Source organism: Candidatus Cloacimonadota bacterium (assembly GCA_019429305.1).
GTDB lineage: Bacteria > Cloacimonadota > Cloacimonadia > Cloacimonadales > JAJBBL01 > JAHYIR01.
In genome coordinates this window covers 57672-114076 of sequence record JAHYIR010000006.1, presented here as the reverse complement: position 1 = coordinate 114076, position 56405 = coordinate 57672, and the positions used below count along the sequence as shown (strand labels likewise).

The following is a 56405-nucleotide window of genomic DNA, read 5'->3' as shown; positions in this document are numbered from 1 at the left end:
CAGCGACTATTGGGATATTCAGTTAAAATGTAGGTACATCTTTCAATTACTTTATCATAGTCCTGAATTGCTCTTGGTGCTGGTCTGCCTGTATCCCTAAGAGGCTGGCTATGAGCAGAATCGAAATATTTTTTGGCGTTATAAAAAGTATTGAAATATACGCAGGAAGTTGCCAGTAAAGTCACTGCCAACAGGAGAATAGTCAAAGTTAACTTGTAGTTGATCTTGAGATTTTGTCTGCGTATCATTATTTATCCTATATAGTGTTTCTTATGGATAACGGCAGTAAACTTATTTTATATCGAGATATTCCCTTATGATCTCTAATATCTTTTCCGATTCGACAAATCTCTTCATAAAGTGTATGTCATCATTGAGATTTCTATCTTTTTTGAGGAAAGCAACATCTTTCCTGACCTCTTTTCTGATCGCTTCAATTACCGGAGATGATTTGATCTTTCTCTCTTCCAGCCCTTGTAAAGCTATCATCAGCTCTATTCCCAGGACGTGAGCAATATTATCAACTATACTTCTGGCTTTAATTGACCCAATAGTACCCATGCTGACATGATCTTCCTGATTTGCAGAGGTTGGAATAGAATCTACAGATGCCGGATGTGCTAATGTCTTATTCTCTGATACCAGCGCCGCAGCAGTAACATGGGCTATCATGAAACCTGAATCCAGTCCGGGTCGAGGAGCTAAAAATGGTTTCAGGTCTCTGTTTAGTGCCGGATTACATATTTGCTCGATTCTCCTTTCGGAGATGCTACCTAATTCTGCCATTGTTAAACCCATTACATCACAGGCAAAAGCTACCGGCTCACCATGGAAATTCCCCCCCGATATGACCTCACCTTGATCAGGAAAGATAAGAGGATTATCAGTTGCAGAATTTATCTCTATTTCTATGGTATTCCTCACATATTCAAGAGCATCTCTGACAGCTCCGTGTACCTGAGGTACACATCGAAGACTATATGGATCTTGCACCCGGTCACAATAAAGATGCGACTTTCTGATCTTACTTCCAAGGAGTAGATTGTTCAAATTCTCAGCTACTCTGATCTGTCCCTGATGTGGTCTCACAGAATGGATCAGTTCATGAAAAGCAGCGGGAGTTCCCAGCATTGTATCTACCGAAACAGCTGCACATACATCGGCAACCTTACAGAGATGTTGAGCTTTTAGTAAGGTCAAAGCACCAACGGCAGTCATGACCTGTGTTCCGTTATTAAGAGCCAATCCTTCTTTAGCCGCTAATCTAACCGGTTTGAGCCCAGCTTTCTGGAGAGCTTCTTTCCCGTGAATGATCTCACCTTTGTATTCAGCATATCCTTCACCGATCAAAACCAATGCTAAATGAGACAGAGGAGCCAGATCACCACTTGCACCAACAGAACCTTTTTCTGGAATACAGGGATGAATTCCTGCATTAAGCATTTTGATCAAGGTTTCCAGAGTCGAAATTCTCACACCGGAAAACCCTTTAGCCAGTACATTACAACGTAGTAGTGTAATAGCTCTCGTTTCCGGGATTGAAAAATGTTCACCTACCCCTGTAGCATGGCTCAAGATAAGATTTTCTTGTAATTCTTCTATCTTATCAGGAGATATGGTAACTCCGGCAAATTTACCGAAGCCGGTTGTTAAACCATAAACAATCCGCTTGTCAGCGATTAGTTTCTCAACATAATCACGACACTTACGAACTGCTTTCTTTGCTGCTTCCGATAACCTGATCCCTTGGTTGCCGACAGCTACCCTTTTTATCTCTTCCAGAGTGAGATTATTTCCATCAATATTGATCGACTTCATTGCTTTACCCTAATAACTCATTTCAGAGGCATTGATCAGCTAAAAACGATAAGATGCCTTAATTAGAGGTATCATATCTTTTCTATCAAAGTCAAGTCCTACCTGGATCCTGTTTCTTCTATTTATGTTGGATGTTACTCTTACTGCATTGATGGCACTAATAACATGGTTAGCTACTATTACCCCGATAACTGCTTTAGCATAATCTCTATTATGATCTGCGTTTTTTCTCATGATACTGTATTGTCGACGGTTTTCCCTGGTTTCCCAATCCCAGTATAGCGATTGATCGAGGATAGCATTGTCGAGAATGTATTGATTCTGGGCTTCCGTATCATCAGGATATAAGGTTTGCGCTCTTATTAAGACCATTTCATTATATCCGCCTGTTTCAAAGCCGGAGCTATTATAGCGACTCAATAGATCAAAATAATCGTTGCTATATTTCCCCGGTTGCAGCCCGGCATATTTCATTGCATAGACGTATGCCTCTTCCTCTCTGAGTTTTACCTCTTCCAGAAAATACAACCTGCCCGACCAGAGCAATAATTCAGAAGCAAGAAACACATAGCCACTCTTATTCCCCAAACTCAACTCACCCCAACCAGGTACTACTGCAGATTTCAAAAAGCTCTGAAAGACCGATTTCTCGCTACTTGATATCTCGATTTGATCGTATTCCATGCTTGCTGGAATCTGAGCAAAGCAAAACGAGATCTGCCCCGCATAAACGACTATTGCACATAAAAGACCGCAAAGTTTAAAACTTGAATTCATAAGACAGAGTCCATCCTATTCGGGTAAGATCCGGTTCAACATTTAGGTTAGATAAAAAGGTTTGCTGTCTATTAATGCTTCTCGCTAAAATTGCTGAATCAATAACACTGATAAGTCGGTTGATCACTGCGGCACCAATAGCAAAATTTGTATAGATCTCTAACCGTTGTTTTTCTCTCCTGATCTCTCTATATCTCAGCCAATTCTCTCTGCTTTCCCACTCCCAGGCATCTTCATCATCAATCAGATAAAGATCTAAATAATGGTTATACAGATCGGGATTATAATCATAGATTATATACCTGTTCCGCAGAAAAAGTTCTATTTCAGTATTGTACTTATCGCTGCTGATGTAATTGTTGATCAATCTATAGTAACTATCAGAGGCACCAAAAGGAACATCGGCATAGCGATTAGCGTATGTTTTGTAAGAATTGGTTTTCCAGTCCACTTCCTGATTAAGACGGAAGTAAGAAGCTAATATGAGTATTTCTGCACCTAAGAAGATTCCTGCTCTGGTATAATCAGAAAGATACATCTCGCCTAATCCGGGTACCAGAGCCGAATAGAGCATGGCTTTACCCGTAGAAACCTGCTCAGCCAATAAACTACCAGAGCTAAGCAGCAGAATTATCAGTATTCCTAAAACCGTTTTCCTCAATCTGACCTCACCTAAAACCTATAACCCAACCTAACAGTTGGTGTGAATTGATTGTTAACAAAAGTCGGTTGCAGTCGAAAGTCGAAATTAGATGCATAGCGTAGTTCACGATTATATCTGGTAGTAACCCTTACGGCATCAATTGCACTGATGATACGATTGAAAACCAACCCAAAACTCATCAGTGTCCTTCTATCAAAATTCTGTTGTGCCTCTCTTCGCATGCTTATATATTCAGCTCTCAAGCCACTATATGGTGCATACCAATTATCGGGATTTAAACCTTCTGGTGGATTCGGATGTGTCGGGCGATTCCCAATCCATATTCCTTCACCATCAAATTCCCACTGAACTCCATACTCAAAGTAAATATCATACCAATCTTCCCAGCCGAAGATATACTTGTTATACTTACCAATATCTTCATAAAAGTGTTGGGTATTAGTAGCATCTAACCGAAAATGAATATTGTTATAGATATCACTCGAATTTTCATTGTTGATCAGATTATTCTGGGCTGTGGTCTGTCTGATCCTATCGTAATGTTCATTGGCGAAAGCCATATAATCTCTTTCGATATCCTGACCTTTGTTATTGAAATGAATAAAACCAGCCCACATTGCTATTTCCAGCACCGGAAAGATATAAGTGCCGACTGATCGTCTGTTGGCATAGAAATGTCCACTACCGGGAAAGATCGAAGATAGAATGATCGCTGTTGTAGCAGATTTTCTTTCTCCCCGATAAGCCGTTTCATCATACCAAACTTCTTCACCTTCTGGGACATAGATCTGGGCAAAAACCCCTGATATTGAAACCAGCATAATAGTTAAGCAGATAGATATTCTCCAGTATTTCATCTTAACTCCTTTTATATTTAATCATACATTTTGAACTTTAAGTTATCATCCAATCTTTGTCATCTCGACTGAAGCATCCTTCCTCTTTGTCATCTCGACTGAAGCATCCTTCCTCTTTGTCATCTCGACTGAAGCATCCTTCCTCTTTGTCATCTCGACTGAAGCATCCTTCCTCTTTGTCATCTCGACTGAAGCGCAGCGTAATGGAGAGATCTCATTACCGACTGCTTCGAAGCTAAGCAAGCAAAGATGAGATGTCTCGACTACGCTCGACATGACAAATTTTGGTTTTGTTTCATTATTATCCGTGTACATCGTTTTTTATTCGCGGCTATTAGTGGATCGATCTTGATCATTCAATCGCCACCTTAAAATTAACACTCTTACCTTTTGTCTTAACAATCCCAAAATAGACTCCGGACGCTATATTAGTAGTATTCCAACGAATGTCATAAATTGATCCGATGTTCTCAACATAGATATTGTTGAACAATCTTTTCCCGGAAATATCAAAGATCTGCAACTCTATCCTTTCTTCTCCACCTTCAACCCTAATTCTCACCTCGCCCTTTCTTGACGGATTTGGAAAGGCATACGCTTTAACCGTTTCAACAGGAGTAGTATGTGGAGAATGGATCCCCTCATACACCGACCATTTAGAGTTTCTATAACCGTTCCAGACTATCGGGTCCTCCTCCGTCTGTGTTAAAATAGCTTCGTAAAGATTTTCATTCGTATCGGCAAAGAAGAAATAAAGCCGTTCAGAATGTTCTTCCCAATAAAAGTAGTCGGGATAATCAGGTCTGTTCCAGATTATCGAGTTTTCTGCCAGTAAACCGTTCTCAAAGTCATAAAAGAGATAACCTTCATCTATCAACCGAGGAAAATGCTTCGGGGTGGCTGCTTCCGAGCTCGACGAAGTCACAGGAAGGACCAACATGGTTTGTCCCTCTATTTCCAGAATTCTTACATCTCCACCCGGTTGGAAATGTCTGTTTTCAATATATTTGGGATATCCTTGAGCCATCGTACCATCAATATCGACAGCAAATAGATATTCACCGGCAGCAAAGAACAGATAGACCACCCTTTCCCCGATATTTCCCAAAGCCAATTGCGTCGGTTCTGCTGTTGTATATTGGGTTAAGTTGAAGAAGTTCTCCAACTGACCTGACAAAAGCCGGCTTCTATATACATCACCGGTATCATCTTGGTAGAAGATCATCTGATCCGGAGCATAAGCAACCGGGTAATAATTGCTCCCTAAACTTGTCGGCATTTGAATATGTTCAAAGAGCAGGTGATCAGGAGCTTCTGTCAGTAATAAAGGAAGTGTTATATAATACATTACATTATCACTTATAGCTGTCAAAGTATAACCATCATATACTACCCGGGCATTGGGCATGGCTAAAGAAATTTGCTCTTCTAACTCGATACCCAGTTCGCTCATGATAATTAGCTCATCTTCTGTTGGAATAACGATCAGCAGATCATCATCTTTCTCAATCAGAAGGGGTGTTTCAATAATATCGCTCTCCAGTTCCATCACAACTTGCGTGAAATTACTCACATTATCTGATATTTTGATCAACTTGTTCCCTGAAGTAACATAATAAATTGTCGCATATCCTGTTCTTTCATAAAAAGTAACCGGATGAGTCGGTAAATAGTCGAAGTTGTTTAAAAAGCCTGCCCATTTGTCATATAAGTGTCGGTAAAAGTAAACACCCTCTTCTGTAAAGACCAGCATTTCACTTACTCCACCCAGGAATGATGTGATAGACGGATAAGCCAGATAATTTATCTTAACATCTTTGCTTAAAATGTTTGTCTCTTCGAATGGTTCAAAGCTGTACTTAAAGGTCATTATTCCGGCTGAAGAGCTGATATCATAGATCCGGTATACCGAAGGATAGCCATTATTCGTCAAGAGTGCCGGTTTCGATGTAGAGGAGAGATTATAGCTGAACTCTTCATAAGACCAGCCGGCAAAGTCGCCATCGACATCCAATAGAGGTTTATAACGAAAGAACGGCTCATACTCCGTACCATACCAGTACCAGGAATAAGGATTACCAATATCATGGAGATTGTCGGCTTCTATGATCCTGATACCTCTCCGGTTGGGATTTGTGTTGATCCTGTTGATCTGGTAGTTACTGGCAAAAGTCCCGTCTGCATAGGTGTAGCCCTCTTCATAGATGACCTTTTCATCTATATGCCAGGCAATAATTCCGCCACCATAGGACTTTCCGCTCTTACTCATCCAGCCGGGTAACAGCCAATCGTATTCATAAATAGGTTTCATGGTAGGGTCATTGATCCCTATCGGATGAAGCAATACCCTGTAATCAGTTCCCCCGGGAGTTATTGGAGCTGCTCCCCTAAAATAAATACCACCGTCTCCATCCGGATCAACATGTCTGTTCTCTAACAGCAAATATTCCTGAGCATTGAGCGGTACTTTTACAAAATAGGGCAGCGGATTATCCTGGTCGTAGAGATTTGAAGCTGCTGATATTGTGATCTCTTCTCCGACGGAGAAATCGGTTATCTGTTTATAGACCTCCATATCTTCAAAAACATCACCCCAGATGAGTAAGCGATGCCATGCACCGGGAAGAGTAGGTAAACCCCCTTCTATGGCATAGAACTCTCCGTCGTAGCCGATATCAACTAGACGCCCCATACCCCCTGCATCCATGATGTCCCAATACCCGACAGCCGGATAGAAATTATTAACATTATAGAGATCGACAAAACCCAACGAATGTCCGAATTCATGGGCTATGACAGCATTTATCACCCCATAACGACCATCCTGACTGATCGTCTCCGGTACATTACAGGCATGATCGATCATTACTGTGCCGTCATTGACCCAAACCTCCTTACCGTCACCAACCTGGATAAAGAAAGACGGCAGATCCGAGGGACTGTCTCCATAAATATCGTGTTGCCAATCCGAACCGGCATGAATGATCAGATAATGTCCGTATTGACCGAAGTCGATTTCACCGTAACTGTCTGCAGTAGTAAAAATATCAAAGAAATATTCTTCGATCCTGGCAACGAAAAGATCGTAATTATCCAATCCCGGATTATAGTATCCTATCTGTTGCGGTAAAGTATAAGCGAATTTAGGATCATCTTCCAGGGGATAGATATCATACTGCAGATCATAATTGCCTAAACTTGCCGCTAAATAGTAATATCTCATCGCTTCCAGTATTGCTGAAAAGTATTCGTAGTCGTGAGGTGGTGCTCCAATTGTTATAGGATATTCAGGATCGAACTCTAATAAAAATTTTCCGTTTCCTGTTGTTCGTGGATCATCATCTTCCTGAAAATCAATGAGCAGTACGAGAAGTTTATCAAAATTAGCAGTTCTGGAAGCAATTCTTGCTGTACGTTGGGAATGAAAATACTGTTCTGCAGGATGAATACGGCGTTGAGTGGCTAAACCATCTACAGCGGAAGGATACTCCTTATTTAGTTCGACTCTACCCGAAACTCCAGTCAAAACAACACTTGAGAGTAAGAGAAGTGGTAGTAAAAAGTTAACTTTATCTTTGATAAATCTCATTGGTCCTTTCAGTTGCCTTGAGCAGAAGAGACCATATATGTAAATAGGGTCTCTGATTTTTCAGCTCTCTTCGCTAATGTAACCCTTCACCAAAATGGATTGCTCCCTCGAGGATGCTTCCCGTTTTGGTGAAGGGTTGTTGCATCAGATCTAAGAGTGATTCATCATATTTATCTGGATCTTAGAACTCTAAGCCCAGTGAAAATGTTTTATTATAATCTACTAATCCGCCACCCTGTTGGAAGGCAAAATCAAAACTCACCTTATATCTTTGAGTAAACGTATATTGAATACCGGCTCCAAAAGATGGTCCAATAATGTCTCCTGCTTTATCGTAAATATAACCACCACGAAGAGAGAGTAAATTAAAGTAGGTATACTCAGCGCCGATATTGAAGATCGTTGAGTCGATTTCTTCCTGCATCGGATCATCATACCAAGCGGTTATTATTCTTTGATAGAAAGGATCATCATTAGCTAATAGCTTGTTCATATCTGCATTGAGGATTAACTTATTGAATTGTGATTCCATTAAGCGATATGATAATCCCATCCGCCAATTCATGGGAAGCGGATCTGATTGGGCATCGTCAATATAAACAATATTGGGACCAATGTTCTGCAGATTGAGACCAAAATCAAGATTATGAACCGGTAAGCTAAATCCGGAATAATTGGCTTTGTTAACTCCCGTTAATGTAGCAATACCGTTATATGCCGCAATCAAACCATTGTAGGGAGCAACCATAACCTGTCCGAAATCTATACCCTGTGATTTAACACCAAAATCAAAAGCATAGCTTATTCCGCGACCTTTGACACCAACCTCAGTCTCTCCGGTGCCTTCGGGAGCCAGATCACTCAAGATGAATTTAAACGTTAATCCCAGACCGAGACGATCTGAAACCTGATTGGCATAACTTGCTGCTACTGCCAACTCATAACTGGTAAACTCTCCTAAATAATTACCCTGTTCATCCATCCGGTCTTGTTTTCCATACGTCAGGAAGATGACATGTGCTCCGATATTGCCGATGTCTTGAAAATACTGATTCCAGCCGAGATACTCGATATAGATATCATCAAAGATATCTCCGAACCAGTTAGTATGCATACCTGCAAACTGAGTTTTACGATTGAACGCCATTGCACCCGGATTCCAATATCCGGCAAAAGCATCATCAACTTGAGCAACATAGGCATGTCCCATACCACCCGGTCTAGAACCCGGTTCTATAAGCAAGAAGATTACGCCGGCTTCTGACACACCGCTTAACCATTGTGGGATCATTATCCCGAACATTACTATCAAAGTAATGGCTACGAACTTTATGTTCTTCATACGCGAAGTTCCTCCAAAATTTATTCTCTTTTATAAACTTACAAAGTGACAGACAATTAGCTTAATCAAGTAGCTTGCCTCCTTGTCTTTATTCTCTTTAATGGTGCCGAAGGCCGGACTCGAACCGGCACGAGCCGAAACTCGGTGGATTTTGAGTCCACTGCGTCTACCAATTTCACCACTTCGGCATTATCTACTATAACTCTCTAGGTTACACTTTGTGTCAAATAAACTCTAACTGACATCTTTATAACATGTTAGGGACAATGACTGACTATCACAATGCCATTAGTACCAATTTATAATTGGATTGACTTCAATAATATATAGATACTTTATGTCAACCAGATTTTTCATTACCAACCAGATGCTATTTTTTTCTCCGTGCACTCTGTACTCTCTGTGTCTCCGTAGTTGAATCCCTGCTCTTCTTCCCATGACCTTGTTACTTCTCCCAATCGCTTTCTCTTAATTCCTTCAACACCTCAACTCCTCTCTCCAATACCGTATCTCTTCCTTCCAGATAATCCTTGTAATTCCATTCCGCTTCCACATCAACTTCCACCCCATATCTTGTCAAAATCTTCCCATCGCCATAAATATCTCTCTGTGTTGACACAAAAATATATCCCCCACCCGGCAGCATCAATATGATTGCCTGTCCTCTTGAACCGGCACTATGACTCCCCACCAGCATAACATCATCTCTCGCCTCTTTCAGCATAACCACAAAATCTTCTGCTGCTGATGCTGTTTCACTCCCCATTAAGATAACCAGAGGGACCATGATTTTTTCTCCATCAAAGTCATTTACTATCTCCACAGGTTCTTCTCTCTGCCAGACATCTCCCCTACCGTAGGCAGCATATTCTTCAGGAGGTAAATAGTTATAGAGCTGGATCGGAGTACCCCAAGCTTTGTAGAGAGAGACATTCTTCCTCGATTCAGTTTCGACTCCTCTAAAAATTTTTCTATCGGTTAATCTTTTCAGTATCTCGTTACTTACTTCGGTTCTTCCCCATCTGTTTTCCCGCAGATCTAATATCAAACCCTTGCATCTCTGAAGTTCGGGTAAGATGCTATCAAACAATCTAATAATTAACTCATCATTAAAACTATAGAGAGCTACATATAAGATATCATCGTCGAGCCATTTATGATATAATAACTCTTCTTTAGTATCAAGAGGAACGCTCCAACGGTCATTTAATTTGCTTCTGACTAATCTTGCTTGTTCAATAGTTCCCCTTTTTTGCGGTTCGATTTGAATATCTGCCGGATAACGAAATTTGACCATGACTTCACTATCTTTCTCACCGAAAAAAAGTAACGACATCCCCTTATTATACAAAACCTCTTCATTAGATGCCGAAATATAAGGGAAAGCTTCCTGTAGAAAGTATTGTTCAATAGGCAAATTCTCTACTTCTATGATCTCACTCCCCATCGGAAGAACCTCAGCGTGTTTTTTCCCGACATTGGTTACGATTATTCGACTTTCTATTCTCTTCAACTGAACTAAAGGGAAATCGAGTTTTGCAGCAAAACTTTGCGGATAGATAACTCTCGTATGGCAATCTTGCAGTAATGCGGCAAATTGCTGGATTGTTCTATAATATTCATAAATATTCTCTGTTTCGATTACTTTCGATACAAATCTTCTATAATCGCTATCCCAGTCCAGCTCAGACAATTGAGAAAAATGGGGATAATTGTAATCAGCTTCCTTCCAGATCAACGATAGTCCGAAGATCTTCTGTTCTGGGGTTAAAACAGCCAAGTCATCCCATTCAATACCCCAAAGAGTAACTGAACCGATCAGGACTAATAACGCAATCCAAAACTTGAAATACATCTATCTATCTCCTCTATCTTATCTATAAACCATTTTCACCAACTTCTGCATCTCTCCCTCTTCTTGTCCAGCAAAAAACCTCGTCTATCAATACTACGCATAGAGAAAGTTCTTAAGTTTGTCAACCGGAGTATGAAATGGGGTGGTAACGTCCCATTTACCACAAAAATCACAGACAGGATGCCTGTGTTGCGTTGTCTATAGTATAGACCTTAATCAGTATCCCCCGTTTTTAGACTGACTATCTGGTTTTATTAAACCTTTAGGAATCCCACGAGTCGGCTCTATCCGACTCGTGTACTCCCTATTGGTTAACGTAAAATTGACTTCAGTCTGTGTTCATTGTCATCCTGAGTGATTCTTCACCAAATCTGATTGCTAAATTAAATAGAGCTTGCCAATTTGGTGAAGAATTGTAAAGAAAGTTCTTTATCCTTGTCATCTTGAGCGTAGTCAAGAGATCCCTTCTTAGTTTGCTTCTCTTCCTCTGGAACCAATAACTACATAGTTAATAGCCCCTTCTTCTCTATTCCCCAAATAAAACTATTAGACAAAAAACAATATCACAGACAGCTTGATTCATCTAAAAGTAGTAAAGGAGCAAGAAATGGCAATAATTAACCCATATCTCAACTTTAAAGGCAATTGCAAAGAGGCCTTCAACTTTTACAGATCAGTCTTTGGTGGTGAATTTTGTTACCTTGGCAGATGCAAAGATATGGCAGCTCACGAAGGAACACCTCCAGTCTCCAAAGAGATGGAAGACAAGATATTACATGTCTCATTACCGATCAGCAAAGAGACCGTACTCATGGGTAGCGATACTACCGATGGAGAATGGGAACCGAATTTCGTTCAAGGTAATAATATATCTCTTCAGATCTGTACCGAAAGTAAAGAAGAAACAGACCGTGTATTCATAGCTCTCTCTGAAGGTGGAGGGGTGATCATGCCGATGGCTTTCGCCTTCTGGGGTGATTACTTCGGCATGCTGACCGACAAATTCGGGATCAACTGGATGATCAACTTCAACCCAGAGCAATAGTATGAATACATTAACAGATGAATTAAGATTAGAGTTAAAGGAATTCTTGCAGCATCACTCCGAGATAGTAGCTGCTTGGGAAGGTGGTTCGGCAGCTACCGGGTACTTAGATCAATATTCCGATCTCGATCTGAGCATCGTGATTAATAAAGGCAATCCGGATAATATCTTTTCCATACTAGATGAGTTTCTGGAATCTCGTTATGGAATTATTAAACGCTTTCGTATGCCGGAACCCACATGGCACGGAATGTCACAATGTTTCTATCAATAAAATAATTTCCCGCCACTATTCTACTGTGATATTGTTGTTGTTATGGCTGATAACCCCCAAAAATTAACTGAGCAGGATAGACATGGTAAAATCGTTATCTGGTTTGATAAAGAAAATATCTATAACGGTTCAGAGACCTCACAGGCAGATAGAGAAAAACTAATTAACCAGTATTATCACATTGCTATAGACTTCGATTGGCTTAGTATCATCGAGTTGAAAAAAGCTCTTGCTCGTAAAAACTGGCTGGCTGCACAGAGATGCTACCTGCAGTTCATTAACCGTCACTTAGTATCACTGTTGAATCTCAGGTATCGGCCTGAGAGAGCTGATTTTGGAATGAGATATGTAGAAAGAGATTATCCGATAGAAATCATAAAAAAACTAGAGGATTTCATTAAAATATCCTCTGTTGAGGATATTGAAGAGAGATTACCTTCAGTACTGGAAATGTTCGAAGATTTGAAAGTACATTTATAGATAAATCTGTTTGCATTTATAATATCTTAACATAGAACATTCTCCAGAAAAATAGTTATGAGTTGACGAATTCAAGATTAGAATGAGAATTGAAAAAAAGGTAAAGGACAAAAAAAATGAGAAGATCGAAGGGGAAAAAACTACTCAATATGCAAGGTACTATGTTCGTGATATTAGTATTGATTATAGTTTTACAATTTATCCGAATTGGTAGTTTGACTAAGAGATTAAAAGGGTTTACCATATTAGACTGGTCAGAAGAAACTATTATGGTTGAGTTGGGCTCCAGTATCAAATACCCTGCTATTCTGGTCACACCGGAATTTGTAGATCGTACTTTCATACATCAATCACCCTTTGGAGATGATCATGCTTATGCTGAGTTGAAACAGAAATATCTCAAATACGGTGAATTTGATCTGTATGGAAGTGGAAGAAGAACGGGAAATATTAGACGAATTCATGAAGGTGTTGATCTCTATGTTCCAGAGAATACCCCTGTCTATCCGATCTATCCAATAGGAATAGTCACTGATGTTAGCAATGACCCTGATTTCATCTTTCAATCATTTGGATATTCGGGTAGAACAAGAATTGACTCTATAGGTGTCGAGTATGGAAAAATCGTGAGAATACTCTATCCTGAAGGGATTGAGAGTCTTTATGCCCACCTGAACGAAGTTTTTGTTGAACAGGGACAGATTGTGACCGGTGATACTCAGGTTGGCTTAACAGGATATACAGGTAATATTAGAAACAGTGGGAAACCGTCTCATTTGCATATTGAACTAAGAGATGTCAATGGAGATAGCTTTGATCCGGAAAAGAGATTACACTATCAATTTGCTTCTCTGAGAAGATTTGCTGACACGTTTAACAAACAATAATAGATCTCCATAATTTAGTAAACTTATGACTAAAGGCAGGATAAAAGATTATGACAATAAAGAATGAGAAAAGATTGAAAAAAAATGCTATGATCGAGATCAAGAATGTTAGCTTGATACTAATGGTCTCTCTTTTGGGTTTGCTTTACCTATCCTCTTGCGGTGTATCAAGAAAAGATACTCCTGACGACAGAGAACAACTCATTCGCAAAGAGCTCGGCATTACAATCCAAACTAAATGGAGTCATAATATAGTAAATCAGAAACAGTATTATGACGAAGAGGGAAGATTAATAGACGAAAAGTGGCTCAATCCCAATGGAGTAGTCGTTACGCGAAGAGTTCTGGAGTATGATGATCAAACAGGAAAGTTAGACAATACTATCTGGTATAAAGGGGAACAGGTCTTAAGAAGCAAATATCATTATTCTTATGATCAAGATGGTAATCTGGTAGAAGAGTTATGGCTGACCCCCTTTGACGAAATCCAGACCAGAACTGTTTATAATTATGACAATGGGGATCTAATTGAAGAAATCAAATATGACAGAAATGATAATCTGATCAGTACGGCAATTTATTTATATCGAAACGGATTTCTAAACGAATATATTGAAAGAGACCGTCGTGATGATATCGTTAATAGACATCTTTATAGTTATAATTCAGATGGTGATCTAATCGAAGAGAGTTGGCTGAACGAGTCAGGGGAAGTTACGGTAAGTAGAGTTTACAGTTATGTAGATGGTTTAATGCAAAGTAAGACAGAATATCGATATGAGGAGTTCTACCATCGAGCTGTTTATGAATATGATTCTAATGGCTTGATAGTACAAGAAATTTGGTATAATGAAAGTGGAGAACCGATCTTTGAAAATCAATATACTTACGACTATTAGGAGTAAGAAATGAAATCGATAATCAAGTTAAAAGATTCGGAAGTGGGAAAAATTTCTATAGTGATATCCAAGATCAGAGATTACTATAAGAGTTTTTCCAGTGTAGTAATCACTTATGATAATGGGAATACAAGGTCCATTGAGAGTGATAATCTGGATGAGATGATCAATCAGTTAGATCAAGCAGTTGAAGAATTTTATAAGAGCAAATAACCCTATTATTATTTATTGACTGATATAAGTATCCAAAAAATAGTGCAAAGATAAATAAGGAACGAACATTATTTTCCAACCTACTATTGATACGGTTAAGTAACTTGTCCGTTCTTACAGGAAATTCGTCAAGAGATGGAGGATTTGATGAAGAGAATCATAATAACAACCTTATTGAGCTTATTGTTATCAACGACATTATTAGTAGCTCAAACTATTAAGATTGCCTATATTGATACAGACAGGATAATGTATGAAAGTCTTGATACTCAGGAAGCACAATCAATTTTTATGGCAGAACGTGAAAGTTGGGAACGAGAACTAACCAGGATCGAAGATGAGATTGAACGATTACAGTCCGATTATGAAGCCAGGAAGTTAACCTTAACCGAATCAGGTAAAGCCCAGGCAGAAGAACGTATCCAAGAGAAAATCAGAGAGCGTCGTCAATACATTGAAAGCATCTTCGGTGAAGGTGGTTTAGCGATGCAGCGTAACGCTGAACTGTTAGAGCCGATAATGGATAAATTAAGAGATTCTATCGAAAAATTTGCTCTGGAAGAAAACTATTCGATCATCTTTGATGCTGTAGGTGGCGGGATCCTTTATGCAAAACCAAACCTTGATATTACCGATCTAATAATTCAAGACCTGAACAGATCTGCAGGAACAGGCAATTAGCAGTTAGAATGAAAGTTTTTTCTCATAGATTAAGACCTGAGGAGTTAACTACAGGTATAGAAGGCAGACTAGTTCTAAAAAACGATGTTTTATTATGTAATGTCTCTGAATTGAGAGAAGCTGATGAAAACTCAGTCTGCTTTTATGAAAATGAAAAATTTTTCAACGATCTAAAGGGTATTAAAGTCGGTCTTATAATAGTCCCGTTAGATTTTGATGCTGCAATATTACCGGAAAGCAACCTCTTCTTATGCTCTAAGCCATATTTAACTCTCAATACTATTGTGACCAAATGGCTGGAAATAGAACTGGGAAAAAATCAGATTGATATCCATCCAACAGCCCTTCTTGATGAAGATGTTCTGCTTAAAGAGAAAGTTGGTATTGGTGGGTACTCCGTCATAAAGAAGGGTGTAAGAATTGGCTCTGAGACAACTATTGGAGCCAATGTAGTTATCGGTGAAAATGTCCGGATCGGAAACAATTGTCAGATCTATCCTAATGTCACTATTTATGCTGATACAGAGATCAGGGATCGAGTAATAATCCATGCCAATTCTGTCATAGGTATGGATGGTTTCGGCTATGTCTATGCTAATGGAAAACATAATAAGATCAACCATATCGGAAAAGTCGTTATCGATAATGATGTAGAGATCGGGGCTAATAGCTGTATTGACAGATCTACATTTGGAGTCACTTACATCGGTGAGGGAACAAAGATCGATAATCTCGTACAAATTGGGCATAATTGCCGGCTTGGTAAAAATGTGATCCTTTGCTCTCAGGTTGGTTTGGCAGGAAATACGGAAATAGGTGATAATGTCTATTTAGCAGGTCAGGTTGGGGCAGCTGGACATCTTAAAATTGGTGATGGTGCCATGGTAGGAGCACAATCTGGAATAAGCAGCAGCATCCCTGCAGGAGCTAAGTTTTTTGGCACACCGGCAATAGATGCCTCTCTACAGAAACGGATCGTTGTTGCTATTAAAAAACTACCGGAAATTTTGACTTTTTTCAATAAAATTAAGAAAAGAGAGCAAGAAGAAGATAAATAGGTTCTTGCTGCTTGTAAAAACACTGCTACTATAGTAACAATAAAATCATTATAGATTTCAGGAAATGAGTATGAATGAAAAAGAGATGAAAAAGACGATCAGGGAGTCGATCAGTTATACTGGGATCGGCTTACATAGTGGAGAGATTTGTACCGTAGTGTTTAAACCGGCCAAAGATGATGAGGGAATAGTTTTTATCCGCACAGACCTTCCCGATAAACCAGAGATACCGGCTGATATAGATCATGTCGTAGATATGTCCAGAGGTACTACGATTGGTGTTCAGGGAGCTACTGTCTCAACAATAGAACATCTTTTAGCTGCTATCAAGGGATACAATATTGATAATATTCGGATCGAGATCAACGGACCTGAAGTGCCGGTAGCCGATGGAAGTTCTTTGGTTTATTACAATTTGCTGAAAAAAGTAGGAATAGTAGATCAAGATACAGAAAGAGAATACTTAGAATTTGATGATCCGATATCCTTTTCTGCGCCGGAAGAAAACGTCGATGTCGTCATAGTCCCATCTAATGAATTGAAAATTACTTTTATGGTTGATTATAAGCATAAGTATCTCAGCACACAATATACATGGTTCCCTTCAATATCATATTTTGAAAAGGATTTTGCACCGGCTAGGACTTTCTGTTTTATGAGTGAGATCTTAGCATTAAAGGATGCCGGATTAATCAAAGGGGGTTCTCTTGATTGCGCTTTAGTTATAGCAGAACCAAAAATATCCGAAGCAGAGATGAAAGAATTACAGGAACTATTTGGATACAAAGAACCAGTTCCTATTGGTAAGGATGGAATTGTTAATGAAACTCCGCTCCGTTTTCCTAATGAGTTTGTTCGACACAAAGTGGTTGATTTGTTAGGTGATATTGCCCTGTTAGGTGTTCCAATTAAGGGACATATTTTGGCTGCACGTTCAGGTCACAAGACAAATGTCGAACTCGTCAAGAAACTACGACAAATGTATAAGAAGCAAAAACTACAGAAAATATATCAAAAGAAAGCCGTTACCGATGTAGTATTCGATATAACGGCAATACAAAAAATACTTCCTCACCGCTATCCCTTCCTGCTTGTTGATAAGATAACCGAATTCGTAGCCGGGGAGAAGATCGTCGGAATAAAAAACGTCACTATCAATGAACCATTCTTTCAGGGACATTTTCCTGACCATCCCGTTATGCCAGGTGTTTTGATCATAGAGGCAATGGCTCAGACAGGTGGTATCATGCTTCTCAATACTTGTGAAAATCCTGAAGAGCATGTCGCCTATTTTGCCGCCATAGATAATGTTAAATTCCGCAGACCGGTACAACCGGGTGATACTTTAAGATTTGTCTTAACTGTCATAAGCTTGAAGACCTCTTTGACCAAGATGCATGGAGATGCTTATGTTGGTGACCAGAAGGTCTGTGAAGGTGATTTTTTAGCAAAGATAATGAAAAAATGAGGTTAAGGAATGTCTGATATACACCCTACAGCAGTAATTGAAAGTGGTGCAAAGATCGGTCGTAATTTAAAAATTGGTCCCTTCTCATCAATAGGACCTAATGTAGTTTTGGGTGATGATAATGTTATCGGCGCTAATGTCCGAATTGAAGGATATACAACTATCGGCAACAACAATCATTTTTACCATTCTGCAGTTATTGGTTCTGTCTGTCAGGATCTAAAATACAAAGGCGAACCGACGAAGTTAATAATTGGCAATCATAACAGAATCCGGGAATATGTAACTATCAATACTTCAGCAACCATGGATGAAGACACGACAATTGGTGACAATTGTTACCTAATGGCTTATTGTCACATAGCTCATAATTGCCATCTTGGAAACAATATCATTATGGCTAATGTAGCAACTTTAGCCGGTCATATCAATATAGAGGATTTTGTAACTATCGGTGGTTTAACAGCAGTACATCAATTTGTCAAAATTGGCAAGTATGCCTTTGTAGGCGGTGTTTCTGGTGTTAAGAAGGATGTTCCGCCTTTTACCCGTGGTGAAGGAATGCCATTTAGACCAATCGGACTCAATACTGTTGGTTTAGAAAGAAAGGGTTTTAGCTATGCAGCTATAAATGCCATAAAAGATATATACCGAGTCTTTTATAATCCTAAATATAATGTTACTCAAGCTCTCGATGTTGCTGATAAAATGACCGACTTAACACCGGAACAGGAGTATTTCATTGATTTTGTAAGAAATTCACAACGGGGTATCGCTAAATAGAAAATTTTCGATATTGATCTTAAAAAAGAAGCTGATCATCAATAATCAGCACATCTAACTTCTGATCTCTATCACAAATTGTTGTACACATTGAAAATTATATAAAATTGGTTAACTAAATTTTCTTAGGAATGATTTATGAAAAAGTATCTGATTGTTGGTGGAGTTGCCGGTGGTGCTTCTACCGCCGCAAGATTACGAAGAAATGACGAAACAGCCCAGATTATTCTATTTGAACGTGGCAAATACATCTCCTATGCGAATTGTGGACTACCCTATTATATTGGCGGTGTTATAAAAAAACGAGATAAGCTCTTTGTTCAGACTGTAGAAGAATTCAGTAAACGCTTCAACATTGACATTAGAACCCTCAGCGAAGTAAGGGGGATAGATAAGCAGAGTAAAAAGATCAAAGTCGTCAACCTTGAAACAGGAGAAACCTATCAAGAAACTTACGATATATTGGTTCTTTCTCCAGGTGCTCAGCCAATAATACCACCAATCAAGGGCAATGATCTGCCGGGTATATTTGTTCTACGTAATGTTGAAGATACTGACCGAATTAAGCAATTCATTGAACAGCATCATCCTAAGCGAGTAACAGTGATTGGAGCTGGTTATATAGGGATCGAGATGGTAGAAAATCTGCATAATATCTGTTCTGAAGTCTCACTTATTGAAATGGCAGATCGTATTCTTCCTTTCTTTGATTTTGAGATGTCTTCTGCCCTATCTCACCATATTAGATCAGAAGGTGTAAAAATCTATCTCAACGAAAAAGTAAATTCTTTAGAGCAGACAAATGAAGGAATAATTGCATCATTAGAAAGCGGTATGAAAATCAAAACAGATATGGTTATCTTTGCTACTGGTATTAAACCAGATACGGCTTGGTTAAGGAACAGTGGATTAGAACTCTCTGACAACGGTAGTATTGTAGTTACTGAATATCTGCAAACTAATGATCCAGATATTTATGCCGTTGGAGATGCAATCAAAATTAAACATCAGATTTTACAACAGGATGTCAATGCCTTTCTGGCAGGTCCTGCCAGCAAACAGGGACGTATTGTCGCCGATAATATCGTATTAGGAAATAAGCGAAAATTTAATGGAGTTATCGGTAATGCTATTATTAAAGTTTTCGACCTCACTGCCGGAATAGTTGGTGCTTCTGAACAACAATTGAAGCTAAGCAAGGTATCATTCCGTTCTGCTGTCATTCATGCTTCCAGTCATGCCGGGTACTATCCCAATGCTTTGCCGATTTCACTTAAACTCTTTTTCACACCTCAAGATGGTGAAATACTCGGTGCCCAGATCATCGGTTTCAAAGGGGTTGATAAAAGATTGGATGTCATCTCTGCTTTCATTCAGAAAAGGGGTACTGTTTTTGATCTAACAGAATTTGAACACTCTTATGCTCCACCTTATTCTTCCGCTCGAGACCCTCTTACTATTGTCGGCTTCGTATCTGAAAATATGATCAAAGGTAAGTTTAAGACCATCGAATGGTCTGAATTGGGTCAGGATAATTATCAACAATCAATCCTCTTGGATGTACGCAGCAAAGAGGAATATGAATTGGGCTCTATTCCTGACAGTATTAATATCCCCTTAGATGATTTAAGAGAAAGGTGGCAGGAGCTACCCAAAGACAAAGATATCATAATCTACTGTCTGGTCGGCTTAAGAGGTTATCTTGCCTGCCGTTTGCTTCTTCAGAAGGGATTTGATAGAGTATATAATCTCTCGGGTGGATATAAAACTTACCAATTTATCTTTGGTCGTAAAGATGGTGAAGAGGGTATCTATGATGGAGAAACAATACTTCCCGACGATCAGATCTATCCCGAAGAGGATGCCTTTCTCAGTTAAAATAAGAAAAACAGAAATATTTAAAGTTTTTTGCGAGGTTTTTTATGTCAGGAATTATCTTTTTTAAGACGGTAAACTTGCCGAAGATAGTAGAATTTTATGTTGATAAAATTAAGGCAAACATTTGGTTAGATCAAGGTAAGTGCGTTATTCTGCAGCATGGAAATATGTTGTTTGGTTTCTGCGAAGGAGATAAATCAGATAATTGTGGTATCATCACCTTTTTCTATACAAATGCTAGTGAAGTAAATCTCATGTATCAAAGTTTGTCAGCAATAGCAGAACTTTCTCCCAGAGTAAACCATCAATACCGGATCTACCACTTCTTTGCTCAAGACCCTGAAGGGAGAAAAATCGAGTTCCAGACATTTTTACACCGGTTAAATGAATACTGGTCAGGTTCTGAACTGCTATTTAAAAGACGAAGCATTCGTCAATTTAGTCCTGATGTTGTTGATGACAAAGTAATACACAAAATTATGGAACTTTGTCGTTACTCTCCTACTTCTCGAAATTCCCAATCATATTATTATGTGATAACAAGAAACAAGAGCAAGATTGAAGTCTTGAGCAAAATTCGTGATACATCCAGTAAGCCATTAGCTGAAGCACCTTTAGTTATTGCCGTCTGTGCTGATCTCAATAAAACAAAACGCCCACAGCAAGATGCCTGTATCGCTGCTTATCATTTATTACTTGCTGCAACCCAGTATGGTTTGGGTACTTGTTGGATAACCGATATGGATAGAACGGAAGTTAAAGATATCCTGAACATACCTTCCGGAGATTATATAGCTTGTCTCACTCCGCTTGGTTATCCAATAAAAAAATATGAAGATTATTCTAAAGAAGAACTCCAAATTAGTACGACAGTAGATGGATTACCCGAACGTAGAGATATTACTGAGATCTTTAGGTTTGAATAGTATTCTTGCATCCCAAAAATCTTAAAGGAGATCAGGCATTTAGAGATCGGAATATGGTTTTAGTTGAGCCTTTTTAACAGTAGATTGCTTTATTCTTGACAAATAAACCTTATAAAGAGATTTTGATTTACTAAATTTGAAGAAGGAGGTAAAAATTAGTGCCTATTGTTTACAGTCGTGATGGAGAACCGTTTGAGATTACTCTGAAGCGTTTCAAGAAGAAGTGCGAAAAGGCAGCTATTCTCTCTGATATTAAAAAGCACCAAGCTTACGAGAAGCCAAGCGAAGAAAGAAAGAGAAAGCAAAATGTAGCTAAACGCAAAGCTATGAAGATCGCCAGAAAAATGCAACAGTATTCATAATTACCAATGCTACCAATAATAATTTTAAAATGCTCATAATTCAATGAACTCCGGTATATGCAAGGATTATGATTGATCCGGACATAATAATTTGAGTAGATTATATAAAGGGAGATATCTCCCTTTTTTCTATGAATGATGAAAAAAGTATTCATCCCAAAGGTTTTAAATCGTTCAGACTCGGCTTACTTGTTGAGTGTTTAATGATTGGGGTTAGTTACTTTACAAAAAATAAAGCAACATAAGCTGTTAGGGGGTCTTAATGAACTTTTTGGATATCATTTTAATGATCTTTCTACTGATCTTTTTCGTTATTGGTCTGAAGAGAGGGTTTATTCTTTCTTTTCTGCAGTTATTAGGTATAATTCTGGTCATTGTGCTCGTCAGACAGTTCGGAGTTATAATCCGTGAAGACATCCACGTTAGATTGGGAATCTCTGAAACATGGGCTATAATACTCGGATATGTAGTGATTTTTATTATTGTAATGATCTTAGCTAAGCTTATCTCTTTGATCTTGGAAAAATTAATGGCATTAATCAGCATGGGGTGGTTAAACAATTTTATTGGTGGTATTTTTAGCGTCTTATTTGGGTTTGCTATAATAATTATCTTAGTTCTGCTGATTGAAATCTCCTCTATCTCAACTTCACTGGGAAAAGTCAGAGAGGAATCAAAAATATATTCTGCAGCCAGAGTAATCGCAGAAAATATTATCAACAATTATGTCTCCGAAATTCCGGGTAGTCGTCAAGCACCTCAGAGACCGCCTATTCCTCGGGATGCGAGACCTTTATAATTTCTTTTCTTAAAATCTATTCTTAATACCTGATTTTTTTCTTCCTTATGGATTCCTACAAACAACTTGAATTTGATAAGATCAAACGAATTCTGGCAAATCAATGCCATTCCTTAACGGCAAAGAGATTTGCTCTATCTTTGCTCCCTTTAAAGAAGATCACTGAGATTCGCCAGAGACAGATTGTCGTTAGTGAAATTCAGGAAATTATCAAAAGAAGACACGACTATGATTTTCATAATATTTATGACATTAAACCATTATTTTATCACTATGAACATCTTACTTATTCTTATCCCGAATTCCACAAGATTTATAAAGTTGTAACTACCTCTGCTGAAATAATTGGTGATCATACCAATAACAAGAATAGTTTTAGCGATACTCCTGAGTATCAGAAGATCATAGAACAACTGGTTCTTTTACCGGAGATCAGCAAGAAATTCGCAAGAACTTTTGCAGATGATGGAGAAGTTCTTGATACCGCTTCACCTGCCTTGCAGGAGATCAGGGGTAGACAGTCACGATTACGACAAAGCATACTGGGTCTTTTACAAAAGAAGATTCAGGAAAAACAATTAGAAAATGTTATTCAGGATAAGATAATCACCCTCCGAGATGACCGTTATGTTATCCCTTTAAAAGAGGGATCTATCGGATCTATGCCAGGAATTATTCATGGCTATTCTGGCAGCAGAGCAACTATATTTGTTGAACCAAACGAAGCGATCGGTATGAACAACGAGATTCATCAACTACGTCAGGAAGAAAAGGAGGAGATATTTCGTATTCTCAAGGATTTCACTGAAATGATCCAAGAATATCGTGACGATCTGCTCAATAACTACTCTATTCTTGGTGATCTCGATTTTTATTTTGCTATTGCCCGTTTGGGTAATAGCTTTAAGGGGAATACTCCTCTAGTAAGCGAAAAGACTGTTATTAAATTAGAAAATGCCAGACACCCCTTGTTATTATACACTATGCAAGATGAAGATAAGGTCATTCCCTTTGATCTGGAATTAGGACAAGACTATGATATCCTTGTATTGTCAGGTCCTAATACTGGTGGAAAGACAGTTACCTTAAAAACTATCGGTTTACTGACAATGATGGCATTAAGTGGCTTACCGATACCTGCAGATAAGGAGTCAGAAATTGGTCAATTTAGTCACATTTTAGCCGATATAGGAGATCAACAGTCACTAGAAGATTCATTGAGCACATTTTCGGCTCATTTAGGTCATATCAGGGAAATGCTCGAAATTGGTGATGATAAGACAATGATCTTAATAGATGAAATTGGTGCAGCAACAGATCCTGAACAGGGGGCTGCTCTTGCACAATCTATTATGGAATCTCTTATCGGCAAGGGAGTCACTGGAGTTGTAACAACACACTACACACCACTAAAATTGTTTGCTATGAATTCTGAGAGATGTCAAAATGCAGCAATGCAATTCGACCCTGATAAACATATCCCGACATATCGTTTTAAGATTGGACTACCTGGTAATAGCTTTGCTCTGGAGATTGCTGAAAAATTAGGGTTACAAGAAGAGGTTCTTAACCGAGCTAAAGATCTTACTGGCAAACAAAATGTCGAATTAACCGATTTGCTGACCCGAATCTCATCAGAGAAGAAGGAGCTTGCTCAGAGCAAGTTTCAATATGATCTAAGATTAAATCTTCTTAACCAAAAGATAAATGAATATGACAGCAAACTCTTCCAGATGGAAAGCGATAAGAAAAATATTCGTCAAGAGACTGTGAAAGAAGCACGAGAATTTCTGGCTAATCTCCAAAGAGAGTTAGAGTCAGAAATTGCTAAGATTCGTCAAAAAGATAATCAAGAAAGGAAAAAGGAAACACAACAAGTAATTAAAAAAGTCGCTTCTCTGAACAGAGATCTGGTTACAGAAGAGAGAGATTTGTTAGTTGAAAAACTATCACCAGTAACAGAACCCCAAGTCGGAGAAACCGTCTGGATTAGAGAATTAGAAGGAACTGGGGTTATAGTAGCAGTAGAAAAAAATGGTGTTAAAGTTGATTTTAACGGTATATTGTTAGTAACAGATACACATAATCTTTTTTATTTGAGCAAAGTTAAAAAAGAAGAGGGAAAAAAGAAGGGAGTCAATATTCATACTACGGGACAAGTAAAAACAGAATTGAAGGTATTGGGTTTAACTTTTGATGATGCATTACCCCTGATAGAAGGGTTTTTAGATGAGGGATATGCAGCCGGCTTAAACAAATTACGAATAGTGCATGGTAAAGGAACCGGTGCCCTTCGAAATAAAATAAGAAGTTATCTGCAAGGAGTTCCCAGAATCAAAGAACACTACTCTCCAGCTCCAGAAGCGGGTGGAGATGGAGTAACCGTGGTAGTTTTTAGTTAAAAGGATAACACATAATGTTGGATCAACGAATCATAGACCAGATTATCGAAGGTAATGACATTGTCTCAGTTGTAGAACAGTATCTTCCTCTTAAAAGAACAGGTACGAACTATAAAGCTTGTTGTCCTTTTCATGATGAAAAAACACCATCTTTTATTGTAAGTGATAAAAAACAGATCTTTAAATGCTTTGGTTGCGGGAAGGGTGGTAACGTTATCCATTTTGTGAAAGAGATCGAAAATATCTCTTTCTTTGAAGCATTACAAAAATTAGCTATAAAGGCAGGTATCAAACTCCAGAAGCAAGACAAGGTAGAAACAAAAAAACAGACCCGGCAAGACCTTTTACTGAAAGTTTATGAATTGGCAAAAGACCATTATGAGGATAATCTGCATAGATTTGGAGATGTGGTATTAACAAATTTGGAAGAGAGAGGAATATCCAAGTCAACTATCAATAAATTCGAGATTGGTTATGCTCTTAACAGTACCTCTGGACTATACAATCATCTTGTGAAAAGTAATATAAATAAGCAGATCCTGGAAAACTCCGGTCTCTTTGTCAAGACTCAGAGAGGGATGGTCGATCTTTTCCGCGAGAGAATAATATTCCCTATTCATTCGGCAAACGGTAGTGTTGTAGCTTTCGGTGCCCGTGTTGTACATGCTGACCAGCAGGGTGGCAAGTATATTAACTCGCCAACTACTGAATTATACACCAAAGGCAAAGAGCTTTATGGATTTTATCTGACCAAAAACGAGATCAGAAAACTCAACTATGCCCTGGTAACTGAAGGATATACAGACTTTCTCCGGCTTTATGAAAATGGTTTTATCAATTCCGTCGCTACTTTGGGAACCGCATTTACTGAAGAACAGGTTAAGTCATTGATCCGATATTCAAAAAATATTTATCTCTTATATGATGGAGATCTCGCAGGTAAAAAGGCAGCCCTAAAAGCTGCTGAGAGTATAATTCTTACCGGTGCTTTTCCTAAGATCGTTACTTTACCCGATGGAGAAGATGCGGATAGTTTCTTGAAGAAGCACAGTCGTGAGGATTTAAAGGTGTTGATCGATAATGCAGATCCAATGATAGAATATCTTCACAAGAATACAGATTTAGGACTTGAGATAAAAGAGAAATTAGAAACTTTGCTGGAAATCGCCAACCAATTCAGTGATCTTTTGAATAGAGAACTCTTTGTAAAAGAGATAGCAAGAGTTTTTAATCTATCCCTCCCTTCGCTAACTCAAAGAATTAGAAAGAGTAGAAGATCAAACAAGAAAGTGCAGTCAACTAATCTTACCCGAACTGCAAATTTCAAGTTCATGGAAGAAAAAAACTTTTTAATTCTTCTGATAAACGGAATGATCGAAGATATCGAGGAGCTTAGTGAAATTGACTCCGGATACTTTTTTAATGATGATTATAAAAAAGTTTTTGAAACCTTGCAGTCATTTGATTATATTATAGATAATGATAAAGTTGCATCTATTTTAGTAAATTTTGAGGAAAAGGATGCCATGCTGGTAAAGATTATTAGTGAGTTATCTCTGGTTGATATACCTCCTGTACCTTATAAGGAGGTAATAAATGATCTGAAGATCCGAAAATACCAAAATGAATTAAGAGAAATAGATAATACAATTGTTTCTGGACATGATAGTTTTTCGGCAATGACCAGAAAGAAAGAGCTGCTGGAAAAGATACGCAATACTTCACGTAAGGTTGTACATAAAAATAGAATGTAAGGAGTGTTAATGTTAAGTTATAAAGAGTGTTTAGAAAAACTTATAGCTTTAGGTAAAGAAAACCAAACTCTGACATATAAACAGATCAATGATGTTATACCAATCAGCCCATTATTTTTGGAAAGGATAGATGATCTGATCAACGATATCAATGAGCAGGGAATCGAGATCGTTGATGAAACTCAAAAAAGATTTTCCCGCAGTTCTGCCGGTGCTAAAAAAGAAATTGAGATCAAGAAATTCAAAAACAAAAGGTATTATGATGATCCGGTCAGAATGTATCTCCGTGAAATGGGAAGAGTACCCTTATTAGACAGAGAGGGCGAAATTCGTCTGGCTAAGAAAATTGAAAGTGCCCAGAAAATGATCAATCAGAACATCTTTATTTCCGGTAGTACGCTGAGAGAATTGCATAATTTCTATCACCGTTATAAAGAGAAGAGAGTTCGTATTGATCAGATTTTTAAGATAGAATACGGAACCTGTTTAGAAAAGGCACAAGAACAAAAACTCGTTGATGATTTCGATACTATGCTAAAGGAGGTAGATGACCTCTTCGAACAGATCGGTAAAATTATCGACAACATCGATACAGAACTGGAAATTCCTCCAGATTTACAATTACAGCTCGATGAATACCGTGAAAAAATAAGAGAGATCCTCTTTAGTAGTACCTTCAATGATAAATTGATCAAAAGAATGGTCTATCGTATGCGCAGCTTGGTCGGTAGGATAAAAGAGAGTTTAAAATCGATCACCAATCTCTCCCGTATCAGAAAATTTTCTATTGATGAGATCTGTACATATGGAAGACGGGCTAAGAAATCAGACGAAGAGATGGAAGAGGTACAAAAAGAGACTGGAGTTGATCCTAATATCTTTATTGAGACCCTGAGAAAGATCAAAAATGCTAAGAGAAAGATCCGCAGAGTAGAGCTCGAGACACGGCTTACCGCCAACGAGATGATCTTCATCCTCGATGAGATCGAAAGAGGTTCGAGAATGAAAGAGCGTGCTCAGAATGACCTGATCGAAGCAAATGTCCGATTGGTTGTTAGCATAGCTAAGAGATATAATAATAGAGGTCTCGATTTCCTTGATCTGATTCAGGAAGGAAACACCGGATTGATGAAGGCAGTAGATAAATATGACTATCGAAAAGGTTATAAATTCAGTACCTATGCTACTTGGTGGATAAGACAGGCAATTACACGAGCTATCGCAGACCAGGCAAGAACTATCAGAATTCCTGTTCATATGATCGAATCGATCAACAAACTAAACCGTATGAGTAGAAGATTGATGCAGAAACTCGGCCGTGAACCTTACCCCGAAGAACTATCAGAAGCTCTCGATATGCCTATTGATAAGATAAAGAGCATCATGGCTATTTCCAAAGAACCTGTATCTTTAGATAAACCCATCGGAAGTGATAGTGAAGATAGTATATTAGGCGATTTTATTGAAGATAAAAGCACTATCTCCCCGGAGCGAATGGCTGAACGGTCAATTCTCAGTAAGGTCGTTGATGATGTACTAAAAACTCTTACCCCCCGTGAAGAGAGAGTGATCAGATTACGTTTCGGTATCGATGACGGTTATCATAGAACTTTGGAAGAGGTGGGAAATATCTTTAATGTTACCAGAGAGCGTATCCGACAGATTGAAGACAAAGCTCTCAAGAAGCTGAAACATCCGACACGAAGTGAAGGTTTCATGAAGATAATCAACAACTACAATATCAAATAAGTAGTTATTTATAATCGAGAGTAATGTTCCAACATCTATGAACTGCACTCTTCTTGAAGATTGCATCCTGCTAAAAATAGACTGTTTATGCTTGACAAAAAAAGCATCTTCTCCGATTGCATTCTTGGTAAAACTTCTTAGGGCCTATAGCTCAGTTGGTAGAGCTCCCGGCTCATAACCGGGCGGTCAGAGGTTCGACTCCTCTTGGGCCCACCACTTTTTATTCAATCATATTTAAGGACAATAGTTGCTTACATTTTATTCATAATTACACGAAACAATGCTTGACATTAACCCTCTCTCCTTCATGAAATAGTTTTGATATGCAAATAAGTCGGGTAGGATAATGAGAGATACCAAACAATATGAAGATGAAATAATAGGAATTCTTGAACATATTGTTTACCGTAATGAAGAGAACGGCTATTCGGTAGTACATATCAAACCTACTGACGGTTTTAGTAAAATTGTTGCCACCGGTAACCTCATCGGAGTCAATATCGGTGAAAAGCTCATCATGAAAGGCAACTGGATCCTTCATCCCGAATATGGACAGCAGTTTCAAATTCTCACATATCAGGTTGAACAACCTGTTACCAAAGAGGGTATAGCAAAATTTCTCAGCAATGGTCTCATCAAAGGTATCGGTCCTAAAACAGCTCTCAAGATCGTACAGGAGTTCGGAGAAAAATCTTTAGATATCATAGAGAATAGTCCACAGGAACTGGAAAAGATCGAAGGGATTGGTAAAGCTAAGCGAGAATTGATAGAAAATGGTTGGATAGAACAAAAAGGCATAAAGAACGTAATGCTCTTTCTTCAGAAGTATAATATAAAAACTTATCTAGCTCTCAAGATCTTTAGAACTTACGGTGAAGATTCATTTCAAGTGTTGCAAAACAATCCTTATAAGTTAACCGAAGATATCTACGGGGTCGGGTTTAAGACTGCCGATCAGATCGCTCGAAATCTCGGAATCGATAAATCAGCCGATTATAGAATTCAAGCCGGTATAAAATACATTCTCTACCAATTCTCCGAAGAGGGTCACTGCTTTGCTAAAAAAGAACAACTTATCAAACGAACAGAAGAACTACTCGATCTAAATAGAGAATTTGTTGCAAAAGAACTCCATCTGATGCTAACTAAAGAAATCTTGTTAACCGACAAGGAAGCAATTTATCATCCGTTATTTTATCATGCAGAAAGAAATGCAGCGATAAAGATCAAGGAGATAACGAACAATAACGCGAGTCAGCTCGGTTTGTTTAAGAATGTCGAGTGGCAGAAAGTTTTTGCTTGGCTGAAAAATAACAAAAAGATCGATTATACACCGATGCAACAGCAGGCGATCAAAGCATGCCTGACAAATAAGATCACTGTTCTTACCGGAGGTCCGGGGACAGGTAAGAGTACCATCACAGCTGCGTTAACAAGTGCCTTACAAGCAAAAAAACTAGAATTCATTTTAGCTGCACCCACCGGAAGAGCAGCAAAAAGATTAAGTGAAGTTACAGGGTTTCCTGCTCAAACAATTCACCGGCTATTAGAGTTTTCTTGGCAGGATGGTCTTAAGTTTCGCCGTAATGAAGGAAATCCTTTAGATGCAGCTATGATAATAGTTGATGAAACCTCCATGCTGGACATCATTATGCTGAACTACCTGCTCAAAGCGATTAGCAGAGATACTCATCTTGTTTTTATCGGAGATGTTGATCAATTACCGAGCGTTGGTGCCGGTTTTGTACTCAATGACCTAATAGCATCCGGTTCTCTGCAAGTAGTGCGACTCGATCAGATTTTCCGTCAGCATAGTGAGAGTTTGATAATAACTAATGCTCATCTTATCAGGCAGGGATTGAGACCAATCTTTGCTAAAAACAATGGGGACTTTTTTCTCTTTAGCACCGATGATCCCAGTAAGACAATTGAAATTGTCCATCAGCTTGTAACAGAAAAAATACCACAAAAATTCGGTTTTGATCCGATGTCTCAGACACAGGTTCTGGCACCTATGCATAAAGGTGAAATCGGTATTACCGAGCTCAATAAGAGATTACAAGCAGCTCTTAATCCGTATCGTGATGATGAGATAGAATTAACTATAGGTGAGAGAAGTTATCGTATCAAAGATCGAGTAATGCAGCTAAGAAATAACTACGACAAAGAGGTCTTTAATGGTGATTTAGGAATTATTGCTGCTATTGATAAGGAACTGCAAAAAGTTCAGATATCTTTTGATAAAAGAATAGTCGAATACGAATTTTTTGAACTGGATCAGATAACCCATTCTTATGCTATTAGTATCCATAAATCTCAGGGATCTGAGTTTCCTGTCGTGGTTATACCCCTCTTGATGCAGCACTACATCATGCTGCAAAGAAATCTCTTATATACAGCCATCAGTCGAGCTAAGAACCTCGTTGTTATTGTAGGAAGCCAACAAGCCATTGATACTGCTCTGAGAAATAATAAAATCGTCCAAAGAAATACGATGCTCAAAGAACTTCTCAAATAAAATCAGCATCTCTTACCCGATCAAATCATTAGTTATAAATTTATAAAATTATGACTACCCCCTCTCTAATTCACTAAATGATAATAATATATCTATCTTTTATCCTTAGGAAACTATATAGTCGGATATATCCGACTATATAGATGCCTAATGGTATGATTCGGGTTAATCTTTGTTCTAATGGTTATTGGACAGCAATACTTACTGCTGGTATTAAGATGGATGTGCTTAATTGAGATAAGAAAAGGATAATCTAAAAAATGCTGCCAATTAAGTCAATCAGTTCTGCTACAGAATTACCTCTATAGGTTATATCCGCACACTCTTGATAAAGAGGTCGGCGCTTGAACCAGAGTTCATGTAGTTTTTGAGGATTTAAAGCAACTACTTTCGGTCGGTCAGTATACTCTATTCTTCTCAGAATAACTTCCCAATCAAGATCAAGCCAGATAACAATGTTGGTAATGCCTTTTAAAAATTGACGATTCTCATAATCTTCAACTATTCCACCACCGGTAGAGATGACTGATGATTTTGGAATACTTAAAAGAACTTCTCTTTCGTAGCCACGGAAATAATCTTCTCCCTTTAACTCAAATATCTGAGAGATAGATATTCCGGTATTCTTTTCTACCTGAGAATCTGTTTCGCAAAAGGGCAATGCTAATATATTGGACAGTTCTTTTCCTAAAGTTGATTTTCCTGAACCCATAAAACCGATCAATATGATGGTTTTGTGAGACCCTTTTATTTTATTGGTTAGAAAAGCAATTTCCTTTATCATCATCGGTGACCTAAAAAAGAAGCAGACGGCAAATAATGAGCCGTCTGCTGGGTTATGATTAATTATCTTATCAATTATCTGTTCTTTATTTCTCAGGTTCTACCGGTTTTTCAGGTGAATCCTGTTCGAGAGCTGCTACTTCCTCTTCTTGCTCAACTTCTTCTGATGTCGGAGGTTCAGTAACTTCCACCTCGATCTCTTCCATTTCCTTGGGTTTCTCTTCTTCTTCATCAGTTTCCAGTGCAGCAGCTTCTTCCATCACAGAATCTTCAGTTGTTTCCGGTTCTTCGGATTGTTCGTTGTCCTGTTCTTCATCTGATATTTCGACTTCTTCTGTTGATTCATCATGTTCTTCTTCAACCGGAGGTTCTTGCTCATGAACATCTGAAGATTCTTCGGCGTGCTCTTCCTCTTCTTCTTTCTTCATTTGCTGACGCATCTCAGGTTCGTGCATCTTAAGAAATTCCTGCAATGCTTCTCTCTCCTTGGAGAAGAAGTAGGCTTTAATACTAAGAATCAAGCGTCTGTTTTCCATATCGAGTTCGATTACTTTCATTGGTATTTCATCACCCAAGTTAAAAGCCATTTCCGGTCTATCTAAGCGAGGAATAGCGAGATGAGAGATCGGCACAAATCCTTCGATTGGTGTTCCATCGACATCAATATCTACCAGTACACCTTTAGGAATGATCTTAGTGATAACACCGGTAACTTCCGTGTTGATAGGCAGTTTTTGATCCAATTCTTCCCAGGGATCGGGAAGCAATTGTTTCATACCGAGAGCAATTCTGTGTAAGTGTTTATCAACAGAAAGAACAACTGTTTCGACCTCTTGTCCTTTCTTTAAAACCTCTTTTGGGTGATAGATACGTTTTGTCCAAGAAACATCAGATATATGGATCAATCCATCAATATCCTCTTCAATCTCGACAAAAGCACCAAAAGATGTCAGACTCTTGATCTTTCCTTTTATCAAACTGCCAACAGGGTATCTTTCATCTATAACTAACCACGGATTGGGTTCCATTTGCTTCATACCAAGAGAAATTTTTTGATCATCTTTGGAAACAGATAAAACTATAGCGTTAACTGTATCACCAACATTCAGGAGCTGTCTTGGATTAGTAATCTTCTTTGTCCAAGACATTTCGGAGATATGTACCAATCCTTCAACTCCCGGTTCAAGTTCAACAAAGGCACCGTAAGGGGTTACATTTACTACTTTACCTGTAACCTTAGTTCCCTCTTCGTATTTCAGTTCAACATTTTCCCAAGGATGTGGTACTAATTGTTTTAGCCCGAGAGAGACCCTTGCCTCTTCTTCTTCATAACCAATGACTTTAACCTTAACTTTGTCGCTGATATTAAGCATTTCTGAAGGATGGCTAATGTGTCCCCATGACATATCAGTAATATGAAGCAGACCGTCTATCCCACCTAAATCGATGAAGGCACCGTAATCGGTGATATTCTTTACTTCACCATCTAGTTCTGCTCCGATTTTTATCTTATCTCGCAATTTTTCGATCTTCTCTTCCTGTTCCTCTTCGAGAACTTTCTTACGAGAGACGATAATATTCTTTTTCTGTTCATCTATATTTATGATCCTGAATTTGACCTCTTTGCCAATAAATTGGTCGAGATTGGGAATCGGTTTGATTGATATTTGAGAACCGGGAAGGAAAGCAGTCAGACCTTTAATCTCTGCAATCATTCCTCCTTTAACTCTCTGACGTATTACACCGGTAACCGTTTGATTGTTCTTGTAAGTCTCTTTCAAATCATCGAGTGCTAAGTGAAAATCCGCTATCTTTTTAGATAGTGATACCTTTCCTTCACTATTCTCGATTTTATTGATATAGACCTTGATCTTGGAGTTAAGTTTAATCTCTTCGGCACCGCTAAAATCGCTAATAGGAATTGAGCCTTCAGATTTATAACTGATATCAACCAAAACCTCTTTATCATTAAATCCTACTATTATACCTTCAATGATCTCTCCCGGTTTATAGTCACGGAATGTCTCTTCATATTGAGCCATTTCCTTGGCTAATGCGGCACTTTCCGGTGTTTCAGGTACTATCGGAATACTTGCTTTTTTCGTCGGCTTTTCTTCAGGTTTCTGATCATCTTGAGGTTCTTCACTGATTGGCACTTCCTCTTTTGTTTCAATTTCAGTTATTTCCTCTGAGATAGGGGTTGTAGCAGTTTCTTCAGTCTCTTGTTTTTCCTGTTCGAGTTCTTTAGGTTCTTCGACCATTTGTTCTTGCGGTTCAGGCTGCTGTTCAGTTTCCTCTTCAGTTGCTAAAACCGGAGGCTGTGCTTCCTCTACTAATTCTTCTTCAGAATCTTCCGTCTTTTTCTCAGCTTCTTCTGTTTCTACTTCAGGTTTTTCTTCTTTTGCCTTTGGGGCAGTTTCTTCACCAACAGACTCCTCTAACTCAGTAGTCTGTTCCTTTACATAAGTCTCTTCTTGATTTTGATCGTTACCATCTTCTGTTTCATTTTCGATCTTTCGGACAACAACATCATCTGATACTGCTTCTTTGTTATCCACTTTTTCTTCGGTTTGATTATTGAAATGCATTCATTCCTCCTTATAACCGGAAATCTTTTCTACACAGTCAATTAAGTGTTTATGATTCCCGAGACATTTCATAATTTTATTATATACTTCGACAATTATCCAATCTGGTGTAGATGCTCCTGCTGTCAAGCCGATGTTTACTTTTTTTTCTAACCAGCTACAATCGAATTCCTCAGAAGTCTCTATCAGAAAGGTTTCTACGATATTTTGACAAATTTGATATAACATTCTTGTGTTGGAACTATTTTTACCACCTATTACAATCATCAAATCACTTTCTTGGGCTAATAAAAAAGTTGAATCTTGTCTTACGCTAGTTGCATTACAAATTGTATTGATAAGCCGCAACTCTTTGGTAAATGGAATTAGTGTGTTAACTATACTCTGTAAATTTTCGATACTCTGTGTAGTTTGGCTAATTACAGCCAGTTTATTGAATCGCTTTTTTGGTATATCAGCTGGATTTAAAACAATATAAGCTTCTCCATTGACATAGGATTTCAAAGCAATCACCTCCGGGTGATCTTTATTGCCTACTATGATAATGGGAAAACCCTCGTTGCTGAGCTGAGTTACATATTGCTGGCTACTGGCTACATACGGACAGGTTGCATCTATAATTAGTAGTCCACAAGAATCCAATTTTTCTCTTAACTCTTTAGTGATACCATGAGAACGTATAATAACTGGTTTAAGATCAACATCATCTATAGATTCAATCGGTATAATACCCTTTTCTTTCAATCTTTCGACCATTTGGGGATTGTGGATAATCGGACCAAGGGTAACTATTTCGGAATATTTGGCTGACGCTTCTTCCGCCATATTGATCGCACGTTTCACTCCGAAACAAAAACCCGAATTTTTAGCTAATTTAACTGTCATAAGGCAACCTGTTGATTGTCTTTAAGATATCATCAGCAATCTGACGATATGTTTTTTTTTCTGCCGGCAAATCATCATATTTTTCCGGTTCTATCCTTTCTCCGATATAGATACTGATTCTCTTTTTTCTTATTAAGCAGTCTTTTATGTTATTGGAATTTTCAATATGTATTGGTAATATAGGGACTTTCATCTCATGCACTAAAATTCCTATTCCGGGTTTGGCTGTAAAAGATTTTCTACTCCCTTCGGGAAATATGAGAATTGATTTGTTCTGACTTAAAAGCTCCTTCAAACGATCAATAGTTTTCCTATCAAAGACACCCCGTTTTACCGGTATCGAATTTACAAATCTCAGGATACTCCCAAAAATAGGGTTTTTAAAGAGTTCATATTTTGCAAGATAGTATATCTCCTGCGGTAAAATAGAGCCTATGAAGGGTGGATCAAAATATGAGATGTGATTAGCAGCAATGATACAAGTATTCCAATCAGCTAATCTTTCTTTATGAACAATTCTGTAGTTGCCTACAGTTTTCATAATTATTTTGAACATTATCGTGTTTAATCTATAAACATATCTCATTATCGCTGCTCTAAGAATTTCATAATATAGTTGACTTGTTCGGTTATGGACATGTTGGTTGTATCCACCTCTATTGCATCCTCAGCTTTCCTCAAAGGTGCAATCTCTCTGTTACTATCGTTCTGGTCTCTCCAGATCAGGTCTTTTTCTATCTCTTCAAGAGCTATACTGTTATCGCCAATTTCTTTCCAGCGTCTAATAGCCCTCGTTCTTACTGATGCAGTTACAAAAAACTTGAAGTCGGCATCAGGAAAAACTACTGTCCCGATATCCCTGCCATCCATAACAATTCCACCCGATCTGCCCATCTCACGCTGCATTGCTACCATTCGTTCTCTTACTGCTCCAATTACTGCGATCTCTGAAGATAATTTCGTGATATCCTGCTCTCTTATTCTTGTTGAAACATCTTTGTTATCAAGAAATATCCGCTGCTCTTCGTTGATGTGTTTGAAGCAGATGTCAATCTCAGCAAGTAATTTATCCAATTGATCGGTATCCTGAAAATCAATTCCTGACTCGATTATTTTAAAGGCAACTGCGCGATACATCGCACCAGTATCGATATAAGTATAACCTAATTTACGAGCTAAAATCTTAGCTGTAGTGCTTTTCCCGGAAGCAGCAGGACCGTCGATAGCTATTATGTAACCTCTTATCATTTAGACCAACACGAAAATTAATATTGTTTGTATTGTTCTTTATTAATGTTAAAGAGTCAATAGATTTTTACCTATCTTGATAAAAGTGCCTCTAAAAGGCATTTGAGAGCATTTTATGCTACTAAACAATGATCAAATCGGAAACTAATCTTGCTATCTTAAAACAAATCCATTGACAAAAAAAGGGGTTAAGTAACAGGTAGTCACTAAAATAAAATGTCGGAGGACGAATGCCGAATACCAAACAATGTGAAAAGAGATTAAGACAAGATAAAAAAAGACAGGCACGCAATAACTATGTCAAGAAGACCATAAAGTCTCTGTCCAAGAAAATGAGAAGTGACATCACTCTTGAAGAAAAAGAAAAATTATTACATTCAGTTTATTCTCAGCTTGATAAAGCAGCCAAAAAGGGTGTCATTCATAAAAGAACAGCGTCTCGTCGTAAATCTCGTATTTCAAGTTACCTAAACAAAGAGAAGCTTCAGCTTACTACTGAAGCTTAGACGCTTTTAGGTAATGATTTTTCATCATTGTAAGAATAGTTGAACGAAGGCCATCGTAATAATCATTGTAGAAAAGAAACAAAGAAAAATTTGCAGTCAGACGGATATTAATCATAGGGAGCATATCCGTCTTTTTCTTTTATAGGAATAACTATGAAGAGTATAATAGAGAATCTGCGTTTGAAATTGGCAAAAACAAGAAGTGGTTTTGTAGCCAAGATTGCTGAAGCTATCCACATCCGCACTAAGATTGACGAAGATCTGATGGATGAACTGGAAGAAATACTAATCGAAGCTGATATTGGTATCGATGTCTCAAGTTATATAATAGATAAATTGCGCGAAAAAATCCGCATAGAGAAACTAACTGAAAGCTCTTCTGTTCTTTCAGCCCTTCGTGAGATAATTATTGATATGTTGCAGAAAGATTATGCAGGAGAGAATATAGCACTAACAATGCCCGACAAATTACCTTATGTCTTACTCTTTGTTGGAGTAAATGGTGTCGGGAAAACAACTACTATCGGAAAATTAGCCAATAGGTACCGTAATCAGGGAAAAAGCGTAATGCTTGTTGCTGGAGATACTTTTAGAGCAGCGGCGATCGAGCAACTTGAGATATGGGCAGAACGGGCAGGAGTAACCCTTTTAAAACAGCAAAGTGGTTCAGATCCCTCAGCAGTGATATATGACGGATTAACCTCAGCGCTGAATAAGAAAATTGATGTTGTTATGATCGATACTGCAGGGAGATTTCATAATAAAGTCAATCTAATGAATGAGTTGAGCAAGATGAACCGTACAATAAAAAAAGTTATGCCCGAAGCTCCACATGAAACCCTCTTAGTAGTCGATGCCTCAACTGGGCAAAATGCTATCAGCCAAACGAAACTATTTAATGAAGTTACCCAATTGACTGGCTTGGTGCTGACTAAACTTGACGGGACTGCTAAAGGTGGTATTGTAATCGGAATAAAACATCAGTTAGATATTCCAGTAAAATTAATTGGCGTTGGTGAAAAAATAGAAGATCTGCGTGATTTTGACAGCAAGGAATTTGTGGAAGCTCTTTTTAGTTAAACAAGAAACAGACCCTTAGGAAAGAAATATGAAATATTTTGAAACGCATTGCCATTTGGATTTTAAAAACTATGATAAGGATCGTGAGCAAACGATTGATAAATGCCTTAAAGCGGGAGTGGATCACTTCATCAATGTTGGAATAGATGAAGAAACCTCCCGAGAAAGCATTAAATTAGCTGAAAGGTATCCGCAGTTTTATGCTGCTGCTGGCTATCATCCTCATGAAGCAACTAAATATAATGAACAGAAGCTGAGAGAGTTTTTATCTCATCCTCGAATAGTTGCTTTAGGAGAAGTGGGACTCGATTATTACCGTAATCTTAGCCCGCAGAAAGTTCAAAAAGAAGTATTCGAAGCTCAGATAATAATTGCTAACGAACTACAACTCCCATTAATAATTCATAATCGTGATGCTCATCAAGACTGTCTGGAACTGCTGAAAAAACATTCTCCTCAGAAAGTAGTATTTCATTGCTATTCCGGTAATCTGAGTATGGCAGAACAGATCTGGGAACTGGGCTGGCTGATCTCTTTTACCTGTACTATAACCTATCCTAATAACAGGTATTCTGAGATAATACGTCAAATTCCACTCAATAAGATGATGATCGAAACCGACTCACCTTTCTTATCTCCTCAGCAAATGAGAGGTAAAAGAAATGATCCTTCATCACTCAGATATGTCGTTGAGAAGTTATCAGAAATACGCAGAATTTCTCCTCTGGAGATCGGTAAGATCGTTCATCAAAATGCCTGCGATTTCTTTTTAAAAAAAACTTGAACAAAAATACCTGTTTTGTTTGTTGTAAACAGAATGGAAAAGGAGGCTTGTTATGGCAGTAACTATTAGTGCAGAGACCTGTATAGGTTGTAGTGCTTGTATCGACACATGCCCGGTAAATGCTTTAAGGATGGAAAATGATAAAGCAGTAGTTGATCCCGATACTTGTATTGATTGTGGAAATTGTATTTCTGCTTGTCCGGTCGAAGCTATCGAAATATAATACTTTCGGCATTTAACACTATTAAGACCGGTACTTTCCTATACCGGTCTTTTTTTATTCATCTCTTGTAATAAATATCTCTTTAAACTTATCTAAAATTGCTTGATTGTGTGTCCCTTCCCAATAAATTCGGCCACAATTTCGACAAATCTCAAAGTGATCGGAAGTCTGATAAACATAATCAGGAACCAAGCTTACTACCTTTTCTTTATCAATTTTTCTTAATAGCTGATTGCAAAGGTTGCATCTGGTAAAAGCGTTTTCAAAATTCAAGTTCAGCTTGGCGTTTAGTTCCTGCAACTGCTCAAATATGTTAGAAGAATGAATCAGTATAGTATTATCAAATATTTTCAGACCGGCATTTTTTCTACTGCTGGTTAGAAAAATGCGCTCCTCTTTTCTGGCTATATTACTTAGAGACAAAAGAGAAACTTTCTTGTAAGATGATGTATCATACCCAAGCAACCTAAGCCATTTGGCTAATCTACCGAGATTATTATCTGTAAGAAACTTAACTTTGTGATTATTATTCACATCAACCATCATTGATCTGATTTTCTCATCAACTCCTAGAGCCTCTGATCAGGATCAACCTTAAAAGATTGACCAGAGCCATAAGGGTTGCTGCAATGTAAGTCAAAGCTGCTGCATTAAGAACTGCCTTAACCCCCTGAGATTCTTGTTCGCTATGGATTATTCCGTTATTTAACTCTGCAAATGCTCTCTGTGAGGCATTGAATTCTACAGGTAGAGTAACAACATGGAACAATAAAGCTCCGGCAAAGAATATAATTCCTAAATCCATTAAAGGTGTATAACTAAAGATCAGCCCTACTATAAATAAAGGAAATGCAGCAGATGTACCGATCTGAGCAACAGGTAGAATACTTGCTCTCACTGCCAAAGGGGCATATTTAGTAGCGTGCTGGATAGCGTGACCTACTTCGTGAGCTGATATAGCGGCTGATGAAATAGATACACCGTGATAAACATCTTCGGATAAAGAGACAACCTTCTTACGAGGGTCATAATGATCAGTTAGAACTCCCTTAACAGCTCTTACTTGGACATCAGCTAATCCCTGCCGATCCAAAATCCTGCGAGCAATCTCTGCTCCGGGTAAATTAGCTGAATTACGAAAACGACTATATTTTTGATAGTTACCCTTGACTTTGCTTTGTGCGTAAAAAGCAAGAATAAGCACCGGTATCAATAGTACTATAGTAGAATCAAAGAAGAACATAATTGCTCCTTTTTTCTTTTTATAACGTCAAATATACGGGCAAAATTTCATTGTTATATGCGTAGTGTTGAACCTTTAAAACTTCCCTACTCTAAAGAATTCAGTAACATTTTTAATTCCTGAATTTTTAGCCTCTTCAATAGTTCCTGTAAAGAGCATCTTTCCTTCATCAAGAAAGATAATCTTATCTGCTATACGATGTATACTGGCTAATTCATGAGTCACTACTACTACTGTCATTTTAAGCTGCTTTTTCAGATCGAGTATCAGCTCATCTAAAGAGGCACTGGTCAAGGGATCTAATCCGGCAGAAGGTTCATCACAAAAGAGGATTTCCGGATCGAGTACTATGGCACGAGCTAAGGCAGCCCTTTTTCTCATACCTCCCGATAGCTCTGAAGGCTTCTTATGGAGAGCTTCACTGAGGTTGACTAACTGCAGTTTGACTCTGATCATCTTATCAATAATCTCTTTGGGAAGAGCTGTATGTTGCTCTAAAGGGATAGATATGTTTTCATAGATGTCAATAGAATTCAGTAATGCCCCTCCTTGAAAGAGAACTCCAATCCTTACCAGCATACTCTCATATTCCGCTTCATTCATCTCAGTTATATTCTGACCAAAAATTTCTACATATCCTGCTGATGGTTGTTGTAGTCTAAGCATATTCTTCAAGAGAGTAGTTTTACCACAACCGCTCGGACCTAGAATTACAGTTATTTCTTCTGGATAAATATCGACTGTGATATCTTCCAAAATCACTTGCTCACCATACTTAGCAGTAAGACTATTGATTTTGATTATTGGTTCTTTCATAATTTTATTATTGCAGATATAGAAGACTAAACAGAACATCAATAATGATAACGGCAAAAATGGAGGTTACTACTGAAAGGGTTGTTGCTCTTCCTACCCCTTCTGCTCCACCTTCTACACGAAAACCATAAAAACTTCCTATAATGACAATTGACCAGCCAAAGAAAGTACTTTTCAGTAAACTGATTAGAAGATCTTTGAGAAACAATACATTCAGCATTTGGGTGTAAAAGGCAGAAACACTTAAATTCAGATAAGTTACTGCAACAATAATTCCGCCCAAAATCCCCACTATCATAGAAATAACTACAAGAAGCGGCATACAGATAGTCATAGCATAAAACTTGGGAACTACTACATATCTAATCGGATTAATTGCCATCATTTTCAGTGCATCAATCTCCTCAGTCACTTTCATGGTAGCAATTTCAGAAGCAATTGAGGAGCCACTTCTTCCGGCAAGTATAATCGCTGTCATCATCGGGCCCATTTCCCTGACCATTGATATAGAGATTAGATCAGCAATAAAAATATTGGCACCGAACATTCTTAACTGAGCAGCGGATTGCAATGCAATAATCAATCCTATAATAAATGAAAGGGTGAAAATTATAGGAAGGGAATCAACACCGATAATGATTGATTGCTGTATCAATGAACCTTTTCTGGCACCTTTTTTTTTCCATAATCCTTTTATAGCCCAATAAAAAACATCCGCTGATAAGATCAGGTATTCGTAGATAGCATCTCTGATGAAATAGTAGGATTCTCCTAATTTTTCAAATAAACCGACTGCGGTGATGGGTGCAACTTCTGGCAAAGATTTCTGACCGAAAATTTGGAGAGAAAAACCTATCTCTTCTGAATAGTTTTTAAGCAAATCATCCACTTGTTTATCACTTACCTTACTACTTTCACCCTTAATCTTTTTTGCCAACTCCTCAATAAATAAGACACCTGCACTGTCGATAGAGCTGACTTCTGATAAATCTACTCCCTGTAACTCACTTAAAGCTTCTAATTCTTTAAATTGTTTCCAGAGAGCGGGAATAGTCTCTTTGGATACTCTTCCAATCAATTTAATGTGATTATCTGTTATGATCAATTCAACTTTATCTTTCATCTTGAGTTAATGCTCTCTTATCTATTTTATTGAAAATCGTATTAATAGATAAAATAGGTTAGACGAAGGAAAACGTTATGGGTAATTTCTGTGTAATCTCTTCTATCCTTGTCATATGAAAAATTGATCTTATAGTCGAGAGCAAGTTGTCTGATAAACCGAAATGTTAAGGTGTTTTCCCATTTATAAGTATTTGAAACTGCTTGATCAAATGGAATAAGAACATCTACGGTTGTATTATATGAGATATTGTAGCGTGTAAACAGATTTGCCAGTATTGATAATTCAAGTCCCTCTTTATAAGTTGAATCCATAATTTTATAAACATTGTATTCGGTTTCATTATCAAGTGTATCTACTTCAGTCCTTATAAAGCGATAGACATCATTCATAATTTCCTGCTGCATACCGAAACCAGCTCTGAAATTTAAAGTAGCGCGGGGTCTATTTAACGGTCTGATTGTGAATCCGGCACCTTCTCTAAACATTACTGGAAAAAAGGAAGGAGTTGTCCTGAATTTATCTCTATCAAAGAGCTCCTCTATTATAATACCCTGGTCATCAATTAATCTAATGTTTCTCATTTCTAAGAAGTAGTCATATTGCTGAAAAAAATGTGTTTCCATATCAAATCTACTATAAAGTCCAATAACTTGAGATAGGTAATAAACAAAGGTATTACGAATTTGAAAGTTATCAGAAGATACTCGTAGTATTGAACCCCTGTCTTTACTTATTCCGAAATCTGTCAGATTATTCATTGTATAAAAATAGGGGTATAAATCAAATAGCAGCCTGTTATCCAGCTGGGTGGTCACTATTAAGTTCATAGTTGGTTTTTCCCGATCTGTTGAATTATCCATCATGAAACTTAAATTCCCGTGGATAGCACTGGTGAATCGTAAATTCCTTGTTTCTTTCCCATATTCAACAGTCTCTAAAAGACCTGCTCCGATAAGTGAATTGGTTTCCGAATTGACCACGACCGTAAGAATACGTAATTCTCCCTCAACCAGGTCTACTGTGGTAAAATCATCAATAGTATTGAATGGTTTGTTATTCAAGACTATCTTGTATCTGCCCGGTTGTAATATCCAGGTTTGAGGTTGCTCACCAAACTCCTCCAGAGCTCCAATCCCGAAACCATAGCTTTCAGCATTAATCATGGCAAACAGCTCATATTGAATATCGATGGAGTTTCTACTTTCATCAATCAATCTCACTCTCAAGCCTCCCCAATCGGGTTCAACAATATGTACATGTTCTCTGATAACAGTAATTCTTTTTCTCATCATCTGGTTTTCATTTCCAGAACCGTAATGTAGAATATAATCTCCTGGTCTTAGATAAGTACTTTCTCCCATCTTGTTAAAATATTGCCTGTTATCAAAAGTACTATCCAATAGGTAAAATGGTTCATAGTCGGGATGTGTCATAGACGGTAAAAAAACTCTTCCTAAGCCGACTAAATCTCGTTTTGCTTCCCGATCTAACTGCTCTTGTGGTGGAGGCAAGAGCCAAGTTTTCAACTGTTCTTCCGTTAAGGCTGTTAAATAGCAACTACTAAGGATCAGAATGCTCAAGATAAGCAAAACATTTACTAGTCTTATTTTATTGTACATAATAAATATCCTTCGTTGGGGGTTGTAGATATCACTTTTTTGATATGATTTGTCCCAGTGTATGGTAACATTATTATTAATTATCGCTCTGAATTTTCAGGGATTAGAATTTCAAAATGATTCAGTACTTTCTCAATGAAGATATCAGTTTCTTCTTTAATAATCCTACTGAGATTCTGGACAAATATTTCTACATCATCTGAATATACTTCGTGTTCACGATGAAAAGTATGTCTCACCAGATATACCAAATCTGATCCTCTACGTAAAAATATATCCATATCAAGATAAATAGCTTTATAATAGTCGCTTTTCAATAGTTCAAGTCTATTCACAAAAGTTATGACCTCATAATCAGGTCGTTCAATTACAAAATCACGCTGTGTTACAGAAAAAATATTGTATTGAATAAAGTGTTTTATCAAAATATCGGGAATAGCGCTGGAAAGCCTAACCGCCCAAAGATCATTAGCAGAATATTCAATACGATGAGCAGAATAACGAAAAACAACTTGAGTACGATCATATACTCTAGATATTCTACTATCGGGAATCTGAACTTTATAGGGAAGTGGTGTACTCAAAATGAGGTTCGGATTTTTTGCTACTGGGTTGTAATCAATAATGTAGTATTTTCGTTCAACGCGTTTAGTACTACAACCTAAAACTACTAATATTAATATTAATAGAGATAATATTTTTACTTTCATATCATTTATCCTCTTGTCCCCAAAGAAACACTATCTCAGGGCTAATTTCTTCTTCTTAAGATTAGTGAAGGGTCTTCACTCAACAACCGTGTGAATTCTTCAAAATTATCCGCAGCTTCTTTTAAAGTTTCAAAAGTGAGTAAAATATCTCTCCTACTTCTTATCACCATTAGATCGATATGAGTGAATGCTTGATTTGCATTAGTAATAGCTTCATTTAGCTCTCTCACTATCCCGGTTATATCTGCTTGTGCCAAATCTTCGGTAAATATTGCCGCATTGCTTATTATGCTTTCAAATTCACGTGAATTGATTGTAGAATCGAGCGTTTCAACGGCTCTCATAGTTGTTTGAGTGATTACTTCAAGATTGGTTAACATATTGGAAAATTTAACCTGATTAGCTACACTGGTTAAGGAATCTATATTGCCTAACACTCTGTCAAGTTTGGCAGTGATCTCTTCTACACTAATAGATATATCGTCAAAGAAGGTCGTTCCTGCCCTAATATACCCTCCAGGTTCTAATAACTTAGCTTCTGTTGTACCACCAAACAGCTCAACCTGCTTTAACCCAGTAATTCCAACAAGAATAAGTGATGCTTCCGTATCAGTTTTGATTGGTGTACCCTTTTCAACTCTTACTTCAACAATTACACGATTGACATCTTCGGGATCTATCCTAATAGTTTCAACTCTACCAACTCTAATCCCGTGGTATTTTACCTGTGCACCAACCTGTAAACCACTGACAGACACATCTTCATAGGCAATATAATAAGTATCAAGTCTTTCTAACAATCTCGTGCCGGCAATAATGAGCAAGAATAATATCAACAGCCCGATACTGATGAACAGGAAAACTCCTAATCTAACTTTTTGTGCTTTAGTAACCATATTTCATCCCTCTTATCCCTACAAAATAATTATCTATTGGCACTGTCAAACACTTTTTGTCTTATCATCTCTTATAATTAGTGATGTTTACCTTTTATATAACTCTTTGCCTTTTGGATTATATCCTCGTCAATACCAAGTATCTCAGCGATCATTAATGCTGCTCGGGGTGGGATATTTGATGCCTCTACCGGCTCTAATTGATAGTTCATATACTTATGCAACTCTTGAATACGGTTTTTTAAATCATCTTTTTTTGTCGGATCATAAGGAGAGAGAGTTTTCTTCAGTTTTTCATAATCGTTTTTTGTCAGACCAATAATTCTGAAATGAGCCGCCTCACTGATATATGATGGTGTAGTAAAATGTGTAGCTGAAACAGCAATACCCCTCTTATCAATAAAAATCTCTAATATTGCCCTAGCAAATGATTCACCTTCCTGAGGATTTGTCCCCCTGGCAAATTCATCTATGAGAAATAGTCCTATCCCCGGTTGTTTGACTGCGGCATTGATTGCTATCAACTCAGAAGCAAAACTGCTAAGGTCAGTTCGAATACTAGATTCGGTATCACTACTGAAAAAGACAAAATCAACCAGAGGTAGATGAGCTTTTTGGCAGGGCAAAGGTATCGCAAAAGCAGAAAGATAGAAAACTTGCCCTATCGTTTGTAATACCGTAGATTTACCCGCCATATTGGCTCCCGTTATGATATTGATCCTCTCGGTAAAATTAATATCAAGAGGTTGATATTGCAGTTTTTGTAAATCCAGTTGCTTTTTGATAAAGAGATTCACTACTTTGTTCAAAGTTATTATGACCTGCGGGCTTTTAGTACTTCGGCGTGATTTATCAGTGGTCTCTCTGATTCTGTTTATAGAAGGTATAGTACCATCAATTTCACAGCCAAAGATCGCTTTAGCTATCAAATAATCAAGTTTGGCTACCTCGTTAAGGGCTGTGATCAATTCAATACTTTTTTCAGCAATTTGGGCTGTTATTATCGCTCTAACCTTTATCTCTTCCTCTTCGATCTTATGCCTGAGATTATTCAACTCCTTCTCGAGTTTCATAATCTCCTCAGATGGACGAAATACAAAGGTCACATTAGCAAAATTCTCTTCCGAGACGGTAAACCACTGTGAACTCTCCAATCTTTGAAGAAGCTTCTTATTCTGTCTGGAGACAACAATCTGTCTTTCGATGGTATGTAGTTCCAGTTCATTTTTTGCCTGTTCCAATCCCTTCTGTTCAAGATAATTGATCTTATTATTTATCTCATAATGTTTAATTCTCAAAGCTGACAAATTATCCGAATATTTACTACTGATATGAAATGTTGGTATTTTCTGTTCTTCGGGATCAAGATAACTGAACAACTCCTTGAACGGAATTAGTCTTACTATATTGTCTAACTTGTGCTTCTCCATGTAGAATCTGATCTTTTCATAGAAATAGATGAAATTCTTAATTTCGTAAATCTCGGTAAGTTCTAATGCATTGGTAGATGATGCTCTAATAAAAGTTTGCCGGATATTATCAATTTTTGCCAAAGAAGAGGATAAAGTCAGAGTAAACTCCTTATTGGACTTGATGATATGCATCAAAGCTCTTACTTTCTGATATTCAGCCCTTAATTCATCTTCTTTACCCGGACTATACGGCTTAACAGAGCTTTTTAATCTTTTCCCAACCTCAGAAAATGGCTTGATCATTTCCATGATTTCCGGTATATGTAATGATTTTGCACTCTCTTTATCTATAAACACCATCTTCTTTCTCCTTTAGTAATAATTAGAAGATCTTATTATCCAATTTCCATGACATCGATTACTGGTAACGCAAAGTCCGTGCGAATTGCGCTTCTAAAATGCTCACAATCTAGATGATTACCGTTAACTGCATAACTATTAATTACCATGCCGGCAATATCCATCTTCTTGAGTGTTAAAAGGACATTTTTATGCCTTAACCAACTACTTGACTGGTCTTCAAGCTGCAAATGAAAGGGATGTTTAACAACAATCTGCAAGTTGTCTAATTCCTGTATCAAACTCTTGAGAAGTAAAAAAGATTTTTCTGTAATGCTAGTCGGAATATAGAGAAAACTTAACTCTTTCCCTTTGACACGAATAATACCGGCTATCTCTTTTTCATGGCCTAAAAGAGTCTTAAAAGCTAAAGTTGTTAGCTCTATCTCTGCTCTGGTTTTATTTTTAAAAGTGCCAACTTTGATATGTTCATCCTGTAGTAATTGCATTCTGAGGTTTTCAGGAAAAACTTCATGGAACCCTTTGATCTTAGTCAGGTCGTGTAACCGTTTAAAACCCCTCTTTAGTCTCGCTAAATTACCATACATAGGGCTTCCGGTAACAATCAGAGAGTCCACATCCCAAGCTGAGCTAATTGCCTTGCGATCTAGAGATCCATCAATGAAGATATGCTCGACCCCATAGGAGAGAATCTTCCGCGCAGTCTCTATCTGTTCGGAAACGGAGGGAGGTCCTACTATTTCAGTCTCTAAAGATGTGTCTGATTTCACTAACCAGATATCCTGCCCTCCTGCCTTAAAAGGGAGTTTCTCCAGAACATGTAAAAATCCGGACTTTTTACTCACCTCAGAAGCTCTTGCTGTAAATATTGCTGCCTGAGGTATCTTGACTTTTGGTTTCTTGACTTTTTCTAAAACATCCAGGTCTTCACCATCTCTACCTGTCGTAATAACCCCTTTCTGTGAGAAAGTAGTTTGCTCTAACAACCAATTGAGAAAGGTTGTTTTTCCGGCATTTTTAGAGAGTCCGACAATTACTGTTATCTTTTTACCTTTGCTGCCGATAGCTTTCAGTAATCTTGCTTTATCGGTGTCTCTTTGATCTTTGAGACTCGTTTGGATCAATAGATACCTTCTCGCCTTTAAAGAGTGAAGCTACCCCTTCAGTTGATTTGTGTTTTTCGGGGCATTTCCCGCTATATTTTTCTTCATCTTGGGGAATGTATTCCGGTTCAGTATAAACTGTAATAAACCCCTCGAAATTTCTCAAGACTACCTTTCCGGGTGCTTGGGAGATAATATAGTTAGGGTTGACCGGAATCTTTCCTCCACCACCCGGTGCATCAACTACATAAGTCGGCACACATAAACCGGAAGTATGCCCTCTTAATGACTCCATTATCTCAATCCCTTTGGAGATCGGGGTACGGAAATGTGCTATCCCCATAGATAGATCGCATTGGTAGATATAATATGGTCTGACTCTGTTTTTTACCAATTGATGGACTAAGTTTTTCATTACATCGACGTTATCATTAACCCCTTTGAGCAGTACCGATTGATTACTTACGGGAAATCCGTTATCGACAAGTTTAGATACCGCTTCAATTGACTCCGGTGTTATCTCGTTACTATGATTAAAATGTGTATTGATCCAGATCGGTTGATACTTTTTTAAGACATTAATTAAGGAATCGGTTATTCTTTGAGGTAAGACAACAGGTGTTCTTGTCCCAATGCGAATAATATCAACATGCTCAATGCGGTAAAGCCGTTCGAGAATTTCATCTAATCTTTCATCCGATAGAGTGAAGGGGTCACCACCACTGAGGATAACATCTCTAATTCCCGGATTGTTAGCAATGTATTCGATGGCAGCATCAACATCTTCCCTCGGAAGAGGAGCATCCTTTTCCCCTGCTTTTCTTCGTCTTGTACAGTGCCGGCAATACATAGAGCACTGATCGGTTATTAACAATAAAACCCGGTCAGGATAGCGATGAGTTAATCCAGGTACAGGTGAGTCGGTATCTTCATGTAAAGGATCTTGCATATCGGAATCTGTAATCAATGCCTCACTAACTCTCGGTATAGCTTGCAATCGGACAGGATCATGGGGATTAGTTTGATCTATCAAAGAGAGAAAGTAAGGTGTTATTGCCATTCGAAAAGAGACATTCTTGCTCTGGTCAATTGCATCTTCCTCCGGTAATAGATCAATATATTGCCTTAAGTCATCAAAAGAGGTAATTCTATTCCTTAATTGCCAATGCCATTCATTCCAATCTTGCGGAGTTACATTATCTTTAATATTTTTTATCTTTGTATGATGTATTTTTACTTTATAATCTGCTTCATTATTCTTCTCTATCATTATCTCCTCTCATTCTTCATTTCCAATCTCAATCTTCATAATTTTATTCGGATTTGCCTTAATCGCAATATCTTTCCTTAAAAATTCTCATCAAAACGGGGTTACGATTTAAAAGATCCAGAGACATTTTGGCATGATTATGGGCATAACCGTTGCCAAGGATCATATCAATGTCAGCTCCAATTCCTTCCGCACCTAATGCTGCTTTGGTAAACGAAGTTGCCATAGAAAAGAAGTAGACGATCCCTCTGTCTTTACAAGCCAAAATAGAACTCATCTCTGTGTCCTCTATATTAACACAGTTGATCACAACATCCGCCATTTTGCCGCCAGTTAGATCGGAAACTCCCTGATGAATAGCCAAAGCATCTGTTGCATCGGCTATAACTATCTGATCACAACCTGTCTCTTTACAAATAGGGATATATGACTCTTTTCTTACTACTCCGATCACCGTACCTGAACTTCCTGCTTTTTCTTTTGCAATAGCATTACATAACACTCCAGATTTCCCGTGTGCTCCGATAATAACTACACTGTCTCCCGGCTTGACTAATCTTTCAACCTGAGCCGGTGCTCCGGCTACATCGAGAACAGAAAGCGCCAGATTCTCATCCATATCAGACGGTAACTTCGCATAAACACCTGAACTAAAGAGAATTGCTTCGCCTTCAATATCAACCTGATCCTTATCTAAATAGACTTTCTTTACTCTTCTGACTTTTAAAGGGGTTAATGATAAAGATACGAGAGTTGCTACTTTATCTCCTACTTCTACCTTATCCTTCATCTCAAACAATGGTCCGATCTCAGCTACTCTACCTATGAGCATTCCACCTGAACCGGTATCTTCATTCTTATGCTTGCCGGTTCTGTTTGTTAAATCAATTACATGATCGGCAAACACCTTTTCTAAATCGGTATATCCCTGTTTCTCCAATTTGGTCTTGATCTGGTGAAAAGAAGCCGAATCGATATTCAATCTGATAACATCAATCTTCATTTCATTATCCCAGATCTCTGTCATGTCATTATTCAGCACTCTTGCCGGTTGTGGTAAAACTCCTTTTGGCTCTATTACTCTGTGAGTTCCATATCTGTTGCCACCTGATTTCATAATTCCTCCATTTTTTTCTTGTTTTTCACTAACTTAATTTTTCTTTATCACTTACTGTGTCAACTTAAATCCTTTACTGATAAACCTACCGTAGGTGTGAGATTTAATGAAGTTTGAGAATCAGGAAAAACCTCAGGTAAAATTAGTATAATATTAGTGAATCTTTCATCTAATCAATCTGATTGAGATCGGTCATCTCAGATAAGATATCGTTTGTGCTTGACAGAGAAACTAAATGTTAATTTCTTGTAATTCACTGTAAAATAAGAGAATAGCAGAGAGTTAGATAAATAATTAACGTATTGAATTAGAAAGGAGTTGAGCGATGAAAAGGACATATCAACCGCATAACAGAAAGCGCTGTAATAAGCACGGTTTCCGTAGTCGTATGGCAACCCGTGGTGGACGTTTAGTACTCAAAAGACGTCGCGCAAAAGGAAGAAAAATCTTAACCGTATGAGCAGATGCGGTTCATTAAAAAGAGTTCTGAATATCAGAGTATTTACAGAGATCACTGCAAAGTGCAGGGAGAATTTTTTTCTGTGTTATACAGACTCGATACCGGAGTAGAAGAATCATCCATTGGTATCGTAGTACGCGGAAAAGTAGGTAACGCTGTTCTTCGCAACAAATTAAGGCGAAGAATCAAAGCATATTTAAATCAGAATAACAATAAGATTCCAAATAAAATCTCAGCAGTGATCTTAGCTAAAGATAATGCCTCAGAAGCAGGATGGCAAGAAATAAACAGTGATCTTGACAGATGTTTTACTGTAATTTACCATTCATTGCATTCAACATTACAGGAAGATAAATAAATTAATGATTAATGCAATAACAGAACTTTAACATCATTTACAAAAAACGGGGTCAACATTTAAGGTATGATTAACAAGGGAGTAGTGTTCATAATCAATCTCTACCAGAAAACAATATCATTGGCATTTCCCCCTTGTTGCAGGTTTACACCCAGCTGTAGTGAATATGCCCGCCAGGCATTTCTTAAATATGGTTTCTTTACTGCTCTGTTCTTGGCAGGCAAACGAGTCTTAAAGTGCCATCCTTATCATCGGGGTGGTCATGATCCACTTCCCTAATATAGGAGGAAAATTTTGGACAAACGAACATTATTTGCATTGATATTGATTTTCGCCATCTTCTGGTTAAGTAATAGATTTCTCTGGCAACGGAGTACCCCCGATCAGAGTGATACGGAAACAGTTACAACCGAAATGATTTCACCTCAAGAACCCTATAATGACGAAGAGAGTTATCTGTCATCTATGAGAATGCCTGAAGATGATCAACTCCTTTCGGATAGAAGCAGAGAGCTTTTTGATAGAGGTGATATTCAAATTAGAGATGATATTCTCTTAGAAAACGATCTGGTGGAGCTATACTTTTCTAACCGGGGTGGTGTTCTTAATGCAGTTCACTTAAAAAATTATTTTCATTACGACAAGTTTAATCTCGTCAATCTTATTCCTGAAGGGGCGTCAATCTTTGGTCTGGAAATGGAAACGGTCGATGACTTTTATATGTTCGATGATTACGTCTTCAACTGGGAAAATACCATAATAGATAATCATCAAGCTTTGATTTTTTATCTGGAAAATCAAGGACAGCGTTTAATAGAGAAAAAATTTGTAATAAATGATGATTATGCCCTAACATACAATATTCAAGCTTCCGGTTTAGGAAACATCAGAGATTATGTTGTCAGTTTCAATAGTGGTATTGCTGATACGGAAGAGAAACCAAAACATAAAAACACTGATTATCGCTTTATAGGACAAATCCAAAACTCACGAAATGTCTTGCAGTTGAGAAGAATTCAGGAGAATATCAGATTAACAGGAAATGTCGATTGGGCTGCTATCCGCTCCAAATATTTTATCATGGTGTTACTCCCAGAACAGAGATTACTAACCGATAATGTAACGGTTTTTGTTCAGAATGAAAGCCCGGCATTTGATGTAACTATAACTCCCGGTAGAGCAATTTCTCAGTTAAACGACTATTATGATGTTTACCTTGGACCGCTCGACTATCAACATTTAAAGAGATATGGTATTGGCTTGGAAGAAACTATTGAGATGGGTTGGAAAATTATTCGTCCGGTTAGTCGTCTTTTCCTTTGGCTTCTCACAACTTTGAATAAGTTTTTTGGTAATTATGGCGTAACTATAATCTTTTTTGCCCTGATCCTAAAGATCATTCTCTATCCTTTGACTCATAAGAGTTTTGAGTCATCGATCAAGATGCAGAGGATGAGCCCCCACATGCAAGAGATACAAAAGAAATACAAATCTGATCCTAAACAGATGCAGGTTGAGTTACAAAAACTCTATAAAGAACATGGAGTTAATCCGCTTGGTGGCTGTTTGCCACTCCTCTTACAAATGCCTATCTTCTTTGCCCTCTATCCGGTCTTGAGATATTCAATTGAGCTGAGACAAGCATCTTTTATGCTCTGGTTAACCGATCTATCAGAACCGAGCAATATTATACTGCCTGCTCTTATGGGTATCTTTATGTTCATTCAGCAAAAGATGATGATGCCCAAACATATCGACAAAGAAAAGATGGATGAGAAACAACTCGCCCAAATGCAGAGCCAGAAGATGATGCTGTATATAATGCCGGTATTTTTGGTGTTCATCTTCTCATCCCTTCCTTCTGGACTGGTTCTTTACTGGACGGTTTTCAATGTCTTCTCCATTATTCAGCAATATTATGTGAAAAAGAAATATAGCCATTAAAAAGCAGAGGATTTTTTAAATGAAAGAGATACAACGTGAAGGGATTTCGGCTGACAAAGTTATCAGTGATTTTATGAAAGAATTCAATATCTCTAAAGAGGATATTAGTTATACCATTATTGATAAGGGATCGAAGGGGGTATTGAGTCTTGTAGGAATTAAACCGGCTATTGTTAAGTTCTTTATTCCCGAAGAAGAAGATATCTTAAAACGCTTTATAGATGGTCTTTTGAAAAGAATGAACGTTGAATATCAAGAGATCGACCTATCATACAAAGATAACTATTATTATCTTCATGTCAAAGGTGTTGATAATCCCGGTTTTCTTATCGGAAAAGAAGGTAAAATGCTGATCAGTATTCAACACTTTCTTAATAAGCTTCTGGAAAATGGTGAAGATGAGAGAAACCGAGTTATACTGAATATTGATAATTATAGAGCTCAACATGAAGAAAGATTACAAAAGAAAATTGACCAAATAGTCAAGAAAGTCAAGAAAAGAGAAAAGAGCATCACTCTGGAGCCGATGAATGCCTCAGATAGAAGAATTATTTATCGTTATTTGGAAAATGATGACGAAGTAAGGACAATGACCATCGGTAAAGGAGATGTAAAAAGGATCGTGATCTATCCGGCCGGTAATGAAGATCAACGAAGACCGGAAAAGCATCGTAAACTCAATGACTCAAAGTAAATTTTAATATGAAACAAAATGTTGATGTAAAGACAACTGACAACAATGAAGAGATTGTCTATCTTAGATTAACTGATTCAGAATGCTACATTTTTAATGCCGGCAGTTTCTGGAGTGATGGTGGAGCTGCTATGGGTGTTTTACCTAAAATACTATGGGGAAAAAAGATAGTTGCTGATCATAGTAACCGAATTGAGTTAGCTGCTAATCTTTTGTTGGTCATAACACCTCAGTTAAAAGTATTGATTGATAGCGGTATTGGCTACTACCCTGATGAACGGGCTAAGAAAATCTTTCAACCTGAACCCTGCAGATTGTTAGAAAGCTTGAAAAAATGCGGTTACACTCGCGAAGAAATTGATTATGTTATCCTTACTCATTTGCATTATGATCATATTGGCGGTTTGGTATATCAAGAAAAAGAAGTAAAGAGTATCATGTTTCCTAATGCCAAACATGTAATTCAGAAAACTGAGTGGAACATAGCTAATTCCCCTGATGAACTAAATATGACAGCTTATCAATATCGTGAACCCTTAGGCTTACTGGAAAATTCGCCAAATCTCATGCTCATCGATAGTGACTATCAACTCACCCCTGAGATATCATTAATCCAGACCGGAGGGCATAGCATCGGCACTCAGATTGTTCGGATCCAAAGTGAAAATGATCTTTGTTACTACCCGGGAGACCTTATCCCCCATCAGTTTCATCTAAATACTGCAGTAACCTCTGCATACGATATAAATCGTTCTCAAACCTTTACTGCTAAAAAGAAAATCATCGAAGAATTAGAAAAAAATGAAGGGTATTTGATTTTCAATCATCAACCGGAAAAAAAATACCTGAAATACCCTCTCTTCTGAGAAAGCAAGAAGGATAATAACCAGCCAAAAATGAACTTTTTTGTAAAAAAAATGAACTTTTTTTCTCATCCCTTTTAATTGTTTTTTTTGCTCTTTAGTAATCGCCATATCATACTTGTATTCAATTAGTTACGCCTTTTTTTGTCATCTTGTCAAAATACCATTTTGAGTGACAAAAATGCTTGGAACGTCTTTTAACACCTTGCTAAGTAAAGATTTATATTGACATATATCGCTCTATATTTATTTTATGGTTATCCTAAATATGGAGGTAGAAATATGAAAAGGGAAGAACTGATAACAAAAATCGCTTCCGATGCTTCAATTACAAAAAAACAGGCTGGAATGGCTTTAACTTCTTTGTTAAATGGTGTGTCCGGTGCCTTGAAAAAAGGTGACAAGGTCACATTTGTTGGCTTTGGAACATTTGCCGTTTCTAAAAGAAAGAAAAGAATGGGTGTCAACCCACAAACACGTCAAAAGATAACCATCCCAGCTCGCAAAGTTCCGGTTTTCAAAGCTGGTAGCAAGCTGAAACTGACTGTTAAGTAATTGTACTCGTTTAGCAAAAGGGCGGTTTACTTAGTGAACCGCCCTTTTTTTGCTCAAAATATCTAAAACAAATTTCACATTTATCATTATGCTGTTTAATCATGGCAGAAAGCGAACGCAGAATAATCCATATCGATATGGATGCCTTTTTTGCTGCAATTGAGATGCGTGATTTCCCCCAATATCGTGGAAAACCATTAATCGTTGGTGGACCACCCAATAGTCGTGGTGTAGTTTCCACATGTTCATACGAAGCTCGCAAATACGGAATCCATTCGGCAATGCCGAGTTATTTGGCTTATAGACTCTGTCCAAAAGCAATTTTTATTAGTGGTCGATATGAAGTTTATAGGCAAGTGGGTCGTCAACTTTGTGATATTTTTTTTCAATATACTCCTCTGGTCGAATCGGTTTCTATCGATGAAGCATATCTTGATGTCACGGAGCAAACAAAAGACCTATCAGGAGCAGTTTCGATAGCTAAAGAGATCAAGAATAAAATTAGAGAGAAGCTTCAATTAACGGGATCAGCAGGTGTTTCTTATAATAAGTTCTTGGCTAAGATAGCTTCAGAAATGCAAAAACCGAATGGGTTGACACTGATCAATCGTGAAAACGGAGCCAAGATCTTGGAAGAACTCGAAATTAGTAAATTCCATGGTATTGGTAAAGCTACTGCTGAAA

At 37.8% G+C, this 56405-nt stretch carries 55 protein-coding genes and 2 tRNA genes (1 of these 57 only partly in view); 31 read left to right on the top strand and 26 right to left on the bottom strand.

Going from position 1 to position 56405, the window contains the following annotated elements; translation table 11 throughout:
- The 10 genes from K0B81_04635 to K0B81_04590 all read right to left on the bottom strand — a co-directional run.
- Positions 1–248, bottom strand: a 248-nt coding sequence (locus tag K0B81_04635) for a hypothetical protein (protein MBW6515889.1), incomplete at its 3' end; no start/stop codon positions are given.
- A 43-nt stretch (positions 249–291) separates the two neighbouring features.
- Positions 292–1818, bottom strand: coding sequence for a histidine ammonia-lyase (gene hutH, locus K0B81_04630; protein ID MBW6515888.1), 1527 nt, complete (start codon positions 1816–1818; stop codon positions 292–294).
- Between the two features lie 39 nt (positions 1819–1857).
- The gene (locus K0B81_04625; protein ID MBW6515887.1) at positions 1858–2595 is read right to left on the bottom strand and encodes a hypothetical protein; all 738 of its coding nucleotides are present in this window, start codon (positions 2593–2595) and stop codon (positions 1858–1860) included.
- Positions 2579–3256, bottom strand: a complete 678-nt coding sequence (locus K0B81_04620; protein ID MBW6515886.1) for a hypothetical protein — start codon at positions 3254–3256, stop codon at positions 2579–2581. Before K0B81_04620 ends, K0B81_04625 begins: the two co-directional genes overlap by 17 nt.
- Positions 3257–3267: 11 nt before the next feature.
- A complete protein-coding gene (locus K0B81_04615; GenBank protein MBW6515885.1) occupies positions 3268–4116 on the bottom strand; it encodes a hypothetical protein in 849 nt (282 codons plus the stop codon).
- 45 nt (positions 4117–4161) lie between these two features.
- Positions 4162–4431 (bottom strand): hypothetical protein, encoded by a 270-nt coding sequence (locus K0B81_04610; GenBank protein MBW6515884.1) that lies wholly within the window; start codon positions 4429–4431, stop codon positions 4162–4164.
- 37 nt (positions 4432–4468) lie between these two features.
- Positions 4469–7705, bottom strand: coding sequence for a T9SS type A sorting domain-containing protein (locus K0B81_04605; protein ID MBW6515883.1), 3237 nt, complete (start codon positions 7703–7705; stop codon positions 4469–4471).
- A 181-nt stretch (positions 7706–7886) separates the two neighbouring features.
- Positions 7887–9047 carry a PorV/PorQ family protein gene (locus K0B81_04600; protein ID MBW6515882.1) on the bottom strand — a complete coding sequence of 387 codons (1161 nt, stop codon included), beginning with the start codon at positions 9045–9047 and terminating at the stop codon, positions 7887–7889.
- A 101-nt stretch (positions 9048–9148) separates the two neighbouring features.
- Positions 9149–9235 (bottom strand) — tRNA-Leu (locus tag K0B81_04595).
- Between the two features lie 257 nt (positions 9236–9492).
- Complete coding sequence (locus K0B81_04590; protein MBW6515881.1) at positions 9493–10902, bottom strand: hypothetical protein; 1410 nt, start codon at positions 10900–10902, stop codon at positions 9493–9495.
- Between the two features lie 607 nt (positions 10903–11509).
- Here K0B81_04590 and K0B81_04585 point away from each other — a divergent pair.
- From K0B81_04585 to K0B81_04495, 19 genes are all read left to right on the top strand, one after another.
- Positions 11510–11947 (top strand): VOC family protein, encoded by a 438-nt coding sequence (locus K0B81_04585; protein ID MBW6515880.1) that lies wholly within the window; start codon positions 11510–11512, stop codon positions 11945–11947.
- 1 nt (position 11948) lies between these two features.
- Entirely contained in the window at positions 11949–12221 is a 273-nt protein-coding gene (locus K0B81_04580; protein ID MBW6515879.1) for a nucleotidyltransferase domain-containing protein, read from the top strand.
- A gap of 42 nt (positions 12222–12263) precedes the next feature.
- Positions 12264–12701 carry a hypothetical protein gene (locus tag K0B81_04575; protein ID MBW6515878.1) on the top strand — a complete coding sequence of 146 codons (438 nt, stop codon included), beginning with the start codon at positions 12264–12266 and terminating at the stop codon, positions 12699–12701.
- 116 nt (positions 12702–12817) lie between these two features.
- The gene (locus tag K0B81_04570) at positions 12818–13588 is read left to right on the top strand and encodes a M23 family metallopeptidase (protein MBW6515877.1); all 771 of its coding nucleotides are present in this window, start codon (positions 12818–12820) and stop codon (positions 13586–13588) included.
- 50 nt (positions 13589–13638) lie between these two features.
- The gene (locus K0B81_04565) at positions 13639–14487 is read left to right on the top strand and encodes a hypothetical protein (GenBank protein ID MBW6515876.1); all 849 of its coding nucleotides are present in this window, start codon (positions 13639–13641) and stop codon (positions 14485–14487) included.
- Positions 14488–14496: 9 nt separating this feature from the next.
- Positions 14497–14700, top strand: a complete 204-nt coding sequence (locus K0B81_04560; protein ID MBW6515875.1) for a hypothetical protein — start codon at positions 14497–14499, stop codon at positions 14698–14700.
- Positions 14701–14847: 147 nt separating this feature from the next.
- Entirely contained in the window at positions 14848–15381 is a 534-nt protein-coding gene (locus tag K0B81_04555) for an OmpH family outer membrane protein (GenBank protein ID MBW6515874.1), read from the top strand.
- Between the two features lie 8 nt (positions 15382–15389).
- A complete protein-coding gene (gene lpxD / locus K0B81_04550; protein ID MBW6515873.1) occupies positions 15390–16439 on the top strand; it encodes a UDP-3-O-(3-hydroxymyristoyl)glucosamine N-acyltransferase in 1050 nt (349 codons plus the stop codon).
- A 70-nt stretch (positions 16440–16509) separates the two neighbouring features.
- Positions 16510–17907, top strand: a complete 1398-nt coding sequence (locus K0B81_04545; GenBank protein MBW6515872.1) for a bifunctional UDP-3-O-[3-hydroxymyristoyl] N-acetylglucosamine deacetylase/3-hydroxyacyl-ACP dehydratase — start codon at positions 16510–16512, stop codon at positions 17905–17907.
- A 9-nt stretch (positions 17908–17916) separates the two neighbouring features.
- Positions 17917–18690, top strand: coding sequence for an acyl-ACP--UDP-N-acetylglucosamine O-acyltransferase (gene lpxA / locus K0B81_04540; protein ID MBW6515871.1), 774 nt, complete (start codon positions 17917–17919; stop codon positions 18688–18690).
- A 138-nt stretch (positions 18691–18828) separates the two neighbouring features.
- Positions 18829–20568 (top strand): FAD-dependent oxidoreductase, encoded by a 1740-nt coding sequence (locus K0B81_04535; protein MBW6515870.1) that lies wholly within the window; start codon positions 18829–18831, stop codon positions 20566–20568.
- A gap of 77 nt (positions 20569–20645) precedes the next feature.
- Positions 20646–21494, top strand: coding sequence for a nitroreductase family protein (locus K0B81_04530; protein ID MBW6515869.1), 849 nt, complete (start codon positions 20646–20648; stop codon positions 21492–21494).
- Positions 21495–21652: 158 nt separating this feature from the next.
- A complete protein-coding gene (rpsU, locus tag K0B81_04525; GenBank protein MBW6515868.1) occupies positions 21653–21856 on the top strand; it encodes a 30S ribosomal protein S21 in 204 nt (67 codons plus the stop codon).
- 262 nt (positions 21857–22118) lie between these two features.
- Positions 22119–22655 carry a CvpA family protein gene (locus K0B81_04520; protein MBW6515867.1) on the top strand — a complete coding sequence of 179 codons (537 nt, stop codon included), beginning with the start codon at positions 22119–22121 and terminating at the stop codon, positions 22653–22655.
- A gap of 47 nt (positions 22656–22702) precedes the next feature.
- Positions 22703–25057 carry an endonuclease MutS2 gene (locus tag K0B81_04515; GenBank protein ID MBW6515866.1) on the top strand — a complete coding sequence of 785 codons (2355 nt, stop codon included), beginning with the start codon at positions 22703–22705 and terminating at the stop codon, positions 25055–25057.
- A 14-nt stretch (positions 25058–25071) separates the two neighbouring features.
- A complete protein-coding gene (gene dnaG / locus K0B81_04510) occupies positions 25072–26811 on the top strand; it encodes a DNA primase (protein MBW6515865.1) in 1740 nt (579 codons plus the stop codon).
- Between the two features lie 9 nt (positions 26812–26820).
- Positions 26821–28560 (top strand): RNA polymerase sigma factor RpoD, encoded by a 1740-nt coding sequence (rpoD, locus tag K0B81_04505; protein ID MBW6515864.1) that lies wholly within the window; start codon positions 26821–26823, stop codon positions 28558–28560.
- A 140-nt stretch (positions 28561–28700) separates the two neighbouring features.
- Positions 28701–28776, top strand: a tRNA-Ile gene (locus tag K0B81_04500).
- Between the two features lie 130 nt (positions 28777–28906).
- Entirely contained in the window at positions 28907–31078 is a 2172-nt protein-coding gene (locus K0B81_04495; GenBank protein ID MBW6515863.1) for an ATP-dependent RecD-like DNA helicase, read from the top strand.
- Positions 31079–31331: 253 nt separating this feature from the next.
- On the opposite strand, the gene K0B81_04490 is transcribed toward K0B81_04495, so the two are convergent.
- The 5 genes from K0B81_04490 to cmk form a co-directional block, all read right to left on the bottom strand.
- A complete protein-coding gene (locus K0B81_04490) occupies positions 31332–31865 on the bottom strand; it encodes a shikimate kinase (GenBank protein MBW6515862.1) in 534 nt (177 codons plus the stop codon).
- Positions 31866–31947: 82 nt separating this feature from the next.
- Positions 31948–34122 carry a 30S ribosomal protein S1 gene (locus tag K0B81_04485; GenBank protein ID MBW6515861.1) on the bottom strand — a complete coding sequence of 725 codons (2175 nt, stop codon included), beginning with the start codon at positions 34120–34122 and terminating at the stop codon, positions 31948–31950.
- Between the two features lie 327 nt (positions 34123–34449).
- On the bottom strand, positions 34450–35334 hold the full coding sequence (gene ispH / locus K0B81_04480; GenBank protein ID MBW6515860.1) for a 4-hydroxy-3-methylbut-2-enyl diphosphate reductase: 885 nt from the start codon (positions 35332–35334) through the stop codon (positions 34450–34452).
- A complete protein-coding gene (locus K0B81_04475) occupies positions 35324–35890 on the bottom strand; it encodes a 1-acyl-sn-glycerol-3-phosphate acyltransferase (GenBank protein MBW6515859.1) in 567 nt (188 codons plus the stop codon). The genes ispH and K0B81_04475 overlap by 11 nt, the downstream gene beginning before the upstream one ends.
- Before the next feature lie 29 nt (positions 35891–35919).
- Positions 35920–36582: a (d)CMP kinase gene (gene cmk / locus K0B81_04470; GenBank protein MBW6515858.1), complete on the bottom strand. Its 663-nt coding sequence runs from the start codon at positions 36580–36582 to the stop codon at positions 35920–35922.
- A 230-nt stretch (positions 36583–36812) separates the two neighbouring features.
- Here cmk and rpsT point away from each other — a divergent pair, with 230 nt between their 5' ends.
- From rpsT to K0B81_04450, 4 genes are all read left to right on the top strand, one after another.
- Complete coding sequence (gene rpsT, locus K0B81_04465; GenBank protein MBW6515857.1) at positions 36813–37088, top strand: 30S ribosomal protein S20; 276 nt, start codon at positions 36813–36815, stop codon at positions 37086–37088.
- Between the two features lie 153 nt (positions 37089–37241).
- A complete protein-coding gene (gene ftsY / locus K0B81_04460) occupies positions 37242–38168 on the top strand; it encodes a signal recognition particle-docking protein FtsY (GenBank protein ID MBW6515856.1) in 927 nt (308 codons plus the stop codon).
- A 28-nt stretch (positions 38169–38196) separates the two neighbouring features.
- Positions 38197–38952, top strand: coding sequence for a TatD family hydrolase (locus K0B81_04455; protein MBW6515855.1), 756 nt, complete (start codon positions 38197–38199; stop codon positions 38950–38952).
- Positions 38953–39004: 52 nt separating this feature from the next.
- Positions 39005–39175 carry a 4Fe-4S binding protein gene (locus K0B81_04450; GenBank protein MBW6515854.1) on the top strand — a complete coding sequence of 57 codons (171 nt, stop codon included), beginning with the start codon at positions 39005–39007 and terminating at the stop codon, positions 39173–39175.
- A gap of 54 nt (positions 39176–39229) precedes the next feature.
- On the opposite strand, the gene K0B81_04445 is transcribed toward K0B81_04450, so the two are convergent.
- The 11 genes from K0B81_04445 to K0B81_04395 form a co-directional block, all read right to left on the bottom strand.
- The gene (locus K0B81_04445) at positions 39230–39721 is read right to left on the bottom strand and encodes a Mut7-C RNAse domain-containing protein (GenBank protein MBW6515853.1); all 492 of its coding nucleotides are present in this window, start codon (positions 39719–39721) and stop codon (positions 39230–39232) included.
- A 16-nt stretch (positions 39722–39737) separates the two neighbouring features.
- Complete coding sequence (locus K0B81_04440) at positions 39738–40418, bottom strand: zinc metallopeptidase (protein MBW6515852.1); 681 nt, start codon at positions 40416–40418, stop codon at positions 39738–39740.
- Positions 40419–40493: 75 nt separating this feature from the next.
- A complete protein-coding gene (locus K0B81_04435) occupies positions 40494–41234 on the bottom strand; it encodes an ATP-binding cassette domain-containing protein (protein ID MBW6515851.1) in 741 nt (246 codons plus the stop codon).
- A gap of 7 nt (positions 41235–41241) precedes the next feature.
- Positions 41242–42357, bottom strand: coding sequence for an MlaE family lipid ABC transporter permease subunit (locus K0B81_04430; GenBank protein MBW6515850.1), 1116 nt, complete (start codon positions 42355–42357; stop codon positions 41242–41244).
- Positions 42358–42398: 41 nt separating this feature from the next.
- A complete protein-coding gene (locus K0B81_04425) occupies positions 42399–43979 on the bottom strand; it encodes a hypothetical protein (GenBank protein MBW6515849.1) in 1581 nt (526 codons plus the stop codon).
- 80 nt (positions 43980–44059) lie between these two features.
- A complete protein-coding gene (locus tag K0B81_04420) occupies positions 44060–44689 on the bottom strand; it encodes a PqiC family protein (protein MBW6515848.1) in 630 nt (209 codons plus the stop codon).
- 41 nt (positions 44690–44730) lie between these two features.
- The gene (locus tag K0B81_04415; protein MBW6515847.1) at positions 44731–45585 is read right to left on the bottom strand and encodes an MCE family protein; all 855 of its coding nucleotides are present in this window, start codon (positions 45583–45585) and stop codon (positions 44731–44733) included.
- A gap of 77 nt (positions 45586–45662) precedes the next feature.
- Positions 45663–47357 (bottom strand): hypothetical protein, encoded by a 1695-nt coding sequence (locus K0B81_04410; GenBank protein ID MBW6515846.1) that lies wholly within the window; start codon positions 47355–47357, stop codon positions 45663–45665.
- A gap of 35 nt (positions 47358–47392) precedes the next feature.
- The gene (locus K0B81_04405) at positions 47393–48481 is read right to left on the bottom strand and encodes a hypothetical protein (protein ID MBW6515845.1); all 1089 of its coding nucleotides are present in this window, start codon (positions 48479–48481) and stop codon (positions 47393–47395) included.
- Positions 48441–49730, bottom strand: a complete 1290-nt coding sequence (gene ablA, locus K0B81_04400; GenBank protein MBW6515844.1) for a lysine 2,3-aminomutase — start codon at positions 49728–49730, stop codon at positions 48441–48443. The genes K0B81_04405 and ablA overlap by 41 nt, the downstream gene beginning before the upstream one ends.
- A gap of 58 nt (positions 49731–49788) precedes the next feature.
- Positions 49789–50847 carry a zinc-binding dehydrogenase gene (locus K0B81_04395; GenBank protein MBW6515843.1) on the bottom strand — a complete coding sequence of 353 codons (1059 nt, stop codon included), beginning with the start codon at positions 50845–50847 and terminating at the stop codon, positions 49789–49791.
- Between the two features lie 325 nt (positions 50848–51172).
- On the opposite strand from K0B81_04395, the gene rpmH reads away from it, so the two are divergent.
- From rpmH to dinB, 8 genes are all read left to right on the top strand, one after another.
- Complete coding sequence (gene rpmH, locus K0B81_04390) at positions 51173–51307, top strand: 50S ribosomal protein L34 (GenBank protein ID MBW6515842.1); 135 nt, start codon at positions 51173–51175, stop codon at positions 51305–51307.
- A gap of 4 nt (positions 51308–51311) precedes the next feature.
- A complete protein-coding gene (rnpA, locus tag K0B81_04385) occupies positions 51312–51665 on the top strand; it encodes a ribonuclease P protein component (protein ID MBW6515841.1) in 354 nt (117 codons plus the stop codon).
- A gap of 69 nt (positions 51666–51734) precedes the next feature.
- Positions 51735–51944, top strand: a complete 210-nt coding sequence (gene yidD / locus K0B81_04380; protein ID MBW6515840.1) for a membrane protein insertion efficiency factor YidD — start codon at positions 51735–51737, stop codon at positions 51942–51944.
- A gap of 15 nt (positions 51945–51959) precedes the next feature.
- On the top strand, positions 51960–53609 hold the full coding sequence (gene yidC, locus K0B81_04375) for a membrane protein insertase YidC (GenBank protein ID MBW6515839.1): 1650 nt from the start codon (positions 51960–51962) through the stop codon (positions 53607–53609).
- A gap of 19 nt (positions 53610–53628) precedes the next feature.
- A complete protein-coding gene (locus K0B81_04370; protein MBW6515838.1) occupies positions 53629–54303 on the top strand; it encodes a Jag N-terminal domain-containing protein in 675 nt (224 codons plus the stop codon).
- 8 nt (positions 54304–54311) lie between these two features.
- The gene (locus K0B81_04365) at positions 54312–55169 is read left to right on the top strand and encodes an MBL fold metallo-hydrolase (protein MBW6515837.1); all 858 of its coding nucleotides are present in this window, start codon (positions 54312–54314) and stop codon (positions 55167–55169) included.
- A gap of 279 nt (positions 55170–55448) precedes the next feature.
- Positions 55449–55721 (top strand): HU family DNA-binding protein, encoded by a 273-nt coding sequence (locus K0B81_04360; GenBank protein ID MBW6515836.1) that lies wholly within the window; start codon positions 55449–55451, stop codon positions 55719–55721.
- Positions 55722–55822: 101 nt separating this feature from the next.
- Positions 55823–56405: the 5' portion of a DNA polymerase IV gene (gene dinB, locus K0B81_04355; protein ID MBW6515835.1), read on the top strand. Its footprint extends 527 nt past the window's final position; the window shows 583 of its 1110 coding nt (coding positions 1–583); its start codon is at positions 55823–55825; its stop codon lies off the right edge, out of view.

Coding starts and splice junctions, on each gene's coding strand:
- K0B81_04410 (MBW6515846.1), bottom strand. CDS start 47,357: ATGGTGTTTATAGATAAAGAGAGTGCAAAATCATTACATATACCGGAA.
- K0B81_04535 (MBW6515870.1), top strand. CDS start 18,829: ATGAAAAAGTATCTGATTGTTGGTGGAGTTGCCGGTGGTGCTTCTACC.
- K0B81_04360 (MBW6515836.1), top strand. CDS start 55,449: ATGAAAAGGGAAGAACTGATAACAAAAATCGCTTCCGATGCTTCAATT.
- K0B81_04395 (MBW6515843.1), bottom strand. CDS start 50,847: ATGAAATCAGGTGGCAACAGATATGGAACTCACAGAGTAATAGAGCCA.
- K0B81_04370 (MBW6515838.1), top strand. CDS start 53,629: ATGAAAGAGATACAACGTGAAGGGATTTCGGCTGACAAAGTTATCAGT.
- hutH (MBW6515888.1), bottom strand. CDS start 1,818: ATGAAGTCGATCAATATTGATGGAAATAATCTCACTCTGGAAGAGATA.
- K0B81_04455 (MBW6515855.1), top strand. CDS start 38,197: ATGAAATATTTTGAAACGCATTGCCATTTGGATTTTAAAAACTATGAT.
- K0B81_04495 (MBW6515863.1), top strand. CDS start 28,907: ATGAGAGATACCAAACAATATGAAGATGAAATAATAGGAATTCTTGAA.
- ftsY (MBW6515856.1), top strand. CDS start 37,242: ATGAAGAGTATAATAGAGAATCTGCGTTTGAAATTGGCAAAAACAAGA.
- ablA (MBW6515844.1), bottom strand. CDS start 49,730: ATGATAGAGAAGAATAATGAAGCAGATTATAAAGTAAAAATACATCAT.
- K0B81_04605 (MBW6515883.1), bottom strand. CDS start 7,705: ATGAGATTTATCAAAGATAAAGTTAACTTTTTACTACCACTTCTCTTA.
- lpxA (MBW6515871.1), top strand. CDS start 17,917: ATGTCTGATATACACCCTACAGCAGTAATTGAAAGTGGTGCAAAGATC.
- K0B81_04365 (MBW6515837.1), top strand. CDS start 54,312: ATGAAACAAAATGTTGATGTAAAGACAACTGACAACAATGAAGAGATT.
- ispH (MBW6515860.1), bottom strand. CDS start 35,334: ATGACAGTTAAATTAGCTAAAAATTCGGGTTTTTGTTTCGGAGTGAAA.
- K0B81_04555 (MBW6515874.1), top strand. CDS start 14,848: ATGAAGAGAATCATAATAACAACCTTATTGAGCTTATTGTTATCAACG.
- rpoD (MBW6515864.1), top strand. CDS start 26,821: ATGTTAAGTTATAAAGAGTGTTTAGAAAAACTTATAGCTTTAGGTAAA.
- K0B81_04415 (MBW6515847.1), bottom strand. CDS start 45,585: ATGGTTACTAAAGCACAAAAAGTTAGATTAGGAGTTTTCCTGTTCATC.
- K0B81_04515 (MBW6515866.1), top strand. CDS start 22,703: ATGGATTCCTACAAACAACTTGAATTTGATAAGATCAAACGAATTCTG.
- K0B81_04440 (MBW6515852.1), bottom strand. CDS start 40,418: ATGTTCTTCTTTGATTCTACTATAGTACTATTGATACCGGTGCTTATT.
- K0B81_04475 (MBW6515859.1), bottom strand. CDS start 35,890: ATGTTCAAAATAATTATGAAAACTGTAGGCAACTACAGAATTGTTCAT.
- K0B81_04430 (MBW6515850.1), bottom strand. CDS start 42,357: ATGAAAGATAAAGTTGAATTGATCATAACAGATAATCACATTAAATTG.
- K0B81_04490 (MBW6515862.1), bottom strand. CDS start 31,865: ATGATGATAAAGGAAATTGCTTTTCTAACCAATAAAATAAAAGGGTCT.
- K0B81_04585 (MBW6515880.1), top strand. CDS start 11,510: ATGGCAATAATTAACCCATATCTCAACTTTAAAGGCAATTGCAAAGAG.
- K0B81_04625 (MBW6515887.1), bottom strand. CDS start 2,595: ATGAATTCAAGTTTTAAACTTTGCGGTCTTTTATGTGCAATAGTCGTT.
- K0B81_04590 (MBW6515881.1), bottom strand. CDS start 10,902: ATGTATTTCAAGTTTTGGATTGCGTTATTAGTCCTGATCGGTTCAGTT.
- lpxD (MBW6515873.1), top strand. CDS start 15,390: ATGAAAGTTTTTTCTCATAGATTAAGACCTGAGGAGTTAACTACAGGT.
- K0B81_04570 (MBW6515877.1), top strand. CDS start 12,818: ATGAGAAGATCGAAGGGGAAAAAACTACTCAATATGCAAGGTACTATG.
- K0B81_04560 (MBW6515875.1), top strand. CDS start 14,497: ATGAAATCGATAATCAAGTTAAAAGATTCGGAAGTGGGAAAAATTTCT.
- K0B81_04520 (MBW6515867.1), top strand. CDS start 22,119: ATGAACTTTTTGGATATCATTTTAATGATCTTTCTACTGATCTTTTTC.
- K0B81_04600 (MBW6515882.1), bottom strand. CDS start 9,047: ATGAAGAACATAAAGTTCGTAGCCATTACTTTGATAGTAATGTTCGGG.
- K0B81_04485 (MBW6515861.1), bottom strand. CDS start 34,122: ATGGTCGAAGAACCTAAAGAACTCGAACAGGAAAAACAAGAGACTGAA.
- K0B81_04420 (MBW6515848.1), bottom strand. CDS start 44,689: ATGAAAGTAAAAATATTATCTCTATTAATATTAATATTAGTAGTTTTA.
- K0B81_04580 (MBW6515879.1), top strand. CDS start 11,949: ATGAATACATTAACAGATGAATTAAGATTAGAGTTAAAGGAATTCTTG.
- K0B81_04450 (MBW6515854.1), top strand. CDS start 39,005: ATGGCAGTAACTATTAGTGCAGAGACCTGTATAGGTTGTAGTGCTTGT.
- K0B81_04425 (MBW6515849.1), bottom strand. CDS start 43,979: ATGTACAATAAAATAAGACTAGTAAATGTTTTGCTTATCTTGAGCATT.
- K0B81_04565 (MBW6515876.1), top strand. CDS start 13,639: ATGACAATAAAGAATGAGAAAAGATTGAAAAAAAATGCTATGATCGAG.
- rnpA (MBW6515841.1), top strand. CDS start 51,312: ATGCGGTTCATTAAAAAGAGTTCTGAATATCAGAGTATTTACAGAGAT.
- K0B81_04435 (MBW6515851.1), bottom strand. CDS start 41,234: ATGAAAGAACCAATAATCAAAATCAATAGTCTTACTGCTAAGTATGGT.
- K0B81_04445 (MBW6515853.1), bottom strand. CDS start 39,721: ATGATGGTTGATGTGAATAATAATCACAAAGTTAAGTTTCTTACAGAT.
- K0B81_04615 (MBW6515885.1), bottom strand. CDS start 4,116: ATGAAATACTGGAGAATATCTATCTGCTTAACTATTATGCTGGTTTCA.
- cmk (MBW6515858.1), bottom strand. CDS start 36,582: ATGATAAGAGGTTACATAATAGCTATCGACGGTCCTGCTGCTTCCGGG.
- K0B81_04610 (MBW6515884.1), bottom strand. CDS start 4,431: ATGTACACGGATAATAATGAAACAAAACCAAAATTTGTCATGTCGAGC.
- rpsT (MBW6515857.1), top strand. CDS start 36,813: ATGCCGAATACCAAACAATGTGAAAAGAGATTAAGACAAGATAAAAAA.
- dnaG (MBW6515865.1), top strand. CDS start 25,072: ATGTTGGATCAACGAATCATAGACCAGATTATCGAAGGTAATGACATT.
- K0B81_04575 (MBW6515878.1), top strand. CDS start 12,264: ATGGCTGATAACCCCCAAAAATTAACTGAGCAGGATAGACATGGTAAA.
- rpmH (MBW6515842.1), top strand. CDS start 51,173: ATGAAAAGGACATATCAACCGCATAACAGAAAGCGCTGTAATAAGCAC.
- K0B81_04545 (MBW6515872.1), top strand. CDS start 16,510: ATGAATGAAAAAGAGATGAAAAAGACGATCAGGGAGTCGATCAGTTAT.